The organism is Paenibacillus diazotrophicus, from assembly GCF_042610465.1.
In genome coordinates, this window is the sequence record NZ_JBGJZN010000001.1 from 1,845,489 (window position 1) to 1,903,159 (window position 57,671).

The following is a 57,671-nucleotide window of genomic DNA, read 5'->3' on the forward strand; positions in this document are numbered from 1 at the left end:
CCTTACGTTCATCTGTGATCGTAACCTGGCTAATGACGATGTCGAATTTCTTCGCTTGCAGACTTGGGATCAGCCCGGAGAAATCTTGAGTTGTGAATTCTGCTGTTACTCCAAGACGTTTGGCAATTTCCTTGGCGATATCAGGGTCAAAACCGTCTACTTCTTTCTTATCATTCAAAAAGGTATACGGCGGATAGGTTCCCATTGTACCAACCTTAATCACACCTGCTTTTTTAATTTGTTCCAGTTCATTTGCAGCCGTATTCCCCGAGTCGGATTTACCACCGCAAGCACTTAAAGCCAGACCAAACACCGCTAGAGCGGTTATTGTAACCACAGCAAATTTACGTTTTATCATTATTGTTTCTCTCCCTTTATCTATAGTTTTCCCAACAATCCGTAAAATTCAAAATTGGCCAATTCACTCGCTAATTGCTGTGCCGAGGCTTCTGCAACCTTAGAATGAATGTCTTCGGAGCCAAATAACCAGCGTGAGAGCAAACCGTCACACATACTCATCAACAGTGCAGCGCGAAGCTCAACGTCTATTCCCTCAGGCAGCATTTGCAGCTCAATTGCTCTTTCGATATTCCGGCGAAAAGCTTGCTCCATCGCATTTCGGGTAGCCGAAATACGTGTCCTTATGGTATGGTCGGCTCCATTTCCCATCAGGAGAATCTCCATCAGATGGCGGTTCTCTGCGGCGAAATTGAACAACCTGTGGAACAGTGCTTCTGAAGCTTTTACCATATCCGCTACATTTCCCGGATCTTGACGATAACCTTGGGATATCACTTGCAGCAGCTGCTCCTTGCCCGTGTCGATAATCTCTAGTGCAATAGCTTCCTTACTCTTGAAATGCCAGTAAAAGGTGCCTTGCGCTACACCAGCTTCTTGAACGATGTCAGATATTTTCGTCTGATGATATCCAAGTCTGGCAAACTTCTGCAGAGCTATCTGCATAAGTTGATTTCTACGATCTATGTTTCCATTGTTGTCATCTATAGGCAATCCCTGTCCCTCCTCCTGATTGATTCGTCAGTCAGTTGTCTTTTTTCAAATCCTATAGGATAACTGTGTTATTGTCAATAGATTCTTGATATTTCTTCCTATTGTCAGCTACACGACATTTTTTACGCATATATTGTGTTAATATACATATATCACATATGATTACTGTGAATTATTGTTCTATAGACTCTTCCGATAAGAGGTGACCTATTTATGGATTCCATTGAACCCTTGGATTTATTAGAGAAGCAGCAGATCAAGGAGGTCCTTCTTCGTGTCTTTCAAGAATACGGAACCCCAAAATCCTATAAGAAAAACGAATTCATTTTTTTGGAGAATGATCCCGCCAATGCAGTCTTTTATGTAGACACAGGCTTAGTGAAAATTTCACAGTCCTCTCAGGAAGGTCAAGGCATTACCCTCTTTCTACGTTATGCCGGTGAGATCTTCGGGAATGCGGAGCTGCTGGCGAACCTTCAACGCAAACGATATGCCAAGTGCCTGGTAGACTGTCAGATGATCACGTTAGACGGGCAGATATTTCTGGATTTAGCCAAGACCAACGCTGAGTTTGCGTACTCTTTAGCGGTTATCGGCGCCCATCGGCTATTGCAGACCCAAAACATGGTTGAGACGCTAATCAGTCGGCCTGTGGCATGGAGATTAGCCTGGTTAATATTCCAGATGGGCACTCGGAAAGATGAGCAGATCCATCTGCAACTGCAGCTCAGTCATGAAGAGATTTCTTATGTAATTGGCTGCAGCAGACAGACGGTCACCGAAACCTTGAATAAATGGCGTGAGAAAGCACTTATTGACTACAGCCATAAGAAAATTATCATAAATCATCCAAACCGCTTTTTCACAGATATTTAATGAGGCGCTTGGGTCAGGAAGGTGATCACATGATCGAAATCAACAATGTCAGCAAAGTATTCAAGCAGCGGAAAGGAGAACCTTACACGGTACTGGATCAGGTCTCCTTCCAAGTAGAACGCGGGCAATTTGTGTCCTTGGTAGGTCCTTCCGGCTGTGGGAAATCTACTTTATTAAACCTGATCGCCGGGTTTGAGACTTCCTATGAGGGTTCGATTACCTCCAACGGGCAGCGCATTACGTCACCGGGCTCGGACCGTGTTGTCGTCTTTCAAGAGCACGGGCTCTTTCCTTGGTTAACCGTACTCGACAATGTTGCCTTTGGATTAAAGCAGCGGGGCTTATCCAAAAAAGACCGTTATGAGCTGGCCTATGAGCAGATTAAAGCCGTGCATTTAAGTAAGTTCGTGGAACGTTATCCGCATGAGCTCTCCGGCGGGATGAAGCAACGGGTTGCGATTGCCAGAGCGCTGGTCATGGACCCGGAGATTTTATTAATGGATGAGCCCTTTGCCGCCTTAGATGAGCAGACCCGCTATATTCTGCAAAAGGATCTGGAGGAGATCTGGCAGAAAACGCAGAAAACCATTTTGTTTATCACTCACAATATTCGCGAAGCTATTCTTCTGTCTGAACGTGTGTTAGTCATGTCCACACAGCCCGGACGGATTAAACAGGAGTTCGCCGTCCGGGCCTCCCGCCCTCATGCGCTGGATGATCCTTTGATCCATTCTCTCGAAACAAAAATTCTGGCAGTTCTGACAGATGAACTGGATAAGGTTGTTCAAGGGGAGATAGATCATGAATACAGCATTTAGAAGGATTATTTTTCTGATTATTCTTGTTATTGCTTGGGAGCTAAGTTACCGGATTTTCGAATGGGGCTGGAAGTTCCCCTCTCCATTGCAGACCTATCAAGCCTTTTATGATGGATTTACGAAGGGGAATTTGCTGGAGGCTACCTTTTCTAGTCTGCGCCGCTTATTGATTTCGTTTGTTCTTGCCATTGGAATCGGTACGCTGCTGGGATTCTTATTCGCCCGTTTTCGTTATTTTGATGAAACCTTTGGGTTCCTGGTCGTTGCACTGCAGACAGTTCCCAGTATTGCCTGGCTGCCTTTCGCCATCATCTGGTTCGGACTTAACGATACCTCCGTTATTTTCATCACCACCATCGGCGCAACCTGGACCATGTCTATGGCCAGCCGAACCGGCATTCTGAATATCTCCACCATCCATTTAAGAGCGGCGCGGATGATGGGTACGGGCAGCGGGTTTAAGATGTTTTTTCAAGTGATGCTTCCCGCGGCTTTCCCTCATCTCATCACCGGAGTCCGCGTGGCTTGGGCATTTGCCTGGCGCGCACTTACTGCTGGTGAGCTTATTGCCAGAGGGCTGGGACTGGGCCAGACACTGCAGGACAGCCGCAGCATTGGCGATACCGCAACGATCCTGTGTGTTGTCATTATCATCGCCGTGATCGGCACCCTGTCGGATCATTTGTGCTTCAAAAGGCTGGAGGATCGTATTATGCTCCGCTACTGCTTAGATTCAGCCAAAGGATAAGTTGAAATCATCCACTCCAAGGTAAAGGGGCACAATCATGAGAAAATTATCGGTCGTCTTGTTACTAGTATTCACTCTGGTCGTATCAGCTTGCGGAAATAATGGCGGGAACGCTTCAACAACAGGTAATCTGACAGTTCATATTGGGCTTTTGAAAAATGTAACCCATGCTCCAGCCTTCATTGCCCTGAAGAACGGCTATTTCCATGATGCCTTCGGGGCCAATGTTAAGATTGAAGTCACGGCCTTTGACAACGGCTCTGACTTCTCTACCGCCATCGCAACCCACCAGATTGATCTGGGCTTTGTGGGTCCTGGGCCTGCCATCAACCAGTTTCTGAAGAGTGAGAACTTTCGGATCATTTCCGGTTCGAATAATGGAGGTGCGGTCTTCATTGCCCGCAAAGATGCCGGCATCCATTCCGTGAAGGACCTAGTGGGCAAAACCGTAGCTGTTCCCACCAAAGGCAGCACCAATGAAATCTCTTTGCGTTTACTTTTAGAACAGGAAGGTCTGAAGGTGTCGACGGATACATCCGGCGTACAGATTATCACCCGTGCTCCAGCAGACACGTTGGTCGCCATGCGTCAGAAAGAAGTCGATGCTACCTTAATTCCGGAGCCTTGGGGAATGCAGATGGTAGAGGAAGGCACTGGCGAGGTCTTGGTCGATTGGGACAAAATCCCGCCAAATGATGGCAACTACCCTTTAACCCTGTTAGTAGCCAGCGACAAATTTCTGCAATCGCATCGTGATCTAGCCAAACGAGCGATCCAGGCCAATTTGGACGGAATTGACTTTATTCAATCGCATCCTGCAGAAGCCTATGAAGCAATTAGCGCAGAGCTTAAAGAATTAAGTGGAAAAGGCATGGACGTCAAATTAATCAAAGGCGCCATAGAACATTTGAACCTAACCGATGAGGTTGATCCGGAGGTTATCGAGACCATGGCTAAGGTGTCTTTTGACGCAGGATACATCAAGGATATTACTGAGGATAAGCTCGACCTAAGCAAGTTTATCGATTTATCGTTATTAAATGAAGTGAAAAAGGACAGATAAGGAGATACAACTATATGCAAATACAAGATCAGAACAAACAAGAACCGAGCTTTCATGAGAACTTAAAGGTGATTATATTGGGCACAGGCACACCACGGGCATTCCAAGGTCGGGCCAAAGCAGGTGTGGTCGTTCTAGCCGGAGAGAATACCTTCTTGGTAGATTGCGGTGGTGCTACTGTAGATCAGCTCCTTAAAGCGGGTGTCATGCCGCAGCGGATTTCAGATATTCTCTTCACTCATCATCACAGCGATCATAACTCGGGATTCTTCGATGTATTCATCTCCAGCTGGCGCACCCATGTCAATGCCAATCAGGTATTTCAGGGCCGCTCAACGCCAATGAATGTTTATGGACCTACCAACACTAAGGAGATTATCGGCAAGATGCGCTTGGCCTTCGATTTCGATGTCAATCTGCGAATTAACTATAACCTCTCGGCTGACGAAGGGGCCAATATCAACTATTTTGAATGCAATGAAGGCATAATTTATGAGCAAAAGGGCATCAAGATTACAGCTTTTGAAGTCGATCATAAACCCGTCTATCCTGCGATTGCCTATAAGTTTGAGTATAATGGGAAGTCTGTGGTCATTTCAGGTGACACCATTCCCGTTGACAACATGGTTAAATACAGCCGGGGAGTTGATCTTCTAGTTCATGAATCCTATAACAAGAGATGGTTAGATGCCCTGATTGAGAAATTCCCGGATCAAGCAGCCTCCCTATCCAATCCCGCCAAATACCATTCCACTACACACGAAGTAGCTGAAATGGCCCAGCAGGCTGAGGTAAAGCATCTGGTGCTCACCCATCACATCCCCGCACCAGCAGAAACGGTAGAAGCAGAAGCAGAGTATAGTACAGGCATGCAGGAGATTTATAAAGGTCCCATCACCATGGGCCGTGATTTAATGGAGTTTGAATTGTGAGTATACTTGAACCAGTATATTCAAGATTCTATAGTTAATTTAAGGTCTGCTGTAAGGAGAGGTTCAATATCCTTATTGACAAAGTTGACTAATACATAAAGAAGAGCCCGCGCAGAATGCGGGCTCTTCTTTATGCTTTGAGTATAACAACCAACGGAAACAAGTTAACTCATTCTGATACATAATTATTTTGCCGATTTGGCCAAAAACTCATCGATCTGACGTTGTACTTCTGCAATAATCTTGTCTATTCCGGCAGCTTTTACCTGCTTTTGCAAGGTTGCCAAACCTTTGTCTACATCTTTCACTGTTCCATACTCCAGCGGAATGCCATATTGGAGCATTACATTGCCTACGTTAGCGACTTCCGTTTTGACCTTACTATTATCGAACGCAAAGGTTTCCAGAGGATAGTGGTACACCTCTCCTTCCCATTTGTTTGTCAGCGCGTTCGCTTCTTCCGGGAAGGAAGCATTGTCCCGGTTCAGCGGCGAGTTAAAGCCCCAATTGGAAAAACCAGTGAAGTTGGCGTTCTTTTCTGCATTCGTGTATTTGTCTTCTCCAACCGGATTGTAATGTACAGCAGGAATTCCGTTCATGATCAGATCATGCAGTTCCTTATCGTTCTGCAGCAGATCAACCATCATCAGCGCCCGTTCCGGGTTCTTCGAGGTCGAATGAATAGCGATCCCGTTCTGAGTAGAGACAGCCACAGATTTCTTCTTATCCGGTGTAATGTCTGCCAGTGCTAATTCATAAGGTGTTTTCTTCTCCCGCATATCAGTCATCAGAGCGCCAAGGGTGCCCAGATTGTGTGTAATAGAAGCCGTCTTCCCGGCCTTGAACTCCTGCTGGTGATCCAGCTTACTGTTCAATGCACTTTTTGACCAGGCATTGTTATCGGCCAGATCCTTATAATAGTAGATCAGGTCCTTGAATTCCGGCGTTTCGTATACATTGAATACTTTACCGGCAGGGTCGGTCAACTTGAAGCCAATTGGCAGATCAAAGTCGAGCATGTTCCATTCGTTCTGCTGCTTCAGCAGCACCCGGTCCAGATTATGCAGCTTCCAGTCCCCCGTCTCCGGCACGAATGGAGTAACGCCTTTCTCCTTCTCGGCGATCGTCTTGAGATAAGTTGCATACGCTTCCGGGCTGTTGATCTCCGGCAGGTTGTATTTCTTACGGAGGTCCTCCCGGTACAGAATCAGCTTCTCAACAGTTTCCCCGCGGTTCTGAGGCACCATATAGAGCTTGCCATTCACCTTTGCCTGACCCCAGCTCACCTCTGGCATTGCCTTCCAGGTTAACGGAGTGTACTTCTGCAGCATATCATCGGTCAGTTCCAGGAATCCGCCTTTGAGAGCCTGATCGTTATACCCTGCCCAGTTCGCCGCATAAATGAGGTCGAAATTCTCGTTGGCCGCAAGTTTGAGCGGATATTTCTGCGCCCAGTCCGACCAGTCCAGGAACTCGCCTTCTACCGTGGCATTGATCTTCTCCTTCAACTTCTTATTGATCTCCGCAAATACCGTATCATAATCGACTGGTTTCGGTCCCACGAAGATCATCTTCAGTGTGACTGGCTTGGATGTATCCACTGTGCCCGCATCCCCGGCAGGCTGAGTATTATCTCCCGCAGCCTGTGTTGCTGCAGCAGAAGCGGTAGGATCCGCCGCATTCCCTCCAGTGTTACCATTATTATTGCCTCCACACGCACTTAGAAGCGACAGAGTTAGAATACCTGACAGCAGTGTCAACCCTCTTAGTTTCTTCAAAAGATTAAGCCCCCTATCGATATATGTAATCGTTTACATTCATAGTATAAAGAAAAGTTACTCCTCATTGAATGCAGGCCGTCAACGATTATACATACTTTTGCAACGACTTCATCAATGCAGTATGTATATAACAGAACTACAGTGCCTGAAATAGGGGTTTTGAACAGAATGTGAATTCATTGTCTTAAATAGTCAAGATGCCCAAAGCTCTTCACTTCTCCCGTTTCCATGTCGATAAATTTAGAATACACTACTTGGAAAAGGTTGGAGGAGCATATGATTAGTAACCGCAGAACCGAGCCCTTTCGGTACACCCTTTTAGAACCTGTTGAATTCGATCTTCATATTCTTACCATCAATGGAACTCCGGTTCCTCCTAAGCCTGTAAATGCCGTACTGTATGACATCAGCCGTTCGGGATGCCGCCTGTCGATTCCTTTGAACGTCAATCCGGATGTTAATCAGGTACGTGTTGGTATGGAGATGAATCTTTCCTTAGAAACTATCTATATAGAAGGAACGTTGAAATGGAACAGGGAGCAGGAGGGCACCTTTCATTACGGTATTCAATTGGATATTCCCGAAGCTGATCGTGACCGTCTTCCAAGAATACTACGCACACTGGCCGGCGAAGGTAAAATATTGGTTCGTTAATAGGAACAAAAAAGGAGCATTCCTTCTGAGGGAATGCTCCTTTTTCCGGTTCCTATTTAAACGATACAGATTCCAATATCTTATCTGTTTCAGCCTTTGTCTTCTCATCTACGTACGTAAGAATGAGGTTAAATGCATACCCGTCAATAATGGTGCTGTAATATTCTTGTGTAACCAATGCCGCCCCAGTATTAATGGAAGCCTTCATCATATCCATATCTTTACCACCGACTTTGACTGTCTTGATCGCTTCGAATTCATACGGAAGTTTGCTGTCTTCCATCAATTTTTTTGAAGATTCAAGATAGTCCTTACCATCCTTAATGCCTTGGAGCATGCTGACCTTCTCGGCAACCGAGATAGCAGAAGCTCCGGTTTTACCGGAATCCAAAGGGAATTCAGAAGCCATCAGCAGGTTCAGCGTTTTGGTCTTCGCCAGATCAAGCATTTTACTCTTGGCTTTGTCCCCTCCGGCAACCACTTCCTGGCCTGCATCCATAAGCTTCATCATCTGGTCTGCGTCCTGATAAACCCATTCTTTAGGAAAGTTAAGGGATAACCCGAAAAAGTCATTAGTGTAAGTACCGCTTTCAGTCACACCCAAGCTAACCTCTTTGTTGTCTTTCCCGCCGCATGCTGTAATCATCATCAGCATTAACACCATAACCATAGATAATAAACCAACTTTTTTCTTCATAATACCCTCCTGATGTTTTCTCTCTTTGTGTACACCAGAAAAGTTTAACATGTAATGTCATCCTTTCCACCTATATAAAACTATAGGGAACACTAAAACAATAACATCCGTGTGGCTACGGAAACAGCTTCGGAGCTGGATTGGACCCCCAACTTATCAAAAATAATTTTTTTATGATGATTAACCGTACATTCTTTTATCTTTAATTTGTAGGCAATCGCTTTACCCGTCAGTCCTTGAGAGATCAGCTTGAGTACTTTCAGCTGACGTTCACTTAGTTGCGGAGGAAGATGGCCTGCGGTCTTGCTTGCAAGCTGGACCTGGTAACTGATGAGCATATCTGCCGGAATCAGCTTGGCAATCGCGATCAGTTCGCTTTTCATAGCTGCATTGATTGTTGATACATCGAGATAGCCAATAATTTCATTACTGACCATTAACGGAACCGAAAAACAGTGCCAATTCTTAAAAAAAGGACTTTCATGGTCTTCAGGCGGCAAATACACGGAACAGCCCTGTGCTATGGCCTCGGATATCGCATTAACACCACAACATTCTTCTGTAAAAAACATCCCCAGGTGAATAGGAGAACTGCTTACAACACTTTCCAGATTACGACTGTAATCCATCGCAAGGAGAACCCCCTCCTCATCCGTAAGCAGAAATAAATATGTACCGCTAAGATGATCTTTAATATTGAATATACAGTGCTGAAAAACATCAATTAAAAGTTGATTAGGAGCGTTAATACAGTTAAATTGCTGCGTGTTCGATGACAAACAGACCTCTTTTTCAAGCCGGCCAGGTGTATCGATGGTTGTGATCATTCCTACATTTCTCCTTCCACTTAAGATCACCCAGAAACTGGAGAATCCAATATACTTATCGGAATAAATGCAGGGGAAAATGAATTTTCGGCAAACCACGCTATATATTTCTGAATCTTTGAATATACGACTTTTGGCATGTTGTACTTAAAAAATACAATCATATCATCATCATTAAACGTTAATCTGCTAAAAAACAGGACTTTAAGTGCATATAGTAAGCTCATGTTATTACTGATCATCAGATAAACGTTACTATTATACTATTTTTTCATTTACTCTGTTCATGGACTGATTTATACAGATTGTTAAGCTTCAGAGCAGTACTACTGAATTCACTGCTCCTCTGGCGCAATGCACCAGGATTTCATACAACCGGGCTGATAGTTCACTATACTCCTGCTCCCGGTCATGCTGATAGGCAGAATATGGAGGACCGTCATTCCAGGAACCCATGCCCCCGAATACCCAAGCTTTGTAGACAGCATTCAGCAGAGTACGAGCCTGGTCGTTATAAATATCCGGTAAGGTAAAAGACAACTGCACAGCTGGACCGGTTCCGTTCAGTACTTGTCCTGCTGGCTCAAAGAAATGTTCCGTCCAGAAACTCTCACCGATCTCGCTAGCGAGGTCTCCAATCTGTCTTAGTACTGCTTCCAGCTTCCCTGATAAATCGGATAAAGGAAGGAATTCGCGATTGCCCTTCTGCCCATCGAGAAGTTTCTGCTCGGTATAGATAACTTTCCACTTGGTCTGCGAGCCATACTTATCCATCCGCCAATCAGCTTTCCATAACGATTCCCCTGATGTTCCAAGTGAGGTCACTCCGGTGGGTACCCCAGCGGCACTATAAGTACTACTGCTCCCAGAAACTTCTGAAGACATACCATTTAACATGAGCCGCCGGCATCCATTATTTCTCAGCTCAGCAAGCCACTCCGGCCAGGTTCTGCCCTTCCCGCCCGATTCTGCTATGAATTGTACTTCTATAGACTCCATATGCTCCATTTCTGCATTGGAAGCATCGGCCCCGCTAATCAAATATCCATTGCCCAGCGCTGTGATTAATAATAGCTGATGCAACTCCCCGTTCATATGTAATTCCCCCTTTTCTTGGCATAACCTGTGGTTGCAGTATCCAAATCTCCTATCTATATCCTCTCACTTCCTTGTTCCATTCATCAACCTAAGAATTCTTTTTTGCTGCAAAAACCTCTTTAGAATAAATAGAATTTAGCATTTAACGAAAACAGCGCGTACCCGTCTTATCCGGGTACGCGCTGTAATTTGACTGTTTTTACGTAAGCACACTCTCTAAATGACTGGGTTAGGCCTGTGAAGCTGCCCTGTCCGACATTCTCCATCGAAGTTTGTACACTTCAGGAAGCACAACTCCCAGAAGTACCAGGACAACCCCGGTCCACTGCAATCCGCTTACCTGCTCATGCAGTACGAATGAGGACAGCAATACGGCAACCGGCAGCTCGGCTGCACCAAGAATGCCAGCCATGCCGCCCCCGATATGAGGAACACCAATCGCAAATAATACCGGCGGAATAAACGCCCCGAACAAACCAAGTAAAAATCCAAACAGCAGCAGTTGTCCCCACAAAAGCCCGTTAAACAGAAAGTATGGCGGGAATATAATGAAGAGAAGAAGCAATCCGCCGGTAACCATCCATGCACTCCGGTATGCCGGATGTGCAGAGGGAACCGCTTTGCCGCTGAAAATAATGAACATGGAATAGCTCACAGCTGACAGCAGGCCAAGTGTAAGCCCCAGAGTGTTGAAATGTGCTGCACCCTGATCCATGATTCCTGCTGCAAGCAGTGTTCCGCCAAAGAGAAGCAGCAGCGTCAGCAGCGTCACCTTGTCAGGCCGCTGCCGCTTACTGACAGCCTGAATCAACACACTGATCCAAGTGAACTGGAATAGTAAAATAATGGCCAGCGAAGCCGGAATATAGCGCAATGACTGGTAATAGACTAAGCCCGTAACCACGGTTGGCGCACCCGCCATCATGAGCAGCAATCGCTGCTTCCAAGTAAGAGCTGGCGATTCCTGACGTGCGGCAGCAGGTGTGATACCTTGTCTACGTTGTTTGCGAGTCTGTCTAACCTTTGTATATAAAGCCAGCAGCCAGGCAAGGATGCAGCCGGTCAACAGCTGCGTTCCAACCACTTCACCAAGCTGGTACCCCTCTCCGTACGCCAATACGACGATCGTGGATAAAATGCCGTAGCTCATGGCACCCAATAATACCGATAACAAATATTTCAAATCCTTCATTCATTTATGCCTCCTGAATCTATTGAATCGGCCGCAATACGCAAATAAACCTAACTCCGGGGACGAGGACCGTGGAACACGATCCTTGCCATCGTAGTTAGGAAGAGTAGGCTTCCTGTAGAAACCCTCGCCCTGTTGATGCCCGTTAGGCTGCGAGGTTATACGAGAACAGTATGTAATTATACGTATGACGACTGTTCATATGTTACATGGCAAGTAAACTGCTGTCAACCTTTATTTCTTAAAATTTTAGGGTTCAACAATTCCTGACAAGAATCCTACCCTACCCTGCAGAGGAGGTGTGCATTCTGAATCGTTCTCGACCCGTCAAGCTGTTAGGACTCATCACCGGAATTACGCTCTCCAATATAGCTGTACTTTCCCCAGGACTGCTCGGTCTTCAAATTGTCGGCGGAAGTACGCTTGAGACTGCTTCAGGCGTTACCATGTTATTTATTAGTTTGCTTGTCGTGTTATATGGGAGTTATACCCTCCTCTTCAACACTCCGGCCGCTCCCTCTCTGCGTGCTTTAGTAACCCGGGAAGACTACCTCGCAGAGCTGAACCGCTACAAGAATGTGCAGGTGCTCAAAAAGGATGTCCTGCTTGCCCTGGAACAATTGGATAGAATCGACAAGAAGAAATCCACTTTGATGAATATACTGGGCGAGCGGTTTGAGCCTACGGAGTTAAGCTTCCGGAAGTTCCAATCCGTCATTATGGAGGTTGAAAAGCTCTTTTTCCTGAATCTGCGGGGAATTCTGAACAAACTCAGTGTATTCGATGCCTCTGATTTCACCTTGTTCACCAGAAGGCAAAAGCCGAAGGCCTTCACCGATACCCTGGTACAGAGAAAAACCGAGCTGTATAACGAATATTTTGCCCATATGACTGGCTATCTCGGGGCAAACGAGGAGATTCTGCTTAAGCTGGATCAACTGCTGCTGGAAATTTCTCTGCTGGATAGTACGGACTACAGCATAGTTGATGAAATACCTTGCATGAAAGAGCTTAACGCCTTGATCGGGCAAACCAAGCTCTATCAGAATTAGAAAGGAAGATGCACATGTCCGGAAAAGGCAAAAAAGGAATCATACTTGCAGGGATTGCAGCATGCGTATTTGCACTTGTCTATTTTGGAATCACGTTGACCGCTAATTTGGGTAAATCCGATAAGGAGATTTCGGCAGAAGACGCCGGTAAAAAGCTGAACAGACTATACAGCAATATTAATGTAACGATCGCAGATACAGTAAAAGGGCAAATCGATCTGGACCCTGCAGATATCGGTGAATCCTTGCCCGACATCTCCAAATTCCCGATTTCCGTTGAGAATACTACGGACAATTTCGTTGAAATATTCGCTTCCCCTGAGAAATCCGGGACGGGAAATAACGGCTGGCTGAATGAAGTAGCCACCGCCTTTAATGACGCAAAGATCATGATCGGCGGCAAACAGGCTTCTGTGAAGATCCGTAATATCGCCTCCGGTACCGCCGCAGACTTCATACGGTCCGGCAAGTATATTCCGGATGCTTTTACCCCATCCAATGAACTGTGGGGAGAAATGGTCAAAGCGAACGGTACACCTGCCGAGCTTATATCCAAGCGCATGGCCGGTAATGTCGCCGGTATCGTAACCAATAAGAAGAAATATGATGAACTGGTCGGCAAATACGGCTCTTTGAATGTCAAAACCATCACGGATGCTATCGCTGCGAATGAACTGTCGATGGGCTATACCGATCCGTTTGCCAGCTCCACCGGACTGAATTTCCTGGTGACCGCTCTCGGTACTTTTGACAGTTCAAATCTCCTTAGCGATCAAGCCGTGCAGGGCTTTGAACGGTTCCAGGCCAATGTACCTTTCATCGCTTCAACCACGCTGCAAATGCGGGATGCGGCCTCTACAGGGGTACTGGACGCTTTCGTTCTGGAATATCAAACCTATGTCAATGCGCCTGATCTGAAGAGCGGCTATGTCTTCACCCCGTTTGGAGTGCGTCATGACAGTCCACTCTACGCACTTGGGAATTTACCTGATGAGAAGCTGGACATCATTAAGAAATTTGCTGAATTCACAGAACAAGACAAATTTCAAAAGCTGGCTTCGGATAAAGGCTTCAATGGATTGAATGAATACGTCTCCGAACTCTCCCCTCCCCAGGGCAGCCTCCTCTCATCTGCGCAGAAGCTCTGGAAGGAGAAAAAGGATGGCAGTAAACCGGTTGCAGCTGTATTTGTGGCTGATGTGTCGGGAAGCATGGCTGGAGAACCGCTTAATCATCTGAAGGAGTCGCTCCTCAAAGGACAGAAATTTCTTGGTAAAGACAACAGTATCGGTCTTGTATCTTACTCCAGTGAAGTGACTATTAATCTGCCCATCGGCAAATATGACACCAATCAGCAGTCCATGTTCGTAGGTGCAATTAACAACCTGCAGGCTACCGGAGGCACTGCTACTTTTGACGGAATCATTGTGGCGATGAAAATGCTTCATGACCAAATTGCAGTGAATCCGGATATGAAGCCGCTGATCTTCGTACTAAGTGACGGTGAAACGAATGAAGGCCATTCACTGGATGAGATTAGAGGCTTAATTGAGACCTACAAGATTCCGGTCTATACCATTGGCTACAATGCGAACATCAAGGCATTAGAGAGCATCTCCAGCATAAATGAGGCAGCTAATATCAATGCGGATACAGACGATGTCGTATACAAAATAGGTAATCTGCTCAACGTGCAAATGTAGCTAAGGCTACCACCGTGCATGTTATCGGGGAAGCGAAGCTTCATAAAACTTGGCGTATGCTTTCGTAGCGAGTTTTATTGCGGTGATTAATCGGGGAAGCGAAGCTTCATAAAACTTTTAGGAGGTATGTTATGTCATTTACCATGGAAATTCCTAATACAGAAACGCTAAAAGCTGTTATTGAGGAACAGGTTAAGCCGGAGCCTGCTGAGATTACGCAGCTGAAGGAGCTGGCCGCAAGCAATGTGGCAAGTATTCTGGAGCTGGATATGGACTCTCTGGAAAAACGCAGATCCGTTCTCCAATCGATCGATACTTTCGGCATGAATACGATGCGCTCCTCTTCAGAGAAAAACTCTCTGCTTCAGGTGTCCGTTGGCAATCTATCCAAGACAGGTGATGAAGGCGGGCAAGTCGCCAAAGGATTAACGGAGCTTCATTTGCAGTTAAAGGATCTGGATCCCGGCGCTGTCGATTTTGCCAAAAACGGGATACTCGGCAAGTTCTTTAATCCGCTGCGTACGTATTTTGCCAAATACCAAAAAGCCGATGCTGTCATTTCTGATATTATTGTCTCCCTGGATAAAGGCAAATCCATTCTGAAGAATGACAACACAACCCTTGAGATCGAACAGCAGACCCTGCGGGAGCTCACCAAAAGGCTGCAGAAGGAAATCCAGCTTGGCATGCTGATGGACCAGGAAATCGAGCAGCAGATTGAAGCCGCCACGGTGCGAAGTGAGTCCGAAGACAAGATCCGCTTCATTACCGAAGAAGTCCTCTTTCCGCTCCGTCAGCGGGTCATGGATCTGCAGCAGATGCTGGTGGTGAATCAGCAAGGCATCATGGCCATCGAGGTTGTGATCAGAAATAACAAAGAACTGATCCGGGGCGTCGACAGGGCCAGAAATGTTACCGTATCTGCTCTCAAAATTTCAGTCACCGTAGCAAGCGCACTATATAATCAAAAAATTGTACTTAAAAAAATCGAACTGCTGAATCAAACGACAGACAATCTGATCAGCGGCACCTCAAAAATGCTAAAAGAGCAAGGTGCCGCCATCCAAAAACAATCGATGGAAACCGCGGTCTCCCCGGATACACTGAAACAGGCATTTACCGATGTCTTGTCCGCCCTGGACTCAATCAGCACCTACAAGCAGGAGGCACTGCCGAGGATGCGCGAGACCATCCATCAGTTCCGGGAGCTGGCCGACAATGGCGAGCAACAGATCCGGCGTCTAGAACGGGGCAATTCGCTAGGGTTATAGGTCACGATTCTATGTGAGAGTATGAAGGATATTTCTGATTTGCACATTTATGCAGGTCTTTTACCATGAAATATATGAATTGACTGATAAATAATGGTTCTTTCGCTTCATATATTTTCCTATAGCAATTCCGATATGTTATTAAGGTAATGTTATTATTCATACTATTTCACCTAAAGAGGAGTCGACAAATGAAAAAGTTCCAGAAGTTAACAAAAAGAATAGGGTCCATCCTGCTTGCAGGTGTACTGATCAGCACAGCCTTAGGGGTAGGAAAGCTGAATTCACAAGCATCGGCAGCAGCTGCTGAGAACGGGTATGTGTACTATAGTACGGAAGATGGAGCATTGTACCGTGTCCCTACTGCCGGGGGTAGTGCTCAAATGATCTCTGATTATTTCGAAGGATCCTATCTGGATGCAACCAGCCAGTATTTGTATTTTTATGATAATGAGGAAACAAGCAAGCTGCAGCGCTTGTCTCTGACCGAACCGGACGCACTGATCAGCAACTTTGCCGGCGGAAAGGATGTTATATTTTACCAGATCGAGGGTGATTACCTTTATTTCATGGATGATCATGGCGTGATCTACCGCTCGCTTGCTAATGCACCTGATGACACCCAGATCAAGCAAATTGCTAATAACGCAGACACAGAATTCCCTGGATTCTATGTTGAGGGTGGCCGCATTTACTACAATGTTCTGAAAAACGGAACCAACACCTGGGCTGCTTCAAAGTCCCGCGATGGTAGCGGAAATGTACAATATATAGGTCAAGGCGCCATTCCATCTTATTCCTTTATCCATTCGACTCCTACTACAGTATCTGTAATGGTAGATACCAAACCGGCAGAAAACTACTATTCACTTAACTCCATGGTTCTGTACACTCTTCCGATTACTGGAGGAAATCCCAAAGCAGCCAATGCCAAAAGCCCTCTGGATGTTAATGCAACCTTATCCGGCTTCTGGTCCAAAGATTATTATGTCTATAACAAAGGTGTTACCGTAGATGAAAATGATGATTATGTGTATTCCAAGGCCAAAAGCTTTGCTATAGATCATAACGGAAAATCGTTTCAGCTCAGTCAAAGCGCAGTTGTCAGCCTGGCCGATATGGGCGGAAATAAGCTGGCTTACGTAGGCAGCAACGGTAAAGGATACGTCAGTACGATCGCCAACGGTAAAGTAATCAGCACCAAAACGCTTGGGCTAAGTCAAGTGACAAATGTCTATAATGTGAAGAATGGTACAGCTGCCGGACAAACTGTATTTTTCACCAACAATGCGGCTTATGCTGTAAATGCGGATTTATCTTTATCCAAATTGAACGGCGTGACCTGGGATAACAGTTCAATCTATGACGATGTAACCGGTATTTTCTATTATAACGCTGATGATAATGATAGCCTCTATAAAATGAGTACCGACGGTAAAACAAAGCTGAAGCTCACTGATGGAGCTGTGAGTGAAATCTATACAATTACCACTAACTAAAAAAGCATGCTGGTACCTAACATCTGTCAGCCGGAGCTTCCTTTGAAGCTTCGGCTTTTTTTTCGCAGCAAGGACCCCCTTGTGGACGGGCCAAAAGGACAGATTACGGTCATTACATTCGTTACCTTGTCCTCTTGTCCAGATCCACACCGCAAGTAATTACGTTATACCAGGGTGCTCAAGCTTCTTCACAGCTAGCTTAACCTTCTTTCTCCGTGCAATCCATTTGTCCAGGTAATATGTAGCTCCGGCAAACACAGCCATAATCCCCGTGTAGGTAAAGAGCACTTTATACCAGCTGGTGCTTCCGATATTCCTTCCTTTTGACTTCCCTTTAACCGGGAAAGACGGCTTGTTCTCGCTTCCTCTTTGAGGTTTCACGAACTCCGATCTATTCCTATCCCCATGTTCATAGATTCCCTCTCCAGAAGCTGAGGAGACCGAGAACACTCCCTGCAGCATCTGCAGTCTGGAGAAGTAATTAGTCGTGTATACCTGATAGACCCCAAATGCAAGCACCATAATTGCCACGCCTGTCATTAGAACGCGGGATAATGAACGTGGCAGCTTGAGATTTAAAGGTTTCTGCAGCACTTTAATCACCCAATGCCAATGAAGTCCAATATGTACACCGATTAACCCAAGGCCCAGATACGCTACAGACATATGTGCTATTTTGAACCAGTTCTCATTTCCTAGCTGGAAGGTTGGAAGTACGACCCGAGAGATGACTAGACCGCTAACTAGAATGAGTGTCATCGATAACAACAGCGAAACGTTCAGTAAATAACTGAACCGTGTACGTACCGGAAGGGACCGGTCAAACAGCCTTAGGGTCACCTTCTGGACAAATCTCCAATTCAGTATAATGTGGGCCACGAACGCAAACCCGATCGCTATTCCAGCGATTTCATGAAAAGCAAGCCCGCCTAACACTCTTGTGTTATAGAGCAGTGCAAAGGTAATCCCCATTAATAGATCGAGAGTAAGTTTTACATATGATTTTTTATTCTTCATGATCTTCGTCTCCTTATCCTAATCTCTGAGCTTATGATAAGTGTGCTTGGTGAAAATTTGGTGAATATCGAAATATAGGCGGACAAAAAAACGGCCAGTGAGTGCCTGGCATCCCCAGAGGATGTCTGCATCACTGACCGCTATTAAATGTGTTACATAAAGTTTCTATAAAAATTACATATAAATATCTACAACTGTACCTTCTGTGCTGCGCAACCGGTCAAAATCAGCCCGTTTGATCCGTAGTCCGCCCAAGCGGTACCGATTCTCCAGCCGTTCTGCTGGAACTTCCTGTCCATTCACCTTAACATAGGCTAGTTGGCCTTGTGCACAATGGTACACAAACACGGCTGGCTTGCCATCGTAGTCGAAGTCGAATCGTGTGCCGTCCAGTTCATCCGGTAATACCGGATCGATGATCAGATCACCGCCGTCTTCGCGGATACCCAGCACATTCGAGATCAGTTGATTCATATAGATCCCCGGACCGCTGGAATAGATTCTCCAGCCGCCTTTTACCGGAACCGAACCGTCACGAAGCTCCGCAAAACGCTCCTGCGCTTCATACCGATTGGAGAATTTGCCGTCCGAGCTGCTGAAATAAGAATTGCTCTGCCGCAGCTCCGCATTTGGCACCGCATCACGAATGCCAATCGGGTTAATGACGGCCAATCCCTTCCATACCTGATCCCGTTTGCCGATCTTCGCCATTGCTTCAACAAAACGGATATGGGCATGCACATACTGCAGACCAATCTCGCGGCCAAAATTCGCCGCCTGCTCCGCACGTTTGAAGTGCAGACTGACACCACCGGCATATTGTGCCGGATGATTCATCAGACGCACGCCGTCCGGACAAAGGAATTGTTCCTGGATCAGCTTGTAGTGCTCCTCCATCTGCTCTGGAGTTAACAGCTCGCCAATCATGCTTCTGGTCATCGGTAGGAGCCGGTACTGGATGCCGGTCTCCTTATCTTCAGGATGCAGCAACAGCTTGGCATCGGCAGGATCTTCGAAGTAAAGGAAGCCCGGAATCACATCGGTTCCCAGCATATAGCGGTTGAAGTCACCTTGGATGCCTGTAGCTAGCTCCTTCAGTTCCCCGGCCCATGCGGCATCCGCGTCCTGCAGTACTCCCGATAATCCGAGCACCGTCTGATATGTCAATGCGACTGTCCAGCTGCTGACCATGTACTGCTTCAGCTGGGCATTGGCCGGTTGAAGGGTATCATCCCAGTCTCCGTCACCGTAAGAGGAGAGGAACGTATCATGCAGAAAATTCGCTTTGATATAGTCCAGTTCTTTGATCGCATGTTCCCGTAAGGAAGCTGTTTCTGATGTGAAGTCAAAATGGTGTCTGCGGGTGTACGGAAGCTGCACATCCAGAACATCGTAATCCCGGGTCGCCCGCAGATAATCGCCTAATACCTTCAGCGGCCAGACAATGATATCTCCGTGGCTCTCCTCCTGCTGGACTTGTGTATACTTGTCAAACATGAACCACTGCGGCCAGCTGCCGTCATCCTCATACTGATGAGTGAATACAGTAAGCAGGATTTCACGAACCTGTTCATACTTGTGGGTGGCCAGGAAATATTCCACCGGTCCCTGACAGACATCGCGGGTTCCCCATGCGGCTCCGCCGTACTGCTCCAGACCGTGAGGTACGGAATAATGAACCAGCATATTGTGGGTATACCACCAAGCCAGCGCATTCACCTTGAATAATTCTCCTTGTGTACCGCCCTGCTCCGTCAGCTTGAAACCATTCATGACTCCAGACAAAAATTCACGGTACCGTGCCGCCTCGGCTTCAACAGAAGTGGAGCTTATTGTACGCGCCTTGCCATCCAGCAGTCCTTGTATCGTCAAGGTCCAATCAGCACTTTCTTGCAGCTCCATCACTACAAGAGATGCACTGCCTTGAACATGCCCCTCTACCAGAATCGACTCGTCTCCCAGTTCGTATGCTGCGCCATCCAGTTGCATCCGGTAAGCTAATTCAGGGTATACCTGTGCGCTAGTCCCTGTCTGTGCTGCCCGGAAGGTTAGCGTACCATCCGAAGGGTCTTGGGACATTTCATATGGAACCTCATATTCCGCTACATTCATGGTGATCTGGTTCGTGATCAAGAACCGGTATGCCATGCCGTTAGCAGAATGCACATGCAATCTAACCTCCGGCTGATCCATCGTGGTGTAATTGGTGATTACCAGAGTATCCGATACCGTTTTATAATACCAGCGCACATAATTAAAGCCGATTTCGAACAGAGAAGGCATCGTTAGCAGATGATATTGTCCTTCCATGTAGACATATATCCGTTGTCCTGAAGTCTTGTAGACGTTCAAGGCGCTGCGGGCATTGGACATCATTTTATTGAAATTGGTGTTGCCTACGACCACCTGAGAATTGAAGATACCATACATATAGGAGGTTGTCGTCATCACCTCTGGGTTCATCCGCGCATTATCACCGCTCATAAGAATTTGTCCATGCGGACGCTCGACAAGAAGTTCCTTATCCTTGAGTACAACATGCTCATAGCCTTCCGTGAAAAAAGCCAGCAGCTTACCATCCTCACGCTCTTCTTGCAACTTGTGAGGGAACAGCACATCGAGCTCGGCACTAGTCAAAGAAAGAGTCTGCAGAGGTTCACCAATCTGAGGTTTGCCCGTTATCCGGTTCAGCAATTCCCCTTCAGCGGTGATGCTTCCCAAAGACTGTACCTCTTGCCAGGCTTCTTGAACCGACTCTGCATACTCCAGCTCCGTAATCGCAGCCGGATGATCCTCGCGAAACAATCCATAGAAGGTAAACCGCGTCTCCCCTTCCAGCTGGACCTTTGCAGACTGCAGGGCCGTGTAGGCAAATTCATACTGGTAAACCTCGTTTGCAAGCATGTCCCCTGACAATGCTTCTGGCTGATCCGTTTCCTTGTATGATAAGCCGAAAAATTGAAAACCATCGGTAGAATATCCAGCAGCACCTTCAAGCAGACCCTGCTGAAGATATGGGAACTTCCCGTCCTGCGGCTGATTCTGGCGGGAGCATACAACATATCCCTTATCTTTACTTTCAAAAACCGCATGATCGATGTATTGGGACAGATAAGCCTCATTGCTTGTAACTGCTCCAGGAGACGCTATACCCACATCTTGTGTATATATCACATCCACAAGAACTCCGCTGCCTTGGATGGAAATATCCCAGAACCAGACACCCGAACTTGTCATGGAGAAGACTACCTGATAACGGAGAGCCTCTTTCGCTCCCGTTCCTGCCTGCTCTACAGGAATATCGCCCTGCCATACTAAACGTTCGCCGTCTTTACGGAAACGGCTGGCTGATTTGACGCCAAGCAGCGGATAAGCCTGGATCCCTTTGGGGGTATGGAGCCTTACATACAGATTCCCAGGTGCACCATCCACAATGTTTGATAAAAGCTGATTAATCATCATTTTACCGCCCAGAGCCTGATACAAGTCACCGCTCTCCAGAAACGTAAAGGTTAAGTCACCCTTTTGAAGCGACAGCCTGGTTGTTGATGCAATTGTCATTTCGTTTCACTTCCTTATCTGCTGCGGTGAGAATACCGCTAATTAATAAATATTAGAGTAAACGGAACATGGCCGATTGAGTGTCACGACTGCTGGACCCGACATATACGGTGAACTGGCCGGGATCACTGGTGTAGGACAAATCACTATGGTGATAGCGAAGCTGGGATTCCTCAATGTGGAACACAACCTCTTTACTCTCTCCGGGTGACAGCTGAATCTGTCTGAAATCCTTAAGCTCTTTAACCGGACGCACAGTCTCACCGGACATATCTCGGATGTAGAGCTGAACGGTCTCGGTTCCGGCAAGGCTGCCAGTGTTCGTGACGGTTACTTTGGCTTCCAGCGGACGGTCTGCTGTCATCCGATCCGAAGACAGGGAGAACTCTGCATAGGCAAAGGAGGTATAGCTTAGACCAAAACCGAAAGGCAACAGCGGTTCATTGGGAATATCGATGTATTGAGAAATATAGCGGTTGTCAGTTGCTTCCTCCGGTTTCGGACGTCCGGTATTGTAAGCATTGTAATATACAGGAATCTGGCCCACAGAATGCGGGAAGGACATGGACAAACGTCCAGACGGATTCACCTTGCCATACAAAATATCCGCCAGTGCCGCACCGCCTTCACTCCCTGGGAACCATGCCTCCAGCACTGCATCGGCCACATCATAGACTCCATGGAGATCAAGCGGACGACCGTTAAAAAGCACAACAGCCAGCGGCTTTCCAAGCTTCTTCATCTCTCGGATCAGCTCAAGCTGAGCTTCCGGAAGACGGATATCACTGCGGCTGCCTCCTTCTCCGCTCATGTCTGAGGACTCGCCGAGCGCCAGTACAATAACTTCAGTTGCTGAAGCAGCGTTCAGCGCCTCAGCAAGGCCGCTTTCTGTAATTGTATCAATGCCGCAGCCCTCTGCGATTAATACATTTTCGGGATCACTGCTGATTTTCTGCATCGACTCTCCAAGCTTCACCGCAGTTTCCTTGGAACCGGTCCAGGACCACCAGCCGAGAATATCACCGCTTGCTGCAAACGGACCTATCAAGGCAATCCGCTGGTTAGCCCGGAGCGGAAGAACTCCTTCATTTTTGAGTAGTACACTCGACTTCTCAGCAAGTCTCCGGGAGACCTGCCGGTGCTCCGAACTAAACACGATTTGCCGTTCCAGCTCAGGATCAGCTCCGCGCATTGGATTCTCGAATAAGCCCAGCTTCTCTTTCAGCTCCAGAATCCGCAGCACGGCTTCGTCAATTATCGCTTCGTCAACAAGCCCATCTGCCACAAGCTCCGGCAAATGATTCACATAACTTGTGGTCATCATATCTATATCAACACCGCTGTGGATCGCCTTGAAAGCAGCCTCTTTCTCATCTTCTGCTGCTCCATGCGCAATAATCTCCTTAATCGCCGCCCAGTCAGAGATCAAGACCCCCTCAAATCCCCATTCGTCACGAAGCAGCCCGCGCATCAATTGGTGGTTGCCTGTAGCCGGAATACCATTCACAGTATTGAAGGAAGTCATCACCATTTCGGCGCCTGCGTCGATGGCCGCTTTATAAGCCGGCAGATAATATTCGCGCAGCTGACGCTCTGATAGATCTACAGTGTTATACTCACGGCCTCCTTCGGCCAGCCCATAGGCCGCAAAGTGCTTCACACATGCCGCAACACGGGTCATATCGTCCTTAAGATTATCTCCTTGGAAGCCTTGGACAAATGCCTTGGCAAATTCAGCATTCAAGTAAGTATCTTCACCCGTTGATTCCATCACCCGGCCCCAGCGGGCGTCACGAACCAAATCTACCATAGGGGCAAAAGTCACATGAAGTCCGGATACAGCCGCCTCACGCGCAGCAATCTCGGCACTTTGTTCAGCAAGATTGAGGTCCCAGGAACAGCCAATCGCCAGTGGAATCGGAAAAATCGTCTTGAAGCCATGAACGATATCCGCCATGAACAATAGCGGAATACCGAGTCTGCTTCCGGACAGGTGCTCTTTCTGAACCGCCATCATTTTCTCCGCACCTGCAATACCGAGAACCGAACCCGCAGCCCGTTTCGTATTGGCATCAATTCCGAGCTCTTCCATAGGACCGGTAATCTCAGAATCATCACCCGGTTCATCATAGAAAGGCGCTGCCAGCTGCAACAGTTGGGCTACCTTCTCTTCCAGGGTCATATGTTTCACATATTTGTTGTACAAATGTTCAGTCATAGCTGCTCCCCCAAAGAAACGAAACGTTTCTATTATATTTTTCCATATATAATATAGATTTTTTTTATTGAATCAATTTTATTTCCTAAACGTTTCAATTTAATTCGAAGATCCGCCGGAACCTCCCCAGGGCAGTCAGCTCCGGGGTTTGACCGATTTGCGTTCAACCAGCTCAATCTTGAGCTTATAGAAATCATTAACGGTGTCGCCGTTAAGCATTTGGAACAGCAGATGCCCCGCAAGCGATCCGGATTCATACATAGGCTGACGGATCGTTGTGAGAGGAGGCTGAATGTATTCGGACAGTTGGATATCATCAAAACCGATCACAGAAATATCATCAGGAACACTGATACCTCCCTCTTCAAGGGCCTTCAATCCTCCAACAGCCATTTCATCATTCGCATAAAAGACAGCTGTGGGCAGCTCTCCCTGCATCAGCATCATTTTGGTCGCCTTATATCCGCCCTCACGGATGAATCCCCCGTTCAGCTTCCATTTGGCCTTTTCCTCCAAACCTGCTTCCCGCATGGCCCGCAGAAATCCCTGGTAGCGCAGCGCATTATCATAGGAATTAGCCGGACCACTGATATAAGCAATATGCTCATGGCCTTTTTCGATCAAATAACGGGTAGCACTGTAGCCGCCCTGCTCTCCATCTACCACAACATTTATGAGTCCTTTGCCTGCAATCAGCCGGTCCATGACAATAATAGGAAATCTGTCACTTCCGGCAGCCTGCAAAATCTCATCAGTAATGTTATGTGCAAGCACAATGGCTCCATCCACCCGCTTCTCCAAAAGAAATCTTACCGCCGTGGAGTCCTTCCCGCCCATAGAACTGCATGCGATCAGGTCATAGGAATTGGACAAGGCCACATCCTGAATGCTCCGAATCAGCTCTGAATAATAAGGTCCGGATAAATCTGTCAATATCAGAGCTATGGTATTCGTACGGCTTCTCTTCAAATCCATGGCAAAGCCATTTTTCTGATAATTCAGCTGTTTTGCGGCTTCAAGCACCTTTTCCCTGGTTTTGGCGCTCACCTTGCTGTCGCCGCTCATAGCATAGGATGCTGTAGATAAGGCCACCCCTGCCAGCTTTGCCACATCTTTGATTGTTGCCATGTTTGTTCAACCCTTCCCGAGTCATGCCATATGCTTCTCTATATTATTTTATGCCGGAGATGGTATATCCTTCTATGATATGTTTTTGGAAGAAGATAAATATGATAATAATCGGCACAACCATGAAGGCCGCTCCGGCCATCTGCAATCCGAACTGTGTACCATATTGGCCTTTCAGCAGCGAGAGACCTACCGATAAGGTGTACAGCTTCTCATCATTGGCAATAATAAGCGGCCAGAGAAAGCTGTTCCAGGCGCCGATAAACGTCAGGATACCTTGTACTGCAAAAACCGGTTTCACAATCGGAACCATCAGTTGGAAAAAGATCCGGAGCTCCCCGGCTCCGTCCAATCTGGCTGCCTCCAGCAAGTCCATAGGAATCGTGGTCATGAACTGACGAAACAGGAAGATTGCGAACGCACCGACCAAACCAGGCAGAACTATTCCTGCCATCGTATTCACCAAATGCATCTGGTTAATGATCAGATAAGTTGGAATCATCGTAACCTGTCCAGGAATCATCATGGTGCCCAGAATAATATAGAAGAACTTGTTTTTACCCGGAAAATCAAATTTAGCAAAAGCATAACCGGCCATCGCGTTGAGAAACAGTCCTACAAAGGAGCACAGCACGATGATCAGTGTATTTTTCAAATAGATTAAAAAGTCCATCTTCACGAACAAATCCCGGTAGTTAGAGAACGTCGGGTGGTTCGGAATCAGTGTCGGGGGAATTACAGTGAATTCACTCTCCGGTTTAAAGGACGAGCCGATCATCCAGATGAATGGCACCATCATCAGCAGTCCGCCGATAATGAGCAGTGCGATCATCAATCCTTTTTCCATATGTTTCATTTTCAATGCCATGAAATTATACCTCCTCTTTAAGCAGCAGCGCTACAGCTGACACTTAATATTCCACTTCTTTCTTTTTGACCGCGAATTGAATGAGTGTTGCAATAATGATGATAATGAACAACACGAACGAGCCGGAAGCCGCATAACCGAACTTGCTGAGCTGGAAGCCGTTGTTATAGATGAAGAGTGCCATAGACATCGTGGCATTCAGCGGCCCGCCCTTGGTCATGACCAGCGGTTCTTCGAAGAATTGAATCCAGCCGATCAAGGTCGTAATGGTCACAAAGAAAGTAGCGAATCCAAGAAGAGGTACTGTGATGAAGCGCAGCTTCTTCCAGCCAGTCGCCCCGTCAATTTCAGCCGCTTCATAATAGGAACGGGGAATGCCCTGCAATGCTGCCAGGAAAATAATCATATTGAGACCTATGGATTTCCAGAACGCCAGCAGGATCAGAGATAATTTCGCAAGATTCGGGTCTTGAAGCCATTGCTGTGCCGGAAAGCCGAAGATAGACAGAATGTAGTTGAACAGCCCATAGCTGCCGTTATACAAATATCCCCACACCACCGCGACGGCTACAATGTTAGTAATCGACGGCATATAGTAGATGACGCGGAAGCTTTTGAACAGCCACCCTGTTCCATAATTAAGCAGCAGCGCCACCCCCATGGAGGCAATCACGACCATCGGTACACCGATAACTACATAGATCATTGTGTTGTACATCGATTTCAGGAAGACCGGGTCTTTGAAAATGTTAATGTAATTATCTAAGCCCACACTGCTGATATTGGAATAATCCGCAAGCCCCACCAAATCCATATCTGTAAAGCTGATGACCAGCGCTATGATAATTGGAATTATGGAGAATACAGTCAGCAGCAGGACAGCAGGTGCGATAAACATATATGGATATTTATTTTTGTTCCATTGCTTCACAAATGAACTCACAATCACTCACATCCTTTCGCTTTCTTGCACTACCTTTCCATACAATGAACGCACACACTGCCGAAACCCCTTCATTACGGAGAATCGGCAGTATGCCTGGAAAGAGTGTTGCTTATTTGTTGCCCAGAAGTTCATTTGCCTTTGCGTTAAGCTTGTCCAGTTCGGTCTGTGTATCCGCACCGCCAACCGTGATCTGTTCAAAGGAAGCCATAGCCGCTTGTGCAATCTCTTCATATTCTTTTACCGTTGGAGCAGGACGTGCATTCTTAAGCTGTTCACCAAAAGCGGCAATCATCGGATCTTTCAGCGCATCGTTATCCCAAGCGGCCTTCAGTGCAGGCATCGAGTTGGAAGTTTCATAATATTTCAGCTGTGCATCCTGTTCAGCCATGAATGCGATAAATTTAGCAGCTTCATCCGGATTTTTGCTGTAGTTGAAGATGGACAGATCAGCACCACCGATGGAAGAGGTGTTAGTTTTTTGAGCAGGAAGAGTGGTTACTGCCCATTTGCCGTCAATCTCCGGAGCTTTTTCCTTAACAGTCTGAATCATCCAAGGGCCACTGATGAACATCCCCATGGTACCATCTTTAAATGCAGCTACCGTATCCAGATCTGTTCCCTTAGGGGACAATCCTTCATCGTAGAAGCTCTTCAGAAATTTAATCGTGTCCACATATGCCGGCTGGTTGAACTGGGGCTGACGGTTGCTGTCAATCAGCTCGCTTCCGTTCTGCCAGGCGAAGATAGCCGTATAGATCGAATCCTTCGCTTCGATAGGTAACGCATAATGTCCAGCTCCACCTTTGGCAACCAGCTTCTTGCTGGCATCCTTCAATTCATCCCAAGTCTTGGGACCTTCCGGATAACCTACGTCACCTAGCAGATCAGTGCGGTAGAACATAGCGCGCGTCTCAACATAGAAAGGAACTGCTACCGTTTTGTCTTCATATTTTGTCGTTTGAACTGCACCGTCGAAGAAATTCTCCGCTTTCATGCTGGGATACTTTTCAATATAAGGCGCCATGTCCTTTAGTGCACCTGCTGCCGCAAACTCAGGAATCCAGGTTGTTCCCATTTGGATAACGTCAGGACCGTTTTTAGAGGCAACGGCAGTCAGCAGTTTATCATGTGCAGTATCCCAAGGAATCGCTTGCACATCCACTTTGACACCCGGATTCTTCTCTTCATACATTTTGGTAATCGGCGTTACAGTATCCGAAGTTCCCATGAACCATACTTTCAACGTTTTGTTATCACCAGCTGCTGAATCATTAGAATTCCCACAACCTGCTGCGACCAAAGAGAAACCCATTAATACAGTTGTAGCTACCAAACCAGTCTTTTTCATCATTACTTTCACCCCTGTTGTAGTGTTTGACAAATTTATATATTCATGAATAAAACCCTTACATCGAAACGTTTCGATTCACTTCGAAAAAAAATTCGAGTTTTTCTGTGAAACATAGTATAAATCGCAGACTCCTTAATGAATAATTACCCATAAAAAGAGATCTAAAACTACTTTTTCTACATTTTCCCTTGAAAACGAGATCTTTCCCTAAGTGTAAGGCTCATTAGTCGGATTCACAGATCGAATCGTTTCGATAAACCTATTATATGACTAGCTGTTAGCGATTTCAAGTAGGCCGTCTAAAAATGTCGAAAATAACATAAATGCCTTCGATTCATTTGCGCAGTTGAGAGGACCTTCCATCAGATAATAGCAAAAAGACCGCCATTTCTGGCGGCCCCTCCCGTTGCCTGTTGTGAAGAGTACACGCTACTTGCCGAGTTCGTCCGCGGTCGGACCGTAGACACCAGGTACCGGCTGATCAAGCAGACGCAAGTACATTCCGAGCTGTGCACGATGATGAATCATATGGCTCATCCCCATCGTACGGAATGCTATAGCCTTCGGCTGTACGGCCATGACCGTATCGCCGCGACGGAGTGTCCAGTTCGAGCCCAATGCCGCTTCATCGATTGTGTCCAGCGTCTGCTCGAGCTCCTGGATGTTCGCATTGAATTCGTCTAGCATCGCCTGCCTGCTCTCTAAGGCTACCCTGCGTGATGGTATGGTCCCCAGATCCAGTTCCGGATCGCGCAAAATGAACAGTTGCCAATTAATCAGGTTGACGACATGCGTTGCTAATTCCCCAAAAGTATAAGACTTCGCATGCGGTCTCCAACCCAGATGTTCGTCCGGTATGCTTTCCAACAACCTGCGCGTTCCCGCCCATTCTTGCATAACGTCCCCGACCAGCAATGATTTGTTCAACATCTCCTTGTTCCTCCTAATTGTTCAAATACTGTCAGTTCACTTAATTTTATAATAAAACCTCCCCATCGAAGCTATTAGATCTAGGTTTGCTTCTAAAGGGAGGTTTTGCTTAATTCATTTCATTATAACGTTCAACAGCCTTGCTCAGCAGATAATTGAAATTTTCAGGTGTTCCATCTGTAGTGTGGAGGAACTGACCGTTCAGATCAGAATCCGATACAGGCTCCTTCTTATTGATGCGCTCAATAATTTTCGAAGCGGCCGCTTTTGCCTCAGTGGCTGAGTCCACATAATTCCCTATACTGAAACTGTTAACCCCTTCTTTTTCAATCCGTTTCTTATCTTTTGAAAGGGTCATGAGCTCACTCAAATCCGCGGTCATCGTATCGTATTTGACTTTAAACTTCGTCATATCAAGCTTGAGCACATTGCCGGCGGTGATTCCCTGTTCATCCATTTCAATGGCCGTAGCCTCGGCGTCTATCATGAACTTCAAGGCACTATACCGGATCTGCTGGTCTGAATCCTTGAGTTTTTGCAGTTCAGCCAGACGCTGCTCGTTACCCAATTTCTGCAGAGCTGTGAAGAATGGTTTGGCGACTTTCTCATAAGCAAGATTGGCACTTACCAGCTTGGTATGCAGCTGCTTTCCTTGTGCGAATTCATCATCCACGTAACCCCTTGAATCATAGTAGGCTTTCATTTCATCCAGTACGGACAACAGCTCTTTGATGACTGGTGTCAGTTGGATTACTAAGGGGTCTGCGTTCGCAAAAGCAGGTTGGCTTGCGGTATAGCCGTTCGCTTGATCAATGACTACCCGTTCAGGTTCAGCAACGTCGAGCATGATGAAGCTGAAATTCTTCTCGATTACAGGCTGTGTATCCATTCCGAACTTCTCAAAATAATGAATTAGAACCTCATTGATTCTGCCTGTCATCAAGTTATTAAGCCTTACATATGCATTGTACTTCTCAATTTCCTTTTTCTCTCCGGAGGTAACACCAGCAGGCGCTTTATCCACTGAAGAGGTAATAGCAGAACAAGCGGATAACATTGTACCTAACATGATAATGGTAATAAAGAATGATAGCTTTCTCAAAATAGTGATTCCTCCGACTAGGTCATTTAATGTTCTCTTTCGGGTCTATACTCTTCTCTTAGCCGCATATCAATAAAGATTATGATACACATCTCTTCAATTTTAAAATTATTTTGTGAATAGGTCTTGAGTCTGGAGTAGCAAAATTGTCAAATTTTATTTATCGGCTCTCCGCTTGATCTGAACAGGTAAATTAAAAGGGGTGCCTTTCGGCACCCCTTAAGCTAAGTAAGATCTTTTTCTGTGTAACACGCAAATTTTCGCTAGGATATGAGGTCCTCGTCTGCAATAGTCCACATAATAAACCCCGCTAGAGTGTTTTGCCCAAGGCATCAAGCATTTCGTTCGTGCCTTGCTCGCGAATCTCTGGAGTATCTTGCCCGTCAAAAAACGCCCCCTGTTCGGTGAAAACCAGCTTGGTTCCTTCCTCGACCGGGATGAACTCAACCGTTGTAAGCGAAACGGAAAGGCGCTTATCGCCAGCATCCAATGAGTAAGTGTAGACAATCCGCTGTTCCGGAATGATCTCTTGGTAGTTAGCCTCGAAGGTGAAAACCGGTCCTTCTGGCGGCCCTCCTCTGCTATATTCCCGTCCTCCAACACGGAATTCAAAAATATCGGGCTTCGAAAACCACCTTGCTTTTAGAGCCGGGTCAGACCAAGCACCATAAACCTTTCCAAGCGATGAGGCATAGGTTCGTTCGACAACAAACGTAGCATGATTGACGAATCTTTCACTCATGGTTAATCCTCCTTTGATTTTGTTGCTTCATGTTCAGCATCAAGCAAATTTCCTAGAGTATCCAGTCTGTGCTCCCAGCTCATCCGACGCTCGATAACCCGCTTTTCATGGCTCATTTTCATTGTGTATAGGATACTTGTAAAGTCTTCCACCGTTAAGGGAGCCTTTACTTGAATGGACTTGGATACATATTGGAGTTGTTCTAGAAGTCTCTGCTGCAGCTTGATTTGGTCTTTGATCCGTGCTATTTGCAGGTCAACGATCTCAAGTGCACTGATCTGCCCGCCTTCCAGAAGACATTTCACTTCATCAAGGGATAGGCCAAGCTCCTTAAGGGATACAATCTGCTGCAGACGCGACAGGTCGGATTCGTTGTACAGTCGATGACCGGAGTCGGTCTGTCCGGACGGCGAAAACAAACCGATTTGATCGTAAAATCTAAGGGTACGAACGGTAAGTCCCGTTATTTTCGCAAGGTCTCCTACCTTCCAATACTGTCCCATAGTCACTCCTTCGTTAGCGCTAACGTACATTGATTATAAAAGATGACGTTACGTAAGGTGCAACAAAAATATTTTCAATGAAAGCTTATCCACACGGTTTATGACGATTCTAAAAAAGCCGCAAACCCACCCTTAGAGGGGTTCGCAGCTTCAGTAACCGGAACAACAAATAGGATCACATTCCCATGTGTTCTATAGTACCCAGTTTCCTTTGCGGAAGACAGGTTCAATGGTCCCATCGGCTAATTCGCCATCAATATCAAGCTCTGCAGAGCCTATCATGAAGTCAACATGCGTCAGGCTTACATTGGCTCCCCGCTCCAGCAGCTCCTCGCTGCTAAGTGAGGTTCCGCCTTCTATATTTACCGGATACGCACTGCCGAGTGCAAAGTGACAAGAAGCATTCTCGTCGATTCCAGTATTGTAGAAGACTCTATTCAGATTTGAAATAGGAGAATCATGTGGTACCAGTGCCACCTCTCCCAGATAAGAGGCGCCTTCATCCGTTTCCAGCAGGGAAGTCAGATGCTCCCGCCCGGATTCGGCATCATATGCAGTTACTTTACCGTCCGTAAAAGTGAGCTTGATACCATCTACTAGCCGTCCATTCAAATTAAGCGGCATCGTGCTGCTGACAGTACCGTTGACTCCTTTGCGGTGCGGCATGGTATAGATTTCTTCTGTCGGCATATTGGCTACAAAATAGACCCCGCCGGCATTTTCGCCGCCGCCGCCGCGCCAGAGATGTCTCTCTGGAAGCTCCACATGAAGATCCGTTCCAGGAGCGCGGTAATGCAGACTTTTGTAGCGTTTGGCATTCATCCGTTCCTGGGATTGCTTGAGGTCTGCAATATGTGCTCGCCACGCGGCTACCGGATCCTCGCTGCCCACACGGTTCATCTGGAATACCGCTTCCCACATGGCTTCCACACGCTGTTCCTCCGGTAGATCAGCAAACACTTTGTCCGCCCAAGCCCGTGTTGGCGCCTTGATCAGCGACCAGCTAATCCGGCTGTTGCGGGTATAGCTCTGATATTTCTTGCGTGCTATGGCTGCAGCTTTCACTGCCGTGGAAACTTTGGAGGAATCAATACCGCGGAATAATTCCGGATCAGGTACTTTGATATGTAATACAGCCCCACCTTCTTCCGCGAACCCTTCCAGCATATCTGCATGCCACTGCGGGTAATATCCAAAAGAATCATCTGCAGCCTTCTCATAACGAATACGTGTTACCTTTTCATCATCCCAATCCACAAGCACGTATTTGGCTCCTGCTTCATAGGCCTTGCCTACAATCAGACGAGTTAGCTCTGCCGTTTCCAGTGGCGAATGAATCATAAGTACTTGACCAGACTGCACATTTACTCCGACCTTGACAACCAGGTCAGCATACTTTTCCAGCATTACATCAAAATCCTTCATCGCTTCATTTCCTCCGTATCATGGATTGCTCTATTCAAATATATAAAGGAACACTTCCTTTATTTTAGCGCAAAATGCCGGAGGTGGCGATTTCTTTACTAAATACACGATTCAAGAATGGATTTATTTCTTATCTACTTGCAGCAGTGTAACTGTCTTGACAGCATACGTATGGGCGATTTTTTCTTCTTCGATAATATTCAGTTTAATCAGACTGGCGATTTTCGCCGAGTCCGCTTTGGAGAGCAATCGCCAGACCTCAGGATCAGATAACGTCCGGTATAGCTTGTCATCATCGTATTCCCTGCGGTTTTGCGTGACCAGCTTCACTCTGTAGCCTCCGATTTCATTGTCCGCCTGTCCCTGCTGCGCACAAAATGCCAGGATCTCTTGCCGAAGCTCGCCCAGTTCTTTCTCCATCTCCTTCTGCTTGGCCTTCAGTTTGTAATATTGCTGTACTTTCTTGTCCATCTTGCTTCACGCTCCTCTCCAGACATATGTATGCCGGATAGGCTCAATAAATAAGTGTCACTCCGCATTGCAGGGTTACCGGCACAACGCGGCGTCTAACATACGAAGGGTACTCATTGGTTTATTTCATGTTCAGATTTATTTCATGTACACACCACAACTACTATTCTATTTACGGCAGGTGGATCATGCTTCAATCCTATCTATTTCCAATTTCCTACGCATTCATGTCTTTTCCTGTGGCAGCGCTGCTGTTCACGCTCCCATTTCTTATGGTCCAATACAGACGCCATGGCTATATCAACAAGATTAGGGCACTTATTCTTTATTTGCTGCTGCTCTATTTGCTGAACGCCTTTTATCTGATTATGCTTCCCATGCCGTCGTCCAGGCATAATGCCTACCCTATCGGAAATATGATTCAGCATATACCGCTGCATTTCATTCAGGATATCATCCGCAATTCCAACATCAGCTCCGATGACCCTTTATCGTATTGGAAGATACTACGACAACCGGATTTCCTTCAGGCATTGTTCAATGTATTGTTGACGGTACCCTTTGGGATGTTCCTGGGTTATTATTTCCGCACACGCTGGGTCGTTTGCATTCTGCTTTCCTTTACGCTGTCACTGCTTTTTGAGATCACCCAGATCACGGCTCTCTTCGGATTTTTTGATCATCCCTACCGGATCTTTGATGTTGACGATCTATTGACCAATACGCTGGGCGGAATTGCCGGTTACCGGATTGCACTCTGGGTATCCGCACTGTTGCCACGAATCGAACAGCTCGATACACGGGTAGATTTATCTGCCAAAAGAGTCACCTATACCCGCAGAAGCATCGCCTCGGTATTAGACGCACCAATCTGGAGCATGGTATTGCTGCTGCTCTATTCCTTCCAGGTGCCATACGCTTATTGGATCACAACAGGTATATATTTTGTGGTGATACCTTGGTGTACCGGAGGGAGGACCTTTGGCAAATGGGTGGTCCGGATCCGCATCAGCAGCGAAGACGGCCGCAACCGGTTATGGGGATTAATCGTAAGATACCTGTTCCTGTATGGAATACTGGTGGGTATGAATATACATCTGCTTTCTCCCTCACGGCTCTCGAATTTGCCAGGTCCATGGATGGGAATCGTGTACGGCGCAGTCATGTTCATGAATCTCGCATTCTTTGTCCATCTTGTAATCCGTGTATTCAAGCGAAATCCGGTGCTGGTGTATGAACAACTTAGCCGGACCCGTAACAGAATTACCTGGCCCGACAAGGAGCACGCAGACTCCGGGAGTCCATTGTCAGATTCCGTCTGAACCTATAGGGGTCCCATACAGGACTCTCGTATCTTGTTCATGATTGTTATAATATAGGGGTTATAAGCTTTTATCCATATCATTCAAGGGAGATAGGATTATGGAAAATACGCAACAGAAACGTCAATTTCCAAGAAGCCTGCCGGAAGCGCAGGGGATCCCGTCAGCAGCAGTTTCTTCTTTTCTTAATGCGATGGAAGAGCAGCAATTAGGTCTTCATAGCTTCATGTTGCTGCGCCATGGTGCTGTAATAGCGGAAGGCTGGTGGTCGCCTTATCAACCCGAGCTGCAACATTCTTTATTTTCACTCAGCAAAAGCTTCACCTCAACCGCTATCGGACTGGCAGTGGCAGAAGGATTATTATCCCTGGAGGACCGGGTTGTGGCCTTCTTTCCCGAGGATGCTCCGGAGGACATCAGCCCCAATCTGGCACTGATGAATATTAGCCACCTGCTGATGATGGGTACGGGCCATACAGTAGATACCATGCCAACTATGATGAGCAGCGAAGACGTCAACTGGGTCAGAACATTCCTCCGGCTTCCGGTCGATAAGACACCTGGTACACATTTCCTGTACAACACTGGAGCTTCGTACATGCTCTCTGCCATTTTGCAAAAAGTAAGCGGTCTCACTTTACTGGAATACCTGGAACCCCGCTTGTTTGTTCCGCTGGGCATTCAACATCCGACTTGGGGCTCTTGTCCCCGGGGGGTCAATCTGGGCGGATTCGGGTTAAGTATCACTACCGAAGACATTGCCGCATTCGGACAATTGTATCTGCAGCAAGGGGTATTGAACAATACTCAGCTGCTGACCCAAGAATGGATTGCGGCCGCTACCTCCAAGCAAATCAGCAACGATGATGGTAGTCCGGGTGCAGCTTCCAGCGACTGGGCACAGGGTTATGGCTTTCAATTCTGGCGTTGCCGCCATGACGTATACCGCGGAGACGGAGCCTTTGGCCAATTCTGTATCGTAATGCCAGAACAGGATGCGGTAGTTGCCATAACAAGCGGCAGCAGTGATATGCAGCGTATTATGAACGGAGTATGGGAGCACCTTCTGCCTGCCATGACAAATGAACATGTAATTGTTGATAACGATCCTGCTGCAGCGGAGTTGAATGTACAGTTAGCCCAACTAAATATTCAGCCTCCAGAGATAGCCCCCTTTTCAAGCTTGGAAGAAACAGTGAACGGCAAAGTCTATACACTGGAAGCCAACTCGCTGCAGCTGGATGCACTGGCGGTTTCTTTTAGCGAATCAGCGGCTGAATTAACACTGCAAGGACCGTCGGGTGAACAAAAGGTTTCTTTGGGCCGCGGGGAATGGGTTGAAAGCACCGCCAGCATTCTGGATAATACTAGGAATCTAATCATGTCCAGCTTTACCTGGGTCACCGAGGATACGCTGCTGCTGACCCTCTTGTTCGTAGAAACTCCCTTCCGATTTACTGTAGAGATCACATTCCAAGAATCTTCCATTGTGGTTAAGCAGCAATATAATGTGTCTATGTCAGCTGAAGATCTGGAAACCGTAGTTACCGGCCATTTGTTGTAAATAATCATCTGGATTAACGACAAGGACCGTACACCCCTGATGTGGGATGTACGGCCCTTGTTTAGTTTTTACCCAACCTGCCCATTATTCCTGTATATCCTCAAACTCCACTACCACCGGGCAATGATCACTGCCCATTACGCTACACTCTATTCCCGCCATCCTCAGCTTCGGCGCTAATCGTGAAGAGGCCAGAAAGTAATCGATACGCCAACCCACATTCCGTTCTCTGATCTTCGGCATATAAGACCACCAGGTGTAGGCTCCCTCCTGATCCGGGTGCAGGTGTCTGAACGTATCAATGAATCCTGACTCCAGTAGTACTGTCATCTTCCCCCGCTCTTCATCGGTAAAACCTGAATTCCCGCGGTTGGCTTTGGCATTCTTCAAATCGATGTCCTGATGGGCTACGTTCAGGTCTCCGCATACCAGTACTGGCTTCAGCTTGTCCAGCTCCAGCAGATAGCTGCGGAAGCGATCCTCCCATTCCAGCCGGTAATCCAGTCTCGCCAGCTCACGTTGTGCATTTGGAGTATAGACATTTACGAGATAAAAGCCGGCGAATTCCAGTGTAATCAACCGGCCTTCGGGTTCAGAGTCCTCTTCCATTCCGTATCTTACAGAGAGTGGCTTGATTTTTGTGAATACCGCCGTTCCTGAATACCCTTTTTTCACTGCATAATTCCAGTATTGCTCATACTCTTCTCCCATATCCAGAAGAATCTGCCCCGCCTGAAGTTTAGTTTCCTGCACACAGAAAATATCTGCATCCGTTTCTTTGAAGTAATCCATGAAGCCTTTGCTAACACAGGCTCTTAGTCCATTCACATTCCAGGACACCAGCTTGATCATATGAATTCTCCTTACTATTAACAGTATTATTCTAAGTGTAACATATCATATTTGTGCGAATCTCCTATGTCATTTGTCAAAGCAATAATAGAGTAACCGAATATAATATTCTATCAAATGAAAAGGAGGTCGTTACCATGGCTATCTTGTTACCCATTCAATACTTTAATCTGGCTCCATCTGTAGGTAAATCATATTACGAGAATCTGTCAGGTGGCATTAACGCAGCTGTAACAGTAAACAACAATTCCGCATTCCCCGTGGATCTTGTCATCTACCGGGTCAACGCTCCAGTTGTCACTTATACCATTCCTGCACTGAACAGCCTTACACTTAGCGTGAGTGCTCTGCTCGTAGCCGCTCTTCTCAGCACGGCTGCCGGCGCTGTCTTTGGCACTATTGAAATTGCGACATCCGACTTCTAAAAAAACCCCAGAGTATCCCCCTCATACTCTCGCTCATGACCATCTCCTCTATATGAACAACCCCGGCCGCTTATCGGCTGGGGTTGTTTTTGCGCATCCATACTGTTCTTTAGAATTCGTTCTTGGGCATAGATCCTGTATAGACAGATTGCGGCCGAAAAATCCGGTTGTTCTCTGCCTGCTCCATAATATGAGCGGTCCAGCCAATAATTCTTCCAGCTGTAAAGGTTGGTGTGAAAATATCCGGAGAAAGCTCCAGCGCCTTCAAAATAGCTGCTGCATAAAACTCAACATTGGTGAACAATCTCCGGCCCGGCTTGTATTCTTGAAGTAAATGTATCGCCGTAGCTTCTACATGAAGTGCCAGATCAAAAGAAGGATCCTTGCCGATCATTTCCTGTGTCGCGATCTGAAGAGCTTCCGCACGCGGATCCTTGGTTTTATAGATCCGGTGCCCGAAACCCATGAGCTTGGTGCCACTATCCAGAGCATTCCGCAGCCACGGTTCCGCCCGCTCCTTGGTTCCGATATCCTCAAGCATCGATATCACCTCATATGGAGCACCGCCATGCAGCGGCCCTTTCATCGCTCCGATTGCACCGGCTACCGCAGCATTCATGTCCGATTCGGTAGAGAGCACAACGCGGGCAGCGAATGTTGAAGCGTTCATCCCGTGCTCCATGCATAGAATCAGGTATGCGCTAAGTGCCTTCACATGCGCCTCCGTTGGCTTTTCTCCAGTAAGCATATATAAGTAATTGGCAGCATGACCAAGTTCAGATAGCGGTTCCAGTGGTGTTAATCCATTCAGTGTACGATATCTGTAAGCAATAATAGTCGGCAGGATGGATGCCAACCTGACCGCCTGCCCAATTACCGGAGGCCAAGTGGAGTTTCCCTGCCCGCCAAGCGCAGCAACAGAGCTCTGCAGCACCAGCATCATAGGTACAGACGCAGGCATCAGTTCTATGATCTGGCGGAGATATTCAGGCAATTTACGGGATACGGCCATCTCGCTCTTTAGCAGTTCCAGCTCATCCGCAGAAGGAAGATGCCCGTTCCACAGCAAATAGGCCACTTCTTCGTATGTACGCGTGACTGCAAGCTCTTTTGCCCAATATCCCCGGTATACCAAATACCCCATTTCTCCATCTACCAGACCAATGTTGGTTTCTCCTGCCACAATGCCTTCTAATCCGGTGACTTTTGCCATTATGCTGCACTCCTTTTCCGATTCCATAAGTTAAACATCATATTAGGAGTATAAACGCCAAACCTTACATTGCATATTTATAGTTTTTTATGAATCCATAAAGATTTTTTATCATCATTCCTCTACATGCTGCTCCATTAACTGCTTAAGTTTGGCTTCAGTGTTGGAATCGCCTTCTGGCGTATAGATACTGCACCGCAAATCAGTACTGCCGTGTACTTGGAGCGAAGTGAGATGAAACAGCATTTTGCCCGCTTTGGCGTGACGGAATTCAAGCACTACGTCAGGTGCTGAGCTAACCCGGCTCTCTTCCCATAGCAGATTGAACTCCGTATGCTGCTGCTTCATCTCCGCAATGAAATCATCATACCAGCGATCCTCCACGTATTGGCCGTAATAGGCCCGGAATATGGATAAATACCCTCTGACGAACTGCTGCCAGTTCACGGCAAGGCGCTTGAATTCCTTCCGCACAAACAGTAGGGAGATCATATTCCTCTCCTCAGGCGGCAGTGTAGCAAAGTCGAGAAATACATGGGCTGCGGCTGCATTCCAACCAACGATCCCGCATCGGCGGTCAGAAATTATGGTTGGACAATTGGTTAATTCCTGCAGGATCTTCTGCAGTGAAGGACTGATCTCAGAGATATTCTCCTGCGGATAAAGGGCAGCGCCGGGACCGTTCTCCAGTGCCAGGGCAAATAAATAGCTACGCTCATCTTTGGTAAGCTGCAAAGCAGCAGCAATACAGTCCAATACAGAAGGCGAAACTTTGATGTCCCTGCCTTGCTCCAGCCAAGTGTACCAAGTGTTACTGACTCCTGCCAGCTGCGCAACCTCTTCCCTCCTCAGACCCGGAGTTCTTCTGCGCGTACCTTGAGGCAGCCCGGCCGATGCAGGGGATATCGCAGCCCGCCTTGCTTTTAAGAAGTCTGATAAAGCCTGAAGTCTGGTTTGAGTGGACATAAGTTAAGCGCCTCTTCCTGAATGAAGTTTAGAATAGCACTAATTATACTATGATAAACGACAACTTGTAATAGGATAAATTAAGTGGAAAAATAAACGTATAACAAAAACAGTTACATGCTTCGTCAGCAAGTTATACGGAGCCGATTCACATGGAGCTTATGCTATCAAAACATGTAGATGCTTACGAAGCCAGTTTTGCGGAGTCGATTCACATGGAGCTTATGCTATCAAAACTTTTAGGAGGATCATTCATTATGGAACGCGTAGTAATAACAGGCATGGGTTTGGTCTCGCCGCTTGGAAATACAGTAGAACAATTCTGGGGACGCCTGGTTGCAGGAGAATCAGGGATTTCTCCGATCACCACCTTTGATACCACACATTTCAAAGCAAAGATCGCTGGTGCTGTGCACGATTTCGATCCTGAGGGCAGGTTTGGACGTAAGGAGGCCCGGCGGATGGACCGGTTCAGCCAATTCGCCCTGGCTGCTGCCGAAGATGCTTGGGCAGATTCCGGACTTCAGTTAGACAAAATCGACCGCGAACGAATTGGGGTATACGTAGGCTCAGGAGTCGGAGGTATTCAGACCTTGATGGAGCAAGCCGATGTGCTGCGTTCCCGTGGTGCGGAAAGAGTCAGTCCGACGCTGATCCCTATGCTGATCTCCAATATGGCTGCAGCCCTGATCAGTATTAAGCTTGGGGCACTTGGCCCTACTCTCTCCCCTGTAACTGCCTGTTCCATCGGCAATACAGCTATAGGTGAAGCCTTCCGGATGATCCGTTTCGGCGGTGCCGATATCATCATTGCAGGAGGCACCGAAGCTGCAATTAACGAAATATCACTGGCCAGCTTCGGAAATGCGACTGCGTTGTCCACCCATAATGAGGACCCGCACAAAGCAAGCCGCCCATTTGATGCGAATCGTGACGGGTTTGTCATCGGAGAAGGGAGCGGGATTGTCATTCTGGAGTCCTTGTCTCATGCGCTGAAGAGAAATGCCGTCATTTACGGTGAAGTAACCGGTTACGGTGCCAGTTCCGATGCCTATCACATGGTGGCTACTCATCCCGAAGGTATAGGCGCCTATCAGGCGATGAAGCTGGCGATTAAGGAGGCCGGGATAGAGCCTGGGGATGTGGATGTGATCAGCGCTCATGCTACCAGCACTCTGGTGGGTGACCGTTCCGAAACGATGGCGATCAAAAAACTGTTCGGCGATCAAGCCTACCGTATTCCGGTCACAGCCAATAAATCAATGACAGGGCATGCCCTGGGCGGCGCCGGAGGTCTTGAGGCCATTGCACTCATCCAAAGCATCAGGAAGGGCATTATTCCGCCTACCATCAATCTGGAGGAGCCGGATGAAGTCTGTGACCTCGATTACGTACCTAATATCGCACGCCAAGCGGATCTGCATATCGGAATCTCTAATTCTTTTGGCTTCGGAGGACATAATGCAGTTATTGTGCTGCGGAAATACACAGAGTAACTAGGCACTCAACTTAAGGAATGTCTATAAGAATAAAAAGCCTCCAGCCCCCTACACAACAGGTGGGTCTGGAGGCATAATTACTGGTATAACTGCTGGTGCTTTTGTGGCAGGAATCACCAGAAGATTATTACTCTTGCTATATATTGGGTAGCGGGTTGGTGTAACGTTTAATTCTTATCGGTATCCGGCACATCATGGCTTCCCCAGAGTGTGACGCCAGCAGTTGAGACCACTGAAAACGTCATTACGTTTTTACCAGCCGCTTCATTCCACTCCTTCAGGAAAACTCCGCTGTAAGCCACTCCATCAATAGTCACCTCTGCATTATGATCTCCAGTCAACTTCCAGGTGCCTTCAACCGCCCCCGTGATCTTCCCGTCAGCTGTGAATTCAATGGATTCCGAGCTGACTATATCAGCAGTGATGTCTTTGCCGTGGTTGATGTATCCATAGCCGCCGCTGATCTCTTTGGTAGTGTACTTTCCAATCTTTTCTCCACTGTAACGGTGCGGAGCTACCACCGGCCATCCGTCTGTATTCATAAATATCTGATGTACACGGACCTCATGTTCCTCACCTCTTCCAGGAAAACGGGAATGGAAAATGAGGAAATACTGACCGCTCTTGGCATCGTAATAAGCTGAATTGTGTCCTGGAGACACATAACCACTACTTCCAGACTCCGCTTCATCTTCTGTATTTGTGAATTCGAAATTACCCATCAGCTTCACTCCATATGGAGAGTATGCCGGATCATCGAACAGTACGCCAGCTGTACCTTTCGCATCAATCATAGCCTTGCCTTCCGAGTCTTCAAAGGGACCATCCGGATTCTTGGAGCGGGCAACGCGGATATTATAGCCGCCGTTCGCATCCAAACCCCCATATGAGAGGAAAAGATAGTAATAATCGGTCTCCGGACTGTAGAGCATATAAGGCCCTTCAATCCGGGCATGATTGCCCCCTAGCAGCTTCTTGCCATAACCTTGATCAGGCAGCGGAAACCCGGTCGCGGGATCCAGCTCTAAAATGAAGATCCCCCCAGAATAGGAGCCATACACCATCCAAAGCTTGCCTTCCTTATCAAAAAACACATCCGGATCCACTACGTTAGGTTTCTCCGTTGCATCATAAATCTCACCGTCATCGCCGGTGCCTGCCATACCGGATTTAAGAATAATCCCTTTGTTTGTGTAGGGTCCCTCAATGTTGTCAGATACTGCGATTCCCATCGCCGACAGTGGAGAATCTCCTCTGCAGGCGTCATAGTACATATAAAATTTCCCGTTGGATAGCTGGATGACATCAGGTGCCCAGAGGGTATCCGACTGCGCCCAGCTGAGTGTCTCACTTAATTCTTCGGTTACATTAGGTATAAGTACATTGCCATCGGCAACGCCCGAAGACAACTGTGTCCAATTCATCAGATCCTTGGATTTGGCTGAAGCCAGGTGGGAACCAAAGACATAAAACGTATCATTCACTTTGATTACAGAGGGGTCATGAACAGAAACATTACTAAATTCAGGGTTGCTGTTACTACTGCTGCATGCCGACAATATAGACAACGATATTAAAGTGGTAAACATTCTTTTTTTCATCCTCTAGCCTCCTATGTATACCCTTACATTTTGCCGTCCGGAAATGAAATAGTCAATACTTTTATTTATATATATTAGTTATGTTTCACATTTACTTAAAGTATAATCTTTTATTCAGCACAAAAAAAGCGCCAAGCCCGTTAAGGAACTTGACGCCTCGTTACTATTATTAATAATCGCCGGCGTTCTCTACCAGCACCGGTTGAGGATATGCATTGCTAAGCACGCGCTGTCTCTTCTTCACCACTTCAGGCGGTTCTGCCGCAGGCGCCATGGGGTGCATGAGCCAAGACTTCACCAAATGGGAATCAGATACCTTGTACATTGGTGGTTCTTTCTCCATGTCGATCTGCATCGCATAAGTGCTGCGGAGTGCAAAAGCATCGCCCTTTGGCGGCTTGATCAGATCTGGAGGCGTTCCTGGAATCGCAGTAAGCAAAGATCCTTTGCTCTCGAGACTTGGCATGGAAGCCAGCAATCCCCAGGTATACGGGTGTCTCGGGTCATAGAAGATTTCTTCTGCTGTACCCATCTCAACAATTTGACCGGCATACATTACCGCAACACGGTCAGCCATTCTGGCTACAACTCCAAGATCATGTGTAATGAAGATAATTGCGGTATCAATCTTCTTCTGAAGGTCCTTCATCAGATCCAGAATTTGTGCCTGAATCGTTACATCGAGCGCGGTTGTCGGCTCATCGGCAATCAGTAGCTTAGGGTTAGCCGCAAGTGCCATTGCAATAACCACACGTTGGCGCATCCCGCCGCTGAACTCATGCGGATACTGCTGATAACGGCGTTCCGGTGAAGGAATACCCACCAGATTCAACAGTTCGATAGCGCGTTTGTACGCAGCATCCTTGGTGATTTTCTCATGCTTGAACAGCACTTCGGTAATTTGCTTGCCGACCTTCATCATCGGATTCAGCGAAGTCATCGGGTCCTGAAAAATCATTCCGATTTCTTTCCCGCGGATCTTCTGCATTTGCTTTTCCGTTTTACCGATTAGGTCCTGACCGTCGAACAAAATCTGTCCGCGCTTGTATTCACCCATCGGCTGGGGAACCAGCTTCATAACGGCCTGCGAAGTTACGCTCTTACCGGAACCGGATTCGCCCACGATCGCCAGTGTTTCCCCTTTATTCACATGAAAGCTAACTCCACGGATTGCTTGTACTTCGCCTCCGCGTGTTCTGAATGATATAGCCAGGTCTTTTACCTCTAAAAGGCGCTCCATCCTGTCACCCTCTCGTTTCTTTTCAAATTACGATAAAGATTCTCAATACGTAAAAAACACACAATAAGTATTATTTTATCTATTTACATGTGCTTACGTCAAGAATTTTCTGAAAATCGGCGATGCCGTAGCAAACGTCTTCATACTTGTGAAAACAGACATTTCTAAAATAGGAAATACCCAATTTATTAGAGCTGGCTTAATTCACGCTTACAAGAAATAAGCCTTTACAAAATATACACGAAACACAAGGGTATAGCAAAATTCTACATGGCTGTGCTAAGGCCGTTGCTGCTATTACCGGCAAGAAGACCGGTGTCTCCTGTGAGAACCGGCCTTCGCTTTTTCACACTTTCTCTTCAACTGTATCTACAAAGTCTTTCAAGGTTTCACGCAAATTATCAAAGGCCCAGCGTACATGATTCTCATCCTTGTATTGCCGGGAATAACACTCAATGACCATAATCAGATCAAGATACAGGTCGTACAACCTGATGCGGAGCTGCTCACCAGGAGTGTTAAAAGGTACGCCGTAGCCCTCCAGGAACGCAGGAGAATTCTCAAAATGGCGGAAGTAATATTCAAGCAGCACATCCCCCCAGAGCGCGCGTTCCCAGTCAATGATCGACACGATCACACCGTCTTTGACAAAAATATTGCCATTCCACAGATCCCAGTGAATCAGACGAGGTTCAGTTACCTCATCAAGTGCAGGCAGATACCTCTCCAACCCCTGCCTGATGTCCTCATAGGAAGACGGTAGCTTAGCTTCCAATCTTTCGCCATCATCCAGCACAGCATGAATCATGGTTGTAAAAGTCTCACGCCATGTTCTTCCCGCGGCTCCTGCAGATTCTCCAAAAAGCCCAAAATGTTCGCCAGTAATTTTATTAATCAGGTATTGATATCGGCCCAGCTCCCGTTCAATGGAGGCTTTACCTTTGTCCGTGAGACTCTCTTTGACCTCATCGTAGGGCGTTCCCTCAACCTTTTCCATGAAAAAATAAGGACTTCGAATCCGTTCACAGCTCTCATCGAATCCATACACAGCCGGCACCGGAATACCGCCTCTGGCCAGAACCAGGCGAAGCGCCTTCACTTCAGCACGCATGATGTCTTTTTCGTAGCTAAGCGTTGCTGTCTCCTCAGCAGGGGCGACCTTCAGAATCACGGATTTGCCGTCTGATAGTTCAAGATCATAAGCAGTATTGAAAAAACCTCCGGTCAACTCCTTGCTGCTGATCAAAGATATATCATTTCCAAATGTGCCCGTTACTAATGCTCTAAGCTGCTGATCATCTAATTTGACTTTTGTAAAGCTCTCCATTCATTTAGACCCACCACATATCGGCTAGAGGCTCCTCAATCAATACCTGGCGGAGATTGTCTACTGCTTTGGAGAATCCTTCTTCAATAGACATCAACCCGTCCTCGTGTTCAATGCTGACTACATAATCATAGCCAACTAATCGCAGTGCGCTGATGATATCCGCCCAGACCTTCACATCATGACCGTAGCCCACTGAACGGAACTGCCAGGCCCGGTCCAGCATATTCGTGTAGGACTGCATATCGGTCAAACCGTACATATTCACATTGACCGGATCGATCACGGTATCTTTGGCATGGAAATGATGAATTGCACCTTGGCGTCCCAGGATATGAATGGCCTGCACGGGATCAATACCCTGCCACCACATATGGCTCGGATCAAGGTTCGCGCCGATTACTTCGCCTGCAGCCTCCCGCAGACGGAGCAGTGTAGCCGGTGTGTGCACGGAGAAGCCCCCATGCAGCTCAAGGCCAATCTTCACATCGTGCTGTGCAGCAAACGCGCCCCATTCAGTCCAATAAGGGATGACCTTGTTCTCCCATTGCCAAGACAGAATCTCCTGATAATCATTCGGCCACGGAGCTACCGGCCAGTTGGGGTATTTGGCATGTTCATGGTCGCCCGGGCATCCAGAAAAGGTATTCACAACTGAAACACCCAGCTTCTGCGCCAGTTTCACAGAGTTCACGAAATCCTCGTGATCTTTGCGAGCGAGCTCTTTCTGGGGATGCAGCGGATTGCCGTGACAGCTCAGCGCACTGATCATCAGACCGCGTGACTCTACTGCATGCTTGAATTCCTGGAGCGCTGTCTCATTCTCCAGCAGCAGCTTGGGATCACAATGACTGTTACCCGGATTGCCTCCGGTACCGATCTCCACTGCCTTAAGTCCTTTGGAAGCTACATAATCCAGCGCGTCCTCCAGCTTGCGACCGCCGAAAAGCACCATAAATACACCAAGTTTCATTGCTCTGCCGCCTCTCATTAACGATTGTTAATCCTGTTTAGTACAAGTCAAAATCCTTCACGGTCTGATTAGTCTCAGCCGATTCAAATATCGCTTCTATTAGCTTCAATACACGCATTACCTCGGTATTTTTGACAATCGGCTCTGCCTTGCCCTCAATTACATCCGCAAAGTTGCTATAGAAGCTGGAGGACAGTTCCACTGCCTGCGGCAGCGCTTCAGTAATCGTCGCTCCTTCTGATGGAGGAGCCATGGTCTTGGTGAGACCGACACCGGCGCGGATCGGGGTAGGTTCCCGTCTCTCATTCTTCTGGTTACGGGTAACAATACGGCCCCTCAATGACCAATCTTCAATAATCCCTGTGCCTTCTGTACCTTTGACGTACCATCTTGGGAGTGTGATAAAATTGGTAGTCCCCACTTCGACGACAGCTTTGATACCATTCTCGAATTGCAGCAGGGCCTCGAAGCCATCATCCACTTCATTGCCCAGAATAAAGCTCAGGCTGCTGCTCACACTGGTTACTTTACTGTCAATCATGAACAACAGCTGATCCAGCAGATGAACCCCCCAGTCCAGCAGCATGCCGCCGCCCTGTGCCTTCACATGCCTCCAGTCACCCGGAATACCGTTGGCTCCGTGAACACGCGATTCAAGCTGGAACAGTGGACCGATCGTGTTACGCTCATACATTTCCTTGATGACCCGGAAGTCTTCATCCCATCTCCGGTTCTGATGTACCATCAGTACACGCCCGGCCGCCTCTGCCGCCTCCGTCATTTCTTTGAACTCATCTGACGACAGAGCGACCGGTTTCTCACAGATGACATGCTTACCTGCTTGGAACGCAGAGATAGCGATATCTTTATGCACATCGTTCGGCGTTGCAATCAGTATGGTATCAACCTTTGGATCTGCCAGTACATCCTCATAGCTAACGTAAGCGGTGTACCCTGCCGCTTCGGAGGCGCCTCGGCGCTCCTGCAGCAGGTCGAACGTTCCAGCCACCACCAGGCGGCCGTCCTCCTGAATCAATTGTGTGTGATAGCTGCCCATACCGCCATAACCAATGATGACAATGGTATGTTTCTGTAAACTCATGGTCTCCACTCCTGTTTCAATAGATGTTGCTTTTTCTAATTACTTGTCTGTGCTTCCGTCAAAATACACCGCACGACCTGTACGTGCCGATTCATAGACGGCTTCAAGAATTTGTGTAACGACAAAAGCCTGTTCCGGTTTAACTACCGGCTCCTTGTCTTCAATTACTGCTTCCAGCCACAGGCGGGCTTCCCGGTCCGCTTCACTCTCAGCAGAACCGCTGTAGAATGCCACACCACCCGAGGAGAGGTCCACTTTGGTCTCATACAGACGTCCGGCACGTTCTCCGTTCAGACGCAGACCATCCTTCATGTCCGCTCCGCCCTCTGTGCCAGCAAGCATGGTTTGGGCTTCACCGAATTCCGATACGTTCAGCGCCCAGCTGGATTCCAGGGAGATTGTAGCCCCATTCTCCATCGTAATGAAACCAAATGCAGAATCTTCTACTTTAAATTGTTCAGGGTCCCATGGACCGAAGGCATTGGCCGCATTTTTCTTCTGCCCCAGCTTGTGGAAAGTCGAGCCGACTACCATACGCGGTTTGTAATTATCCATCAGCCACAGGGTCAGGTCGAGCGCATGAGTCCCGATATCGATCAGCGGGCCTCCGCCTTGCTTTTCTTCATCCAGGAATACGCCCCATGTAGGTACTGCACGGCGACGCAGTGCAATGGCTTTGCCATAATAAATATCGCCCAGTTCTCCGCTCTCACAGAGTCCCTTCAGGTATTCACTGTCTGAACGGAAGCGGTTCTGATAAGCGATGGAGAGCTTTTTGCCGGTCCTGCGTGCAGCATCCAGCATTTCCTGAGCCTGGGCTGTCGTCTTAGCCATCGGTTTCTCACACATCACATGATTGCCGGCTTCAAGTGCTGCTACCGAGATCACGGAATGACTGTCATTAGGTGTACATACATGAACGATATCAAAACCGCCTTGGGCCAGAAGCTCACGGAAATCCGTGTAGACAGCTGCATCCTTCGTTCCGTAGGTTTTCGCCGCCTCCTGTGCACGTTCCTCTATGATGTCGCAAAAGGCCACCATTTCGGCATTCTCTTGACGGGACAGACTTGGCATATGTTTGCCGTTTGCGATACCTCCGCAACCGATAATAGCAATTTTGAGTTTGTTAGACATGAACTTTTCCTCCTTGATTGGCGTATGCTTTAATCCATTTTAAGCTGTCCGCTACACTTTCAAGCGGTGAACGGCTGCAATAATCCTGCTCTACAACTGCCCATTCTGCACCTGCTGCATCAGCGGCTTCCAGAATATCGGCCAAATTTACTTCCCCTTCGCCCAGAACTACTGTCTCTGCCGATCCGTCGTCTAGCTTCTTCATATCCTTCAGATGGATAATGGGCAGTCGTCCGGAATATTTGTGAATGTACTCTACCGGATCATATCCGCCGTAATATACCCAGCAGGTATCCATTTCCACCTTCAATACTTCTGCAGGAACTTCTTCGAAGATATAATCAAAAGCGGTCCGGCCGCCGATTTGCTCTGTGAATTCAAATTCATGATTATGATAAGAAAGAACGGCGCCGCGGGCGCTGCATTTCTCTCCGATAATCCGCAGATCTGCTGCAACCTTTTCCCAATTCCGCTGCTCTTCAGTCAAATAAGGGACAATCAGATTGGGGTTGCCGATAGCCAGATTGAAGCTGATCTCCTGCTCCGTATCATTCAGCATGGCATCATACGGACGGTGTGCTCCGAGTGCGGTAAGACCGGTTTCTTGAAGCAGCGCATTCACTTCCTCTGCCGTCCGTCCAAAGAAATGATAAAATTCCACACCGGCATATCCAAGCTCAGCCACCTTGCGGAGGGTTCCTTCAAAATCCTGTTCCAGTTCTTCTCTCAGCGTATACAGCTGCAAGCCGATCTTCAGCATGTTTGCCTCACTCCTCATGGTTTGGTTTGTACGTTCCTATCTATTCTGTTACTCCTAGTCCTTGGGTGCCAGATTACATGACTCACCTGAACAAAAGGGCTGCAAGCACCTGAATCTCCAATATCTGTCTCCCTTATCCCTTATGTTCCATTAGCGTATCTATGTAGCCTTCAGAGCCGCTATAAAGCCCCCTCCACCTTATTTATATGTTTTTTGCTCAGGTTCATAGTAATATGAAAGCGTATATAATAAAATGAAGAATATGATTAATACATGAACAATCTGCTTACTATTTATTTTCCCCACTTCATCATCAGGGAGGACCTATGACACATACAGCACCTTGCCACATCCTGTCTGCAGGATTCTCAGTACACCGTAAGCCATTCCATATGACTGGCGGTGACAGCGTTCAATATTATCTTCTGCGTCTGCAGACGGAAGGACGAAGCCGGACCCTGGTCGATGGTGTTCTCACCACTGTGGAGAGCGGTGATCTTATGCTGTTCGCACCAAGTGATCCTTATTATCTAAGCATCGACAAAGAAAGCTATCCCGTAGGGAAGCCCCGCATTGAAAGCGGTGATTATCATATTTTTTGCGGGGGGCCCTGGATTGAAGAATGGTGGACCCGCAAGAAGCGCCCGCTGGTTCTGCCCATGCCGCTAAGTGATTATTTCCTTGGCCTCTTCCGCCAAATCGTGCTGGAGCAGCGCCGGCTGTCCAACCCCTCACCGGAGATCTCTGCTTGTTATCTGCAGATTCTGTGCCTGGAAATCGACCGGTTGATGTCTGAACAGCCAGCGGTATCGCCTAAGGGCTATCTGGCTTACCGCATGAAGCAATATGTCGAGGAACATGCCGCTTATCCTTTCCGTCTTGAGGATGTGGCGGGACATGTGGATATTTCGGTCTCCCGTGCGGTTCATTTATTTAAAGAGGCTTTTGGCACCACAATCGTCAAGTATGTGAACGACGTCAGGCTGGATATGGCACGGGAACGGATCACCTTCAGCCCTATGCCGCTGGAGCATGTCTCCGAGACATGCGGCTTTGCCAATTATACTTACTTCCACCGTTTGTTCCGGGGACGCTTCGGGATGTCGCCCAAACAATATCGTACGTATAGCCGGCAGACAGAAATGGCTTCTTTACCGTAAAATAATTCTTCTGCGCCTTCTCCAGACATGCAAAAGGAGCGCCATCCTGAAAGATCCGCTCCTTGTGTTTGACCTTATTAAGTTTTTCCCGCTTGCTCGGGGTAACCCGGACATGCTGTGATATCGTGCCGTATTGATCGTTCTTCCTGCGGTTTCGTTCCGCGCACCAGGTACCGGAGCGTTCTGCTTGAAGCAGTGCCTTTTGTGTTTTTGTGCGTGCCATTTGCGCTTGCACTCCTTTATTGTTCTGAATGGTCAGCAGATGGGTGTCAGAACCTGCTGATATTTTTAATTTTAACATATTCATATGACAATTTCCCGGTAAAGTTGACTATAATCATCACGCCTGCCGCAGGCCGCTTGCACAAGCAGCTTTGGGTACAGTATCCTTGAAAGTGAAAACTAGGAAAAGCCGGTAACCACGGATGCGGAGGGGAATTCATGAAATACGATGTATTGTACGAAGGTGCTTTTGCCATGCTTAAGGTGCAGTTGAATCCGGGTGAAAGTGTCAAAGCGGAGATGGGAGCCATGGTCGCCATGTCCCCGAATGTGGAACTTAGAGGTACTGTTGACGGGGGGCTGATGAGGGGTCTCGGGAGAATGCTCAGCGGGGAGAAGTTTTTCTTCCAGGAGCTGACGGCGACAAGAGGGCAAAGTGAAGTCCTGCTCTCTCCAGGTTCCATTGGTGACATTCAGGCCATAGAGCTGGACGGGTCGTACAAGCTGTATGTACAAAAGGACGGCTTTCTCGCCGGTACCCATGGCATTCAGGTCAATACAAAAATGCAGAATCTGACACGAGGGCTATTCTCAGGAGAAGGATTCTTCATTATCGAGATCAGCGGCAGCGGAACCGTGTTCCTCTCATCGTTCGGAGCCATTCATGCCATTAATCTGGAACCCGGCGAGGAAATGATCATCGACAACGGGCATCTGGTGGCCTGGCCGGATTATATGGATTACAAGGTGGAAAAAGCAGCCTCCGGCTGGTTGAACAGCTTAACGAGTGGTGAAGCTCTGGTCTGCAGGTTCCGCGGTGAGGGCGTGGTGCTCGTGCAATCCCGTAATCCGGGCAGCTTCGGAACTTGGATTAAGTCTTTTGTGCCGTCCCGGCCTTGATCAATAGCAAAAACGGCATCTCAAAGCGTATGGTGTACGCTCTTGAAATGCCGTTTTTTTTGAGGTGCAAAAGCTCCAGCCTTGGCTAAATCCTGAACTTGTTAACCGTCCGCTCATAGCTGAACCAGACTTCTTAAACCGCCTGGCATTCCTTTTCTCCTTTACAGCCGCTCCGTTTGCATGTATGGTATGTGCCTTTGAAGTCCAGCCGGTGATCCGTAACCATGAAGCCATATTCCTGCTCCAGCCGCAGCTCCAGGTCATGGAGCCAATCGTCCTTGATCTCCTCCAGCCTGCCGCACACATTGCATATCAAGTGATGATGCATATGGGCATGATTATCATCGCGCAAATCATAACGTGCTGCCCCATCGCCAAAATTCATTTTTTCAACAATATGAAGTTCACATAGCAGTTCAAGTGTCCGGTACACCGTCGCTAGTCCAAGATGCGGATAACTGGCCTTCACCAGCATATATACTTCTTCAACACTTAAACGGTCCTTCTTATTATCAAGCAGAACTTGGACAATAGCCTCACGCTGAGGCGTCAATTTATAGTTTTGGGCAGCAAATTGCTGACTGATAGTAGCAATCGGGTTCACCTTAAGTCTCCCACCTTTCAGGAAGCGCAGATTGAGAATATAAATGCCCCTTTGAGTAAAGGGTCTGACATTATTATAACATTATGCATGGAAGTTACGCACAAACCATCAAAAAAAATCATTTCTCATGCCTCATAATAGAATTTGTACTCCACTTGTAAAGGGATGAAACGGATGAGTTATTATCAAAGGATTCAGCTGTCGCTGGATTATATTGAAGAACATCTGCAGGAAGAACTGCGGATTACCGAGATTGCCGGCAAAGCCTGTTTCTCGGCATTTCATTTCCAACGGATGTTCCTGGCGGTTTCCGGTTTTACTGTACACGAGTACATCCGTAAACGGAGACTTACCGAAGCTGCAAAGCACCTGCGCCACAGCAGTGAAAGTGTACTGCAAATATCCCTGGACTGCCAATATCAGTCCCAGGAGGCCTTCACAAGAGCTTTTCAAAGCTATACAGGTGTGACTCCAGGCAAGTACCGCAAATCTCTGGATATGATTACTGCATCCCAGCAAAAAATCAACTTTTTGGAGCTGCATAAAAATACCGAAGGAGATGTAGAGCAAATGGACAAACCAACCTTGATCCAGCTTGAACGCACACCTATCATCGGCTGCAGATACAAAACCAGCCTGAACGGAGATGGCCATTACGCGGATATTCCCGCATTTTACGATGATTTCGGACGACACGGGCGCTTTATGCCTATCACGGAAAAGGTCTCTCCTGGAATGTCTTACGGTATTTCTTGTGATTATCAGGACAATGGCGACTTCTCATTTATCGTAGGGGAGGCGGTATCAGAAACCGCACCATTACCGGATGAGAATTACCATCGGTTCATCCTGCCCGCAGGAAAGTATGCCATGTTCAAAGCTTATGGACCAGCATCGCTGACTCCAACAACCCGCAACTATATATATGGAACCTGGCTGCCAAATTCCGGCTATGAACGGCGGGAAGGTCCGGATTTTGAAATCACGGATGTGATGAACTCTTCGTTTCCCGATCATATGCGTATCACGATATATATTCCCGTAGATTAAGCATTCAAACCGTGTAGACTAACCTCCAATAGTGCTAAAAAATCAATTGCCTGCAACCTTTCCATATTCTGTGTCGTCTAAGAGTTGAAAAAGGCCAACGGCCTGAATTCTACAATCAAAGGCGGGCATTCATATGAACTTTAAAAAAACAGCTTTTGCAGCGGTCACCAGCTTATCCCTTCTTAGTTTTTCACTCGCCGGCCCCATCTTTGCCGCTGACAGCAGCTTCAAGGATATTGACAGCATAACCGGCAAAGACAAAATCAATTCCCTAAAGGACCAAGGTTTGATTAAAGGCATCTCAGACACCAAGTTCCTTCCAGGTTCCAAAGTATCCACAGCTCAAGGGATACAGTTCATCTCAGGAGGACTTCAGCTGAGCCTTGCGGCTATAGACTTCAATAAAGCACCGCTCGCCAGCAGCCTGTTCTCCAAGGTTAAGGACAATGCCTGGTACACGGAAGCTTTCATTAACGCGCACTACAACGGGATTGAAATTGCCGCCGATATCGACCCAGCGAAGCCAATGACCAAAGAACTTTTCACGAACCTGCTGATCCAAGGGGTAGAAAAAGCGGGCAATCTGCCAATGATCAATATCGTCCCTGTCGACATCACCGATGCAGATGCATTGAACCCTTCCTTCCAAGGCAGTATTCAGCGCTCGTTGAAATACAAGATCAACACCTTGGATACCGACGGCAAGTTTAATCCAAAAAGTGAAATCACACGCGCCGAAGCCGCTATTATGCTCTACAACGCTCTGGAATACCTGGAATCCAAAACAGACATCGCTCCCCAGAGTTAAGATCCATCCCGTGGTCAAGCAAAAAGGCAGTCCGGACTTTTCTCCGGACTGCCTTTTTGCGTTATGCATCTGATTAGATATCTTCACCGCTAAGCCGGTTTAGAAACTGTAGCGCCCGCGGATTTGTTGGATGCTCCAGCACCTGCGCCGGTGTCCCCTGCTCCAGGATTACGCCGTTATCCATCAATATAATCTGATCCGCCACATCCGCAGCGAATTTCATCTCATGGGTCACGATGACCATGGTCATCCCTTCAGCGGCAAGCTGCTTGATTACCTTCAATACTTCCCCTACCAGCTCGGGATCAAGCGCCGAAGTGGGTTCATCGAACAGCAGCACTTCAGGCTCCACGGCCATCGCCCGCGCAATGGCAACCCGCTGCTGCTGTCCGCCTGATAATTGATGCGGATAGGCGTCTACCTTGTCCGCAAGCCCAACCTTGGTCAGGAGTTCGATGCCCCGCTTGCGGGCCTCCTCCTTGGAACGTTTCTGGACTGTGACCTGACCCTCCATTACATTGCCCAGAGCGGTCATATGCGGGAACAAATTATAGGACTGAAAGACCATCCCGGTCCGCTGGCGGAGCGCCAGAACTGAACGTTGCGGGATTTTGACTCCGGCCGTGAAATTTAGCTTCAGATCACCCAGTGACAGGCTTCCCTGATCAGGTTGTTCTAACAGATTGAAGCAGCGCAGTAATGTTGTTTTTCCGGAACCGGAAGGACCTATAATTACGAGTACTTTACCATGTTCTACGGTAAGATCCACACCCTTCAGTACTTGGAGGGGACCGAATGATTTATGCAAGTCACGAATTTCAATCACGGTACTTCTCCTTATCTCGCCGAGAAGCGGTCGAGCCGTTTCTCCAGGTAATTTTGCAGAACGGACAGTACAGAACAAAACAGCAGATAGAACAAAGCCGCTTCGCAATACAACAACAGCGGTTCGTACGTAGTTGCTGTGATCTGCTGTGCTGTTTTGAAAATTTCGACATATGTGATCGTCGCGGCTAGCGAGGTATCCTTAACCAGACTTATAAAGGAATTGGACAATGGCGGAATCGATACCTGTGCCGCCTGAGGAAGGATGACTCTCCGCAGTGCCTGTCCCCTCGTCATTCCGACTGAGAATGCGGCTTCCCATTGGCCTTTATGTATCGACAGAATTGCAGCCCGCACAATCTCAGAGGAATAGGCGCCCACACTGAGCGTGAATCCTATTGTAGCTGCAATAAAAGGATCAAGTATGATGCCAACTACCGGCAAACCGTAGAAAATAATAAACAGCTGGACCAGAAGCGGTGTGCCGCGAATGATCCATACGTAAAAACGGGCGATCAGCTTCGGTATAGTCCATGGTGACAGACGGACAAGTGCGGTCAACACAGCAAGAAGCAGTCCCAATATAAAAGAGACAACAGCCAGCGGAATGGTAAAAGCCACCCCGGCTTTGAGCAGGGGCAGCATCGAATCAAGGAAAATTTGTATTTTGCGGTCATCCATAGATCAGACATCCTTCTCTAGACTCCGGGCGGCCTGAGCCGCCCTCGTCCATCCGTTATTATTTGGAAACGTCAGCGCCAAAATATTTCTCGGAAATCTTCAGATACGTACCGTCACTCTTCATAGCTGCCAGGGCTTCGCTCACCGCGGCTACGAGCTCATCATTGCCTTTCAGGAAAACAGCAGCACTCTGGGAACCCTCTGCAATCTCGTCAACGACCTTAATCTTCACATCCGGCTTCTGCTTCTTCAGATCCAGATAGGATAGTCCGTCATTCACGGTTGCATCAATACGTCCTGAGGTCAGCAGATCAATAGCCTGATTGAAGCCTTCAATTGGAACGATTTCAGCTCCGTTCTCACGAGCGATATCGGACAGGTTACTGGTCAGGGACTGGCCGGCTTTTTTGCCTTTCAGATCCGCGAAGGCTTTGATGTCTTCATTCTTCTCACCAACGATCAACACGGCTTTGGAGACAATATAAGGATCCGAGAAATCGTACTTCACCTTGCGCTCGTCGGTAATGGAAACTTCATTGAAAATAACGTCAAAGCGCTTGGCGTCCATCCCGGCAAAAATTCCGTCCCACTGGGTTTCGAAGAATTCCGCTTTCACTCCCAGCCGCTTAGCAACTTCTTCAGCGATCTCTACGTCAAAGCCAGTTAGTTTGCCGGAAGCATCATGGAAAGTAAATGGCGCATAGGTACCCTCTGTTCCAATACGCAGCTTGCCGCTGGCTTTGATGGCCTCCAGGCTGTTTTGTTCCGCAGATGCAGCTGCTCCTTCAGTGGGTGCTGCCGAGGACTCGGCTGCTGTGTTATTGCCTCCAGCATTATTGTTATTATTGCCGCAAGCAGCCACCAGCACCACTGTAAGCAGCAATAGGATAGTCAGACTAAGTTTTTTCATAAATAGATTAACCCCTCTCGTATCATTCTCTGTATGTACCGGCTGTTCACCGGCAAGTTGAATAGTAACACCGTCAAGTCAGTGGAGTCAATACCTTTTTCCGATAATAAACATCGGAATTATATTGTAAGCGTTATAACCCTACAATTCACTTTCTGAAGGCACTCATATAGGGATAGCTTGCCCAAAACTTATTAATCTCCCCAGAAGAATCAGAAACAAAAAAATCTCCGCAGCACCTGAATGCTGAACGGAGATTGTCAGATCTAATCCTGACTGTACTTCCAGAATTTAACCATGCATCATTTCTGGTTGCACTTTTGACTTTGAACCGTCTTTCCCACCTCTGCGCCCTCTCCGTAGGAGCAACCCCAATACAGCACCTCCGAGAGCAACAAAGATCATAATGTGAAAAGTATCGTCGAACCCTTTGGCCAGAACAGTCTGTGTAGCCAGCTTCAAAGCATCGGGCGAAGCTTGGGCCGCGTCCTTGCCGGCTGCACCTGCAGCCTTTTGCATTTCGGCGCCCCGTGCTGCCGCTCTTGAGGTCAAGATCGTTACAAGTGTAGATACAGCCAGTGAGTTGATTACCTGTTGCATGGAGTTAGTCAAAGAGGTAACCCGGTTAACCAAATGACTTGGGGCCTTGTTGAGCAGATGTGTATTCATAGGCATTACCATCATACCCATGCCTGCACCGCACATGATCAGCGGCAGAATCAAATCTCTGCTCTGCGTGGTGAGGTCCACATGAGAATACTGGAACAAAGCACCCGAGACAAGGCTAAGTCCGCAGACCACCAGCCAGCGAACTCCAATCTTGTCGAACAAAATCCCGGCAATGGGCATCATAAGGCCGGAAGCGATCGCCTGGGGCAGCAGGGTAAGACCGGTATCGAATGCCCCGAAGCCGCGGGCCTGCTGCAGAAACTGGGGGAGCAGGAACAACGCACCATACAAACCGAACTGTGCGATCCACTGTACAAATATACCTGTGCTGAAATCAAGCGAGCGCAGAATACGCAGCTCCAGCAGAGGTGTATCCG

General features: G+C 47.5%; 53 protein-coding genes and 1 pseudogene (2 of these 54 cut by a window edge). 18 read left to right on the top strand and 36 right to left on the bottom strand.

Features of this window, described 5'->3' with window-relative positions; all coding sequences use genetic code 11:
- On the bottom strand, positions 1-358 hold the start of the coding sequence (locus tag ACAN54_RS08395; RefSeq protein ID WP_379152939.1) for a substrate-binding periplasmic protein. 464 nt of this gene lie to the left of the window's left edge; 358 of the gene's 822 nt are visible here — the first part of the coding sequence; its start codon is at positions 356-358; its stop codon lies off the left edge, out of view.
- Between the two features lie 20 nt (positions 359-378).
- Positions 379-963, bottom strand: a complete 585-nt coding sequence (locus ACAN54_RS08400; protein WP_379154167.1) for a TetR/AcrR family transcriptional regulator — start codon at positions 961-963, stop codon at positions 379-381.
- A gap of 261 nt (positions 964-1,224) precedes the next feature.
- On the opposite strand from ACAN54_RS08400, the gene ACAN54_RS08405 reads away from it, so the two are divergent.
- The 5 genes from ACAN54_RS08405 to ACAN54_RS08425 are packed head-to-tail and all read left to right on the top strand — an operon-like array spanning position 1,225 to position 5,448.
- Positions 1,225-1,887 carry a Crp/Fnr family transcriptional regulator gene (locus ACAN54_RS08405; protein WP_379152941.1) on the top strand — a complete coding sequence of 221 codons (663 nt, stop codon included), beginning with the start codon at positions 1,225-1,227 and terminating at the stop codon, positions 1,885-1,887.
- Between the two features lie 29 nt (positions 1,888-1,916).
- Positions 1,917-2,705 carry an ABC transporter ATP-binding protein gene (locus ACAN54_RS08410; protein WP_379152943.1) on the top strand — a complete coding sequence of 263 codons (789 nt, stop codon included), beginning with the start codon at positions 1,917-1,919 and terminating at the stop codon, positions 2,703-2,705.
- A complete protein-coding gene (locus tag ACAN54_RS08415; protein WP_379152945.1) occupies positions 2,689-3,453 on the top strand; it encodes an ABC transporter permease in 765 nt (254 codons plus the stop codon). The genes ACAN54_RS08410 and ACAN54_RS08415 overlap by 17 nt, the downstream gene beginning before the upstream one ends.
- A 37-nt stretch (positions 3,454-3,490) precedes the next feature.
- Positions 3,491-4,516 carry an ABC transporter substrate-binding protein gene (locus tag ACAN54_RS08420; RefSeq protein WP_379152947.1) on the top strand — a complete coding sequence of 342 codons (1,026 nt, stop codon included), beginning with the start codon at positions 3,491-3,493 and terminating at the stop codon, positions 4,514-4,516.
- 14 nt (positions 4,517-4,530) lie between these two features.
- Positions 4,531-5,448, top strand: a complete 918-nt coding sequence (locus ACAN54_RS08425; protein ID WP_379152949.1) for an MBL fold metallo-hydrolase — start codon at positions 4,531-4,533, stop codon at positions 5,446-5,448.
- A 185-nt stretch (positions 5,449-5,633) separates the two neighbouring features.
- On the opposite strand, the gene ACAN54_RS08430 is transcribed toward ACAN54_RS08425, so the two are convergent.
- Positions 5,634-7,226, bottom strand: coding sequence for an ABC transporter substrate-binding protein (locus ACAN54_RS08430; protein ID WP_379152951.1), 1,593 nt, complete (start codon positions 7,224-7,226; stop codon positions 5,634-5,636).
- 279 nt (positions 7,227-7,505) lie between these two features.
- On the opposite strand from ACAN54_RS08430, the gene ACAN54_RS08435 reads away from it, so the two are divergent.
- The gene (locus ACAN54_RS08435; RefSeq protein ID WP_379152953.1) at positions 7,506-7,883 is read left to right on the top strand and encodes a PilZ domain-containing protein; all 378 of its coding nucleotides are present in this window, start codon (positions 7,506-7,508) and stop codon (positions 7,881-7,883) included.
- A 52-nt stretch (positions 7,884-7,935) separates the two neighbouring features.
- Here the strand turns inward: ACAN54_RS08435 and ACAN54_RS08440 are convergent, their stop codons facing one another.
- From ACAN54_RS08440 to ACAN54_RS08455, 4 genes are all read right to left on the bottom strand, one after another.
- Positions 7,936-8,580: a hypothetical protein gene (locus tag ACAN54_RS08440; protein ID WP_379152955.1), complete on the bottom strand. Its 645-nt coding sequence runs from the start codon at positions 8,578-8,580 to the stop codon at positions 7,936-7,938.
- Positions 8,581-8,672: 92 nt separating this feature from the next.
- Positions 8,673-9,407 (bottom strand): helix-turn-helix domain-containing protein, encoded by a 735-nt coding sequence (locus tag ACAN54_RS08445; protein ID WP_379152957.1) that lies wholly within the window; start codon positions 9,405-9,407, stop codon positions 8,673-8,675.
- A 315-nt stretch (positions 9,408-9,722) separates the two neighbouring features.
- A complete protein-coding gene (locus ACAN54_RS08450; RefSeq protein WP_379152959.1) occupies positions 9,723-10,502 on the bottom strand; it encodes a hypothetical protein in 780 nt (259 codons plus the stop codon).
- A gap of 232 nt (positions 10,503-10,734) precedes the next feature.
- Positions 10,735-11,697 (bottom strand): EamA family transporter, encoded by a 963-nt coding sequence (locus ACAN54_RS08455; RefSeq protein WP_379152961.1) that lies wholly within the window; start codon positions 11,695-11,697, stop codon positions 10,735-10,737.
- A gap of 299 nt (positions 11,698-11,996) precedes the next feature.
- Between ACAN54_RS08455 and ACAN54_RS08460 the strand changes: the two genes are divergently transcribed.
- From ACAN54_RS08460 to ACAN54_RS08475, 4 genes are all read left to right on the top strand, one after another.
- Positions 11,997-12,749: a hypothetical protein gene (locus tag ACAN54_RS08460; protein ID WP_379152963.1), complete on the top strand. Its 753-nt coding sequence runs from the start codon at positions 11,997-11,999 to the stop codon at positions 12,747-12,749.
- 14 nt (positions 12,750-12,763) lie between these two features.
- Positions 12,764-14,452 (top strand): vWA domain-containing protein, encoded by a 1,689-nt coding sequence (locus ACAN54_RS08465; RefSeq protein WP_379152965.1) that lies wholly within the window; start codon positions 12,764-12,766, stop codon positions 14,450-14,452.
- 131 nt (positions 14,453-14,583) lie between these two features.
- A complete protein-coding gene (locus tag ACAN54_RS08470; protein WP_379152967.1) occupies positions 14,584-15,723 on the top strand; it encodes a toxic anion resistance protein in 1,140 nt (379 codons plus the stop codon).
- A gap of 191 nt (positions 15,724-15,914) precedes the next feature.
- Positions 15,915-17,222, top strand: a complete 1,308-nt coding sequence (locus tag ACAN54_RS08475) for a DUF5050 domain-containing protein (protein WP_379152969.1) — start codon at positions 15,915-15,917, stop codon at positions 17,220-17,222.
- A 159-nt stretch (positions 17,223-17,381) separates the two neighbouring features.
- On the opposite strand, the gene ACAN54_RS08480 is transcribed toward ACAN54_RS08475, so the two are convergent.
- From ACAN54_RS08480 to ACAN54_RS08540, 13 genes are all read right to left on the bottom strand, one after another.
- A complete protein-coding gene (locus ACAN54_RS08480) occupies positions 17,382-18,239 on the bottom strand; it encodes a DUF4405 domain-containing protein (protein ID WP_379152971.1) in 858 nt (285 codons plus the stop codon).
- Positions 18,240-18,413: 174 nt separating this feature from the next.
- Positions 18,414-21,800 (bottom strand): GH36-type glycosyl hydrolase domain-containing protein, encoded by a 3,387-nt coding sequence (locus ACAN54_RS08485; protein ID WP_379152973.1) that lies wholly within the window; start codon positions 21,798-21,800, stop codon positions 18,414-18,416.
- Positions 21,801-21,852: 52 nt separating this feature from the next.
- Complete coding sequence (bglX, locus tag ACAN54_RS08490; RefSeq protein ID WP_379152975.1) at positions 21,853-24,018, bottom strand: beta-glucosidase BglX; 2,166 nt, start codon at positions 24,016-24,018, stop codon at positions 21,853-21,855.
- Between the two features lie 135 nt (positions 24,019-24,153).
- Positions 24,154-25,146, bottom strand: a complete 993-nt coding sequence (locus ACAN54_RS08495; RefSeq protein ID WP_379152977.1) for a LacI family DNA-binding transcriptional regulator — start codon at positions 25,144-25,146, stop codon at positions 24,154-24,156.
- A 43-nt stretch (positions 25,147-25,189) separates the two neighbouring features.
- A complete protein-coding gene (locus ACAN54_RS08500; RefSeq protein WP_379152979.1) occupies positions 25,190-26,014 on the bottom strand; it encodes a carbohydrate ABC transporter permease in 825 nt (274 codons plus the stop codon).
- A gap of 43 nt (positions 26,015-26,057) precedes the next feature.
- Positions 26,058-26,912: a carbohydrate ABC transporter permease gene (locus ACAN54_RS08505; protein WP_379154169.1), complete on the bottom strand. Its 855-nt coding sequence runs from the start codon at positions 26,910-26,912 to the stop codon at positions 26,058-26,060.
- 157 nt (positions 26,913-27,069) lie between these two features.
- Positions 27,070-28,311, bottom strand: coding sequence for a sugar ABC transporter substrate-binding protein (locus tag ACAN54_RS08510; RefSeq protein ID WP_379152981.1), 1,242 nt, complete (start codon positions 28,309-28,311; stop codon positions 27,070-27,072).
- Positions 28,312-28,740: 429 nt separating this feature from the next.
- Complete coding sequence (locus ACAN54_RS08515; RefSeq protein ID WP_379154171.1) at positions 28,741-29,238, bottom strand: DinB family protein; 498 nt, start codon at positions 29,236-29,238, stop codon at positions 28,741-28,743.
- 112 nt (positions 29,239-29,350) lie between these two features.
- A complete protein-coding gene (locus ACAN54_RS08520) occupies positions 29,351-30,343 on the bottom strand; it encodes a YiiG family protein (RefSeq protein ID WP_379152983.1) in 993 nt (330 codons plus the stop codon).
- Positions 30,344-30,653: 310 nt separating this feature from the next.
- Positions 30,654-31,085, bottom strand: a complete 432-nt coding sequence (locus tag ACAN54_RS08525) for an SRPBCC family protein (RefSeq protein WP_379152985.1) — start codon at positions 31,083-31,085, stop codon at positions 30,654-30,656.
- A 2-nt stretch (positions 31,086-31,087) separates the two neighbouring features.
- Positions 31,088-31,588, bottom strand: a complete 501-nt coding sequence (locus tag ACAN54_RS08530) for a MerR family transcriptional regulator (protein WP_379152987.1) — start codon at positions 31,586-31,588, stop codon at positions 31,088-31,090.
- 192 nt (positions 31,589-31,780) lie between these two features.
- Positions 31,781-33,013 carry an aminopeptidase gene (locus ACAN54_RS08535; RefSeq protein ID WP_379152989.1) on the bottom strand — a complete coding sequence of 411 codons (1,233 nt, stop codon included), beginning with the start codon at positions 33,011-33,013 and terminating at the stop codon, positions 31,781-31,783.
- 123 nt (positions 33,014-33,136) lie between these two features.
- The gene (locus tag ACAN54_RS08540) at positions 33,137-33,484 is read right to left on the bottom strand and encodes a hypothetical protein (protein ID WP_379152991.1); all 348 of its coding nucleotides are present in this window, start codon (positions 33,482-33,484) and stop codon (positions 33,137-33,139) included.
- Positions 33,485-33,711: 227 nt separating this feature from the next.
- Here ACAN54_RS08540 and ACAN54_RS08545 point away from each other — a divergent pair, with 227 nt between their 5' ends.
- Together ACAN54_RS08545 and ACAN54_RS08550 are read left to right on the top strand one after the other, a co-directional pair.
- Positions 33,712-34,806, top strand: coding sequence for a VanZ family protein (locus ACAN54_RS08545; RefSeq protein WP_379152993.1), 1,095 nt, complete (start codon positions 33,712-33,714; stop codon positions 34,804-34,806).
- Between the two features lie 100 nt (positions 34,807-34,906).
- Positions 34,907-36,370 (top strand): serine hydrolase domain-containing protein, encoded by a 1,464-nt coding sequence (locus ACAN54_RS08550; protein ID WP_379152995.1) that lies wholly within the window; start codon positions 34,907-34,909, stop codon positions 36,368-36,370.
- 84 nt (positions 36,371-36,454) lie between these two features.
- On the opposite strand, the gene ACAN54_RS08555 is transcribed toward ACAN54_RS08550, so the two are convergent.
- Complete coding sequence (locus ACAN54_RS08555; RefSeq protein ID WP_379154173.1) at positions 36,455-37,219, bottom strand: exodeoxyribonuclease III; 765 nt, start codon at positions 37,217-37,219, stop codon at positions 36,455-36,457.
- Between the two features lie 140 nt (positions 37,220-37,359).
- Here ACAN54_RS08555 and ACAN54_RS08560 point away from each other — a divergent pair, with 140 nt between their 5' ends.
- On the top strand, positions 37,360-37,647 hold the full coding sequence (locus ACAN54_RS08560; RefSeq protein WP_379152997.1) for a hypothetical protein: 288 nt from the start codon (positions 37,360-37,362) through the stop codon (positions 37,645-37,647).
- Between the two features lie 109 nt (positions 37,648-37,756).
- On the opposite strand, the gene ACAN54_RS08565 is transcribed toward ACAN54_RS08560, so the two are convergent.
- Both ACAN54_RS08565 and ACAN54_RS08570 read right to left on the bottom strand, forming a co-directional pair.
- Positions 37,757-38,860 carry a citrate synthase gene (locus ACAN54_RS08565; protein ID WP_379152999.1) on the bottom strand — a complete coding sequence of 368 codons (1,104 nt, stop codon included), beginning with the start codon at positions 38,858-38,860 and terminating at the stop codon, positions 37,757-37,759.
- 114 nt (positions 38,861-38,974) lie between these two features.
- A complete protein-coding gene (locus ACAN54_RS08570) occupies positions 38,975-39,826 on the bottom strand; it encodes a helix-turn-helix transcriptional regulator (RefSeq protein ID WP_379153001.1) in 852 nt (283 codons plus the stop codon).
- Positions 39,827-40,083: 257 nt separating this feature from the next.
- On the opposite strand from ACAN54_RS08570, the gene fabF reads away from it, so the two are divergent.
- The gene (gene fabF, locus ACAN54_RS08575) at positions 40,084-41,322 is read left to right on the top strand and encodes a beta-ketoacyl-ACP synthase II (RefSeq protein WP_379153003.1); all 1,239 of its coding nucleotides are present in this window, start codon (positions 40,084-40,086) and stop codon (positions 41,320-41,322) included.
- Positions 41,323-41,492: 170 nt separating this feature from the next.
- Here the strand turns inward: fabF and abnB are convergent, their stop codons facing one another.
- The 7 genes from abnB to ACAN54_RS08610 form a co-directional block, all read right to left on the bottom strand.
- Positions 41,493-42,926, bottom strand: a complete 1,434-nt coding sequence (gene abnB, locus ACAN54_RS08580; protein ID WP_379153005.1) for an arabinan endo-1,5-alpha-L-arabinosidase AbnB — start codon at positions 42,924-42,926, stop codon at positions 41,493-41,495.
- A 169-nt stretch (positions 42,927-43,095) separates the two neighbouring features.
- Positions 43,096-44,166, bottom strand: coding sequence for an ABC transporter ATP-binding protein (locus ACAN54_RS08585; RefSeq protein ID WP_379153007.1), 1,071 nt, complete (start codon positions 44,164-44,166; stop codon positions 43,096-43,098).
- Between the two features lie 346 nt (positions 44,167-44,512).
- Positions 44,513-45,493, bottom strand: a complete 981-nt coding sequence (locus ACAN54_RS08590) for a phosphotransferase family protein (RefSeq protein WP_379153009.1) — start codon at positions 45,491-45,493, stop codon at positions 44,513-44,515.
- 4 nt (positions 45,494-45,497) lie between these two features.
- Positions 45,498-46,466, bottom strand: a complete 969-nt coding sequence (locus ACAN54_RS08595) for a sugar phosphate isomerase/epimerase family protein (protein ID WP_379153011.1) — start codon at positions 46,464-46,466, stop codon at positions 45,498-45,500.
- 37 nt (positions 46,467-46,503) lie between these two features.
- On the bottom strand, positions 46,504-47,568 hold the full coding sequence (locus ACAN54_RS08600; protein WP_379153013.1) for a Gfo/Idh/MocA family protein: 1,065 nt from the start codon (positions 47,566-47,568) through the stop codon (positions 46,504-46,506).
- Between the two features lie 39 nt (positions 47,569-47,607).
- Positions 47,608-48,705: a Gfo/Idh/MocA family protein gene (locus tag ACAN54_RS08605; RefSeq protein ID WP_379153015.1), complete on the bottom strand. Its 1,098-nt coding sequence runs from the start codon at positions 48,703-48,705 to the stop codon at positions 47,608-47,610.
- On the bottom strand, positions 48,698-49,465 hold the full coding sequence (locus tag ACAN54_RS08610) for a sugar phosphate isomerase/epimerase family protein (protein ID WP_379153017.1): 768 nt from the start codon (positions 49,463-49,465) through the stop codon (positions 48,698-48,700). The genes ACAN54_RS08605 and ACAN54_RS08610 overlap by 8 nt, the downstream gene beginning before the upstream one ends.
- Before the next feature lie 326 nt (positions 49,466-49,791).
- Here ACAN54_RS08610 and ACAN54_RS08615 point away from each other — a divergent pair, with 326 nt between their 5' ends.
- A complete protein-coding gene (locus ACAN54_RS08615; protein ID WP_379153019.1) occupies positions 49,792-50,625 on the top strand; it encodes a helix-turn-helix domain-containing protein in 834 nt (277 codons plus the stop codon).
- A gap of 40 nt (positions 50,626-50,665) precedes the next feature.
- On the opposite strand, the pseudogene ACAN54_RS29915 reads toward ACAN54_RS08615, so the two are convergent.
- Positions 50,666-50,932 (bottom strand): annotated as a pseudogene (locus tag ACAN54_RS29915) (hypothetical protein); the annotation flags it as partial.
- A gap of 134 nt (positions 50,933-51,066) precedes the next feature.
- On the opposite strand from ACAN54_RS29915, the gene ACAN54_RS08620 reads away from it, so the two are divergent.
- A complete protein-coding gene (locus tag ACAN54_RS08620; protein WP_379153021.1) occupies positions 51,067-51,747 on the top strand; it encodes a TIGR00266 family protein in 681 nt (226 codons plus the stop codon).
- Positions 51,748-51,880: 133 nt separating this feature from the next.
- Here the strand turns inward: ACAN54_RS08620 and ACAN54_RS08625 are convergent, their stop codons facing one another.
- A complete protein-coding gene (locus ACAN54_RS08625; RefSeq protein ID WP_379153023.1) occupies positions 51,881-52,351 on the bottom strand; it encodes a Fur family transcriptional regulator in 471 nt (156 codons plus the stop codon).
- A gap of 174 nt (positions 52,352-52,525) precedes the next feature.
- Here ACAN54_RS08625 and ACAN54_RS08630 point away from each other — a divergent pair, with 174 nt between their 5' ends.
- Both ACAN54_RS08630 and ACAN54_RS08635 read left to right on the top strand, forming a co-directional pair.
- Positions 52,526-53,401, top strand: a complete 876-nt coding sequence (locus ACAN54_RS08630; RefSeq protein WP_379153025.1) for an AraC family transcriptional regulator — start codon at positions 52,526-52,528, stop codon at positions 53,399-53,401.
- A 133-nt stretch (positions 53,402-53,534) separates the two neighbouring features.
- Entirely contained in the window at positions 53,535-54,209 is a 675-nt protein-coding gene (locus ACAN54_RS08635; RefSeq protein WP_379153027.1) for an S-layer homology domain-containing protein, read from the top strand.
- A gap of 73 nt (positions 54,210-54,282) precedes the next feature.
- On the opposite strand, the gene ACAN54_RS08640 is transcribed toward ACAN54_RS08635, so the two are convergent.
- The 4 genes from ACAN54_RS08640 to ACAN54_RS08655 form a co-directional block, all read right to left on the bottom strand.
- The gene (locus tag ACAN54_RS08640) at positions 54,283-55,035 is read right to left on the bottom strand and encodes an amino acid ABC transporter ATP-binding protein (RefSeq protein WP_379153030.1); all 753 of its coding nucleotides are present in this window, start codon (positions 55,033-55,035) and stop codon (positions 54,283-54,285) included.
- 11 nt (positions 55,036-55,046) lie between these two features.
- Positions 55,047-55,715, bottom strand: a complete 669-nt coding sequence (locus ACAN54_RS08645; protein ID WP_379153032.1) for an amino acid ABC transporter permease — start codon at positions 55,713-55,715, stop codon at positions 55,047-55,049.
- A gap of 58 nt (positions 55,716-55,773) precedes the next feature.
- Positions 55,774-56,625, bottom strand: coding sequence for an amino acid ABC transporter substrate-binding protein (locus tag ACAN54_RS08650; protein ID WP_379153034.1), 852 nt, complete (start codon positions 56,623-56,625; stop codon positions 55,774-55,776).
- 291 nt (positions 56,626-56,916) lie between these two features.
- A protein-coding gene (locus ACAN54_RS08655; RefSeq protein WP_379153036.1) for a DHA2 family efflux MFS transporter permease subunit crosses the window boundary here: on the bottom strand, positions 56,917-57,671 show its 3' portion. 766 nt of this gene lie beyond the right edge of the window; only the last 755 of its 1,521 coding nucleotides appear in the window; its start codon lies beyond the right edge, outside the window — the gene reads right to left on this strand; it ends in the stop codon at positions 56,917-56,919.

Bases quoted from the DNA above. Each gene is read 5' to 3' on its own strand.
- ACAN54_RS08400 (WP_379154167.1), bottom strand. From the start codon at position 963: ATGCAGATAGCTCTGCAGAAGTTTGCCAGACTTGGATATCATCAGACG.
- ACAN54_RS08405 (WP_379152941.1), top strand. From the start codon at position 1,225: ATGGATTCCATTGAACCCTTGGATTTATTAGAGAAGCAGCAGATCAAG.
- ACAN54_RS08410 (WP_379152943.1), top strand. From the start codon at position 1,917: ATGATCGAAATCAACAATGTCAGCAAAGTATTCAAGCAGCGGAAAGGA.
- ACAN54_RS08415 (WP_379152945.1), top strand. From the start codon at position 2,689: ATGAATACAGCATTTAGAAGGATTATTTTTCTGATTATTCTTGTTATT.
- ACAN54_RS08420 (WP_379152947.1), top strand. From the start codon at position 3,491: ATGAGAAAATTATCGGTCGTCTTGTTACTAGTATTCACTCTGGTCGTA.
- ACAN54_RS08425 (WP_379152949.1), top strand. From the start codon at position 4,531: ATGCAAATACAAGATCAGAACAAACAAGAACCGAGCTTTCATGAGAAC.
- ACAN54_RS08435 (WP_379152953.1), top strand. From the start codon at position 7,506: ATGATTAGTAACCGCAGAACCGAGCCCTTTCGGTACACCCTTTTAGAA.
- ACAN54_RS08440 (WP_379152955.1), bottom strand. From the start codon at position 8,580: ATGAAGAAAAAAGTTGGTTTATTATCTATGGTTATGGTGTTAATGCTG.
- ACAN54_RS08445 (WP_379152957.1), bottom strand. From the start codon at position 9,407: ATGATCACAACCATCGATACACCTGGCCGGCTTGAAAAAGAGGTCTGT.
- ACAN54_RS08450 (WP_379152959.1), bottom strand. From the start codon at position 10,502: ATGAACGGGGAGTTGCATCAGCTATTATTAATCACAGCGCTGGGCAAT.
- ACAN54_RS08455 (WP_379152961.1), bottom strand. From the start codon at position 11,697: ATGAAGGATTTGAAATATTTGTTATCGGTATTATTGGGTGCCATGAGC.
- ACAN54_RS08465 (WP_379152965.1), top strand. From the start codon at position 12,764: ATGTCCGGAAAAGGCAAAAAAGGAATCATACTTGCAGGGATTGCAGCA.
- ACAN54_RS08470 (WP_379152967.1), top strand. From the start codon at position 14,584: ATGTCATTTACCATGGAAATTCCTAATACAGAAACGCTAAAAGCTGTT.
- ACAN54_RS08475 (WP_379152969.1), top strand. From the start codon at position 15,915: ATGAAAAAGTTCCAGAAGTTAACAAAAAGAATAGGGTCCATCCTGCTT.
- ACAN54_RS08480 (WP_379152971.1), bottom strand. From the start codon at position 18,239: ATGAAGAATAAAAAATCATATGTAAAACTTACTCTCGATCTATTAATG.
- ACAN54_RS08485 (WP_379152973.1), bottom strand. From the start codon at position 21,800: ATGACAATTGCATCAACAACCAGGCTGTCGCTTCAAAAGGGTGACTTA.
- bglX (WP_379152975.1), bottom strand. From the start codon at position 24,018: ATGACTGAACATTTGTACAACAAATATGTGAAACATATGACCCTGGAA.
- ACAN54_RS08495 (WP_379152977.1), bottom strand. From the start codon at position 25,146: ATGGCAACAATCAAAGATGTGGCAAAGCTGGCAGGGGTGGCCTTATCT.
- ACAN54_RS08500 (WP_379152979.1), bottom strand. From the start codon at position 26,014: ATGGCATTGAAAATGAAACATATGGAAAAAGGATTGATGATCGCACTG.
- ACAN54_RS08505 (WP_379154169.1), bottom strand. From the start codon at position 26,912: ATGTTTATCGCACCTGCTGTCCTGCTGCTGACTGTATTCTCCATAATT.
- ACAN54_RS08510 (WP_379152981.1), bottom strand. From the start codon at position 28,311: ATGATGAAAAAGACTGGTTTGGTAGCTACAACTGTATTAATGGGTTTC.
- ACAN54_RS08525 (WP_379152985.1), bottom strand. From the start codon at position 31,085: ATGAGTGAAAGATTCGTCAATCATGCTACGTTTGTTGTCGAACGAACC.
- ACAN54_RS08530 (WP_379152987.1), bottom strand. From the start codon at position 31,588: ATGGGACAGTATTGGAAGGTAGGAGACCTTGCGAAAATAACGGGACTT.
- ACAN54_RS08535 (WP_379152989.1), bottom strand. From the start codon at position 33,013: ATGAAGGATTTTGATGTAATGCTGGAAAAGTATGCTGACCTGGTTGTC.
- ACAN54_RS08540 (WP_379152991.1), bottom strand. From the start codon at position 33,484: ATGGACAAGAAAGTACAGCAATATTACAAACTGAAGGCCAAGCAGAAG.
- ACAN54_RS08545 (WP_379152993.1), top strand. From the start codon at position 33,712: ATGTCTTTTCCTGTGGCAGCGCTGCTGTTCACGCTCCCATTTCTTATG.
- ACAN54_RS08550 (WP_379152995.1), top strand. From the start codon at position 34,907: ATGGAAAATACGCAACAGAAACGTCAATTTCCAAGAAGCCTGCCGGAA.
- ACAN54_RS08560 (WP_379152997.1), top strand. From the start codon at position 37,360: ATGGCTATCTTGTTACCCATTCAATACTTTAATCTGGCTCCATCTGTA.
- ACAN54_RS08565 (WP_379152999.1), bottom strand. From the start codon at position 38,860: ATGGCAAAAGTCACCGGATTAGAAGGCATTGTGGCAGGAGAAACCAAC.
- ACAN54_RS08570 (WP_379153001.1), bottom strand. From the start codon at position 39,826: ATGTCCACTCAAACCAGACTTCAGGCTTTATCAGACTTCTTAAAAGCA.
- fabF (WP_379153003.1), top strand. From the start codon at position 40,084: ATGGAACGCGTAGTAATAACAGGCATGGGTTTGGTCTCGCCGCTTGGA.
- abnB (WP_379153005.1), bottom strand. From the start codon at position 42,926: ATGAAAAAAAGAATGTTTACCACTTTAATATCGTTGTCTATATTGTCG.
- ACAN54_RS08585 (WP_379153007.1), bottom strand. From the start codon at position 44,166: ATGGAGCGCCTTTTAGAGGTAAAAGACCTGGCTATATCATTCAGAACA.
- ACAN54_RS08590 (WP_379153009.1), bottom strand. From the start codon at position 45,493: ATGGAGAGCTTTACAAAAGTCAAATTAGATGATCAGCAGCTTAGAGCA.
- ACAN54_RS08595 (WP_379153011.1), bottom strand. From the start codon at position 46,466: ATGAAACTTGGTGTATTTATGGTGCTTTTCGGCGGTCGCAAGCTGGAG.
- ACAN54_RS08600 (WP_379153013.1), bottom strand. From the start codon at position 47,568: ATGAGTTTACAGAAACATACCATTGTCATCATTGGTTATGGCGGTATG.
- ACAN54_RS08605 (WP_379153015.1), bottom strand. From the start codon at position 48,705: ATGTCTAACAAACTCAAAATTGCTATTATCGGTTGCGGAGGTATCGCA.
- ACAN54_RS08610 (WP_379153017.1), bottom strand. From the start codon at position 49,465: ATGCTGAAGATCGGCTTGCAGCTGTATACGCTGAGAGAAGAACTGGAA.
- ACAN54_RS08615 (WP_379153019.1), top strand. From the start codon at position 49,792: ATGACACATACAGCACCTTGCCACATCCTGTCTGCAGGATTCTCAGTA.
- ACAN54_RS08620 (WP_379153021.1), top strand. From the start codon at position 51,067: ATGAAATACGATGTATTGTACGAAGGTGCTTTTGCCATGCTTAAGGTG.
- ACAN54_RS08630 (WP_379153025.1), top strand. From the start codon at position 52,526: ATGAGTTATTATCAAAGGATTCAGCTGTCGCTGGATTATATTGAAGAA.
- ACAN54_RS08635 (WP_379153027.1), top strand. From the start codon at position 53,535: ATGAACTTTAAAAAAACAGCTTTTGCAGCGGTCACCAGCTTATCCCTT.
- ACAN54_RS08645 (WP_379153032.1), bottom strand. From the start codon at position 55,715: ATGGATGACCGCAAAATACAAATTTTCCTTGATTCGATGCTGCCCCTG.
- ACAN54_RS08650 (WP_379153034.1), bottom strand. From the start codon at position 56,625: ATGAAAAAACTTAGTCTGACTATCCTATTGCTGCTTACAGTGGTGCTG.